Raw genomic sequence first — 56,719 nt, 5'->3', positions numbered from 1 at the left:
GACTTCAATTAGCCTTAGTGCTGTGACTATTCTTTGCTGGTAGCCAGCCTTTTTCATTTTCATCCCCAGTTGCAAGTCATCATCTGGTCGCATTTTTAGTCTTTCATGTGTGCCAAATGATTCATATGCCTCTTTAGAAACAAGATTGAATGCCCCAATTCCTGTTCCAATTTTTGATTTTGGATTATTTGCCATCCATGGCCGCTTAAAATAGGAAAATCCAAATAGAAAAAAAGCAACAAAGGTTTTTAGCCAAAAATGGTTTGCATGTAAGTTGGGCGCTGCTGTTAAATGATCGAGTTGGTGTCGTTCAGCATAATGAAGTGCCTTTGCGAATGCTTCTTTTTCGTACTTCACATCTGCATCGGTGAATAATAGCCATTTTCCTGATGCCTGAAGCGTTCCCTTATATAATGCATGATTTTTTCCAAGCCAACCTTCAGGTAATTCCTTCACATGAATAACCTTGACCCGAGGATCTTCCTTCATCAATTCATCAAGAAGTTTTCCAGTTTCATCCGTGGAGCGGTCATCTACTAAAATCCATTCCACATTTCTATAGGTTTGCTGTAGCTGGCTTAGGATACTTGCCTTTATTTGTTTTTCTTCGTTTCTAGCTGCTACGATCACCGATAACATGGGGCCTGTTTCTAAACCTTCCTCTTTTTCAAGCGAGTCCACTTGACGGAAACCGATCAGTGCATCAATCAGAAAAATAATCCAAACGAGAATTCCTAATGAAAATAATATTGTTAGCATGAACCACACTTCCTGGACCTTTTTCCACCTAGTTTATAGTAAATGAGTCAAACATCCAACTAGGAAGGTTGATCCGCTGTCTCAAGTTGAGAACGTAAGGTAGCTCCCATTTTCTTAGATTGGGCAGTAGCTGCTTTAATGCATGAAATGAATGCTTGCTGCACTTCATTTTCCTCGAGCACTTTAATGCCGGCTTCCGTTGTTCCACCAGGACTAGTTACGTCCTTGCGCAGTTGTGTGGAGGATTTAGATGAATTCTTAACCATCTCTGCTGCTCCAATCAGTGTTTGAACAATGAGTTGACTTGCCATTTCTTTTTCAAGGCCAACCTCAACCGCACTTTTTTCCATTGCTTCAATTAAATAATAGATATAAGCAGGTCCGCTTCCAGATAGTCCTGTGACAGCATCTAATTGTTCTTCTTCCACAAAAGAAGTTAATCCAACCGTACCAAAAAGCTTTCTTGTTGTTTCTACCTGCTCGTTGGTAACCCGCTGATTCACAGCTACCGCGGTTGCTGATTTGCCAACTGCGGCTGAGGTGTTTGGCATGGATCGTACAATTGCAAGGGGTTTTCTTGCCAAGGTTTCAATGGTACTCATGGATACACCTGCTAAGACGGAAACGACTAGCATATGCTCAGTTAGCTGTTCGCGAATGGCTTGGATTGCTGTCGCTGCATCTTTTGGCTTCATCGCTAACATGACAATATCTGCACCATCGAAAAGAGCATTCAAATCATACGTGCTCCTAACACCATAGCGCTCTCTAAGACTATTTAGCCTTTCCTTATTTGAATTGTTTGTTACCCATACATTTTTTCTATCAATTAATTCATTTTTAAGAATTCCTGAAATGAATGCTTCAGCCATTGAACCCGCACCGACAATCGCTATTTTGTTCACTTTATTTCCTCCTTTTTCTCCGTAAAAATAAAATAGACCCTTCATCCATAAAGGACGAAAGGCTGGCCTTATTCATCGCTTTAACGTAGCAAATTTTAATTGTGATTATGCAAGAGAAATAGGTTGTCTGTCAAGTGAAGTGTTGTAAGAATTTTTTATTTTTTCTAAAAAATTATGCAGAAATAATGACAATTAGGGAATAAATCGCTACACTTTATTTTATATATTAAATGACAATACTGTTCATATCTTTCTATTTTCATTTCTTTATTTAACAATAATATTAAGGAGTTTTCATTATGACAGAATGGAAAAATGGAATTGCTAAAATTACCTTACCAACACCATTTCCAGTTGGGGATGTGAATGTTTTTTTGATTAAAGGGGAGCGGTTGACACTCGTCGACGTGGGAGTGAAGACAGAGGAATCTTGGAATTCGTTGAAAGAACAATTGGCAGAATTACATTTACATCCGGATGATATTGAACAAGTAATCTTAACTCATCATCACCCCGATCATGCAGGAGGGCTTGACTTTTTCCCTGCTTCTTTGGAGGTTCATGGTCATCTGCTGAATGAACGGTGGGTCAACCCGACAGAAGCCTTTTTTCAAGAACAAGAGACTTTCTTCCGCTTATATTTTAAAGAATTTGGGCTTCCTGAGGAGTATTTTCCGTTCCTTTCCAAGCTAAGAAAAACGCTGAAGTATTCTTGTAATCGTTCACTAACGGGACATCTCTCTGAGGGAATGAGGCCATTAGGACTTAGTGAATGGGAGGTAATTGAAACGCCAGGTCATGCTCAAAGTCAAATTGCTCTTTTCCGAGAAAAGGATGGAGTATTAATTGGTGGTGATTTAATTCTAGCTCATATTTCACCGAACCCATTGCTTGAGCCGCCTGCACCTAGTGAAACAGAAAGACCAAAGCCACAGCTTCAGCATAATGATTCGATGAAAAAGCTGTTGGCGTATCCTATTCAGTGTGTGTACACCGGGCACGGTGAAGAAGTGTATGAATTAGAAGCGCTTATTGAAAAACGACTCACACGGCAGCATGAGCGGGCGATGACCGTTAAAAACTGGCTGAAAGAAGAGGAACTCACTGTATTTGAAATTTGTCAACGCCTTTTTCCGACTGTCTATCAGCGTGAACTCATGCTAACCATATCAGAAACGGTTGCTCAACTTGACTATTTATCCTCTATCGGCGAAATTAGTAGTAATAATAAACAGCCCGTTCTCTACAAGGCGATCTGAAGAGTGAGTAACGGGAGTAAGCGAGTAGAGGTGTGCATGTGGGAAGGGAACTACTAAAAGAAAAAAATATTGTGATTACCGGTGCATCGGGAGGAATCGGTGCAGAAATCGCTAAGCTTTGTGCGGCACGTGGTGCCAACCTTGTATTACTGGCAAGAAGTTTAGATAAGCTCCAGCAACTTCAATCGGATTTGCAGCAAAAATACCATGTGAGTGTGGATGTTTTCCAACTTGATGTATCTGACACAAAGCAGGTGGAGGAGGTCTTTACACAGATCTTTGATACAATTGGCCAGATAGATATTCTTGTCAATAATGCAGGCTTCGGCATTTTTCGTGAAGCGCATAAAGCAACAATGGATGAAATCAAGGGTATGTTTGATGTGAATGTAGTGGGGCTGATGGCGTGCACGAACATGGTACTGCCGAAAATGCGGGAGAGGCGCTCTGGTCATATTATCAATATTGCCTCGCAGGCAGGGAAGATTGCTACACCAAAATCAAGTGTATACTCAGCTACTAAGCATGCCGTTCTCGGCTATACGAATGCACTAAGAATGGAACTTGCGGATTACAATGTGCTCGTAACAGCCGTTAATCCAGGACCAATCGCTACTAATTTTTTTGACATTGCAGATGAACAAGGCACATATGTAAAAAATGTACAGCGGTACATGCTTCAGCCTGAATATGTGGCAAGTAAGGTGGTTGACAGCATGCTGACGAAAACAAGAGAAATTAATTTGCCACGGTGGATGAACATGGGAAGCGTGGTTTATGTTCTTTTTCCACGGTTGTTTGAGCGACTTGGGAAGCGGGTTTTTAATTCAAAATAGTTTTAATTAATCAGCCTCAATTTTGAGGCTTTTTATTTTACCTAATTTCATCCAGTTAAGAAATCATAAACTGTGTCATTTATGATTTCATGTAAATCTGCTTTTGGTTCTTCTTCTTTTACAAGCAAAATCCTATTGATCAGATCCTCTAAATCTTTTTCGCCAATAGGCATGGATTCAGTTAAATAATACTGTTTCAGACAGTTTAAAATCATTTTTTTTATCAGCTTTTTTTCCACCAATAACACCTCATCCATTATTATAACGCTTTTTTAGTTAATCCCCATAAGAAAAATTGTCAAAAAATCCCCATTGAATACGAACGCATATTCGCTTATGATTAGGAATATAATAATTAAGAACAGATGTTCGAAAAAATAAGATGTGAGGGAAACTCCATGGTCGATTACAGTACGCTGCCGCAAAATAAAATTTTATGTGTGGACATGAAAAGCTTTTATGCAAGCTGCTCAGCTGTCATGCTTGGCCTCGACCCTTTAGATTGCTATTTAGCTGTTTGTGGTAACAAGGAACGTCAAGGGAGTATAGTACTTGCTGCTTCGCCGCGATTGAAAAAAGAATTTGGGATTAAAACGGGAACGCGAATGTTTGAAATTCCAAATGATCCAAGAATCCAAATTGTTGAGCCCAAGATGGCAACCTATTTACGTATTTCTACAGAAATTTCGCGCGTGTTTAACCGCTATGTACCAAAAGAGGCCATCCATACGTATAGCGTCGATGAAAGTTTTATTAAAGTCGATGGAGCTGATCATTTATGGGGAGATGCTCATACCATTGCTCAAAAAATAAAGGATGATATTGAGCGGGAATTCCAGCTGCCCTGTGCAGTGGGGATTGGCCCCAATATGTTAATGGCAAAGCTTTGTCTTGATCTTGATGCAAAGAAAAAAGGCGTGGCAGAGTGGACATATGAGGACGTCCAAACAAAGCTTTGGAAGGTATCACCACTTAGAGAAATGTGGGGTATTGGCAGACGTGTGGAAAAAACATTAAATAGTATGGGGATTTTTACTGTCGGTCAGCTGGCCCGCTATGATTTAGAAAAGCTGGAAAAGAAATTCGGAATTATGGGAAATCAGTTATATTATCATGCCTGGGGAGTGGACCTCTCTGATTTGGGAGCACCCATTATCCAAGGGCAAATTAGCTTCGGAAAAAGCCAAATTCTCTTAAGAGATTATAAAGAGGAAGAGGAGATTAAGGCTGTCATGTTAGAAATATGTGAAGAGGTGGCACGAAGAGCAAGAACACATCGAAAGGCAGGGAGAACGATTAGCCTTGGAGTAGGATACAGTCAAGATGAATTTGGCGGCGGTTTTCATCGTTCAAGAACCATTCATCATCCCACAAATGTAACGATGGAGCTTTACCGTGTCTGTTTGGAATTGTTTCACGAGCATTATACAGGAAAGACGGTACGGCAAATTTCTATTGCTATTAGCAATATTGTTGATGATCGCGAGCTGCAGCTTGATCTTTTTGACATGGGTGCATACAAGAGAAGAGAGCTTGGCTATGTGGTTGATGCTGTCCGGAGACGCTTCGGTGCAGGCTCGCTGTTGCGCGCAGTTTCTTATACAGCTGCAGGAACCGCCAAGCATCGTGCCACATTGGTTGGGGGACATAAAATGTAACGAAAGAAGGAGAGCGTATGATTCGCGACCGTGGGAGGATCAAGTGGACGTCGATGATGCTTCCTGAGCATGTGAAATTGCTTAGGGATTGGGTGAAGGAAGATGGATTTGAACAAAAAAGGGAAATGGATGAACAGCAGCTTGAGCTCATGAATGAGACCCTTTCGGAAGCAATCGAGTTTGATCAGTTCGTTACCGTTACTCACTATCGGAATCGAAACTATGAAATTGTCATTGGAAAAATCCATTACTGGGATGAACTGCTGCAAAGACTTCATATCGTTGACCGCTTTGAAGAGATACATCGCATTCCCATAATGAATATTGCCGATATCAGACTGACCGATTTGTGAAAAAAGGCTTTGTTAAATATTTATATTGATATGTAGAGGAATCTGGAGAAAAAAGCAATCTAGTCTACGTTACCCAAAGGGGCTAGAGAAAGAGCGAACGGTCACGTAGAATAACGGGTTCCGTTTTCTATCGCAAAAACCCAAAATGCAATCGAAAATGTAGCCAAATTTGTACTACATTTTGTATCTGTTTTTGGAATTAAAAATAAAATGGCTCAGTTCACTATACTGAGCCATTTTTAATATCGATTTTTGGTAGCTTGTTGAACTAACGCACCCATTAGTTTAAGTGCATTTTTTCACAAACATAAAGTAATTATTAATAATTAAACTCCGCAATTGATGCCAGGCTGTATCTCAAAAATTACCTTGTATTCATCACATTCAACTTTCAAAAAATATTTAATATGAATCCAATTAGTTTCACCACAAAAGGAAGTGATATATTTTGAAAACAAAATTATTCATCTCTTTAATCTGCTTATTCATATTTCCATCATGTAGCTTTCAACATGGAGTGGAAAGCAAACAAAAAGAAAAAAATATCGCCGTCTTATTAAGTAAAATGGAAGAGGCGAGTAAAAAGAAGACTAAGAAACCCTTTAATGGACAAAAAGATGTAAATGGAAAAATCAATGTCCTTATAATAGGTATTGATTCCCGAGGAGAAAAAAAATCCCGTTCAGATGCTATTATGGTCGCTCAATATAATCCACATATTAAAAAGGGCAAAATTGTAACAATTATGCGTGATTCGTACGTCGAAATTCCAGGTGAAAACCGACACTATAATAAAATCAATAACGCTTATTATTTAGGCGGTCCTGAATTATTACGACAGACCCTTAAAAATAATTTCGATATTGATGTGAAACACTTTATCACAATTGACTTTAAAGGATTTGTCAAGGTGGTTGATATGGTTGCTCCAGAGGGCATCGAAGTAAATGTGAATCAAAAAATGATCGAGGACATGAGACTAAATGTAAAACCTGGTGTACAAAAATTACATGGTAAAGATTTATTAGCATATGTTCGCTTCCGTCATGATAAATTTAGCGATTTTGGCCGAGTCCAAAGGCAACAGAAAGTCCTTGCTTCGTTGAAAAATGAGTTTACTAAACAATTAAGTACGGTGAACGGTGTCATGAAGTTGCCAACTATAGGAGAAGAAATGATTCATTATATCGATACAGATATGGATTTTAAAACGTTTGTCTCTCTTTGCGGCAATGTATTGTTTAACCGAGTCAAAGATGTCGAAACCATACGTATTCCTGTTCCAACTGGGTATTCTAATATGCAGTATCCACATGCTGGACAAGTGCTCCAATTAGATTTTGCCAAAAATAAAGAAGCTATGAAAGAGTTCCTAGGGGATAAACCAACCCCTGTGACAAAAGAAAAACGCCAAAAATAAGAGAGAAACTAACCAATAGTTTCTCTCTTTTAACGTGCCCTAACAAACTTTTATTGTATCTAATATTTATGCATAGCAGAAATTTCTTGCATTTTACGTGACACAAGTGGGTAAAAATAAGTTTTTGCACTTATCGTAGTATTTCCTCCAAAAAAACCAGTTCCAGGGCATGTTTTAACCTGATATGGTTTACTATTATCTAAAACCCTTGCCTGTGTAATGTAATTCCACCAATGATGATAAGTAATGGTGTCAATGGATGGGGTTAACCCGAATCTTAAACAAAGCAAAGCGGCGACATAAACGATAGTTTCCTTTTGTTCCTTTGTCATGAAATCATGACCTATATCAAAGTTCCCAACATTTTCGATCGCAATTCCAGTAGCATTGGCCTTGAAACCAATTGAGCCTTCAGGGGCCATGTCAAACGGTCTAGAAACGGCAACTTTTCCATCAGGAAAAGTCGTGATATTTTGAGCAATATTCTTCCACCCTTTTTTTCTCACATGATACGTCTCCATCCCCTTCAACATTTTAAAATGATTGTTGCCATAAAAATGTTTGTAGGAAGGTGCCCATGTGTGATGTTCTTGGATTAAAGTGATTTTTCGAGCAAATTTATGGTGGAATAACCACTCCCCGAATTCCTCCTTTGTCATAAGAATATACTGCCCTTGCATTGCCATTTTTTTAGGAGGAATTTTTAATCTCTGCCCTGTATTAATTTGTTCTGATGATAATCCATTTACTTTTTTTATTATGTCGACTGAAGAATTATAGGCCATTGAAATGTCTCGAAGTGTATCACCTGCTACAACTTCATATGAAATTGGAATTCGCAATTTCTGACCAGCAAATAAAGAATTGGATTGCAATCCATTTGTTACTCTCAGTTCTTCAACAGATGTTCCATATGTAGTTGCGATTCCTGGTAAATTATCACCTAATTTTACGACATAAATATTGCTAGGATATTTTCCAGCGGCTTGAGAAGGTACGATGTTTATTAACATATTTAAAATCAAGCTAAATACAACCACCAAATTTACTTTCATTTATCTTACCCTTTCAATACTGTTTTGGCAGCATTAAACAGCATTATTATTTATTTTTTATTATTCATAGTTTGTAGTACAGCACTAAGATTATTCTTGGGTAATTTATTTTTATATATCCTCTTCCGTGTTTAGTTAGGCTATTCTTACTTTTATCTCAATCATCCACTCCAGAGTTCCAAAAAATAAGCCGCCAAAATAGCAGCTGAATCTTCAACTCTTGCACCCAGTTAGCTAAATAAGCAACTTTTTAATCAATGAATAAAGACATATTGATAAGGTCGGCATATACTTTTTTACTATACTTAATTTGTTTCTTTAACCTACCCTCTTCTTGAAACCCTAATTTTTTGTATAAGCCCATTGCTGTCTCATTTCCTGAGATAACTTGCAAACAAACCTTTTCTATCTCATTTGTACTTTTAGCCCAGGCAATTAGGGCGTCTATTAACTTTTTTCCTATACCTTGACCTCGGTAATTTTCTTGTATTCCAAGTGCAAATTCACCAGTATGTGAATTTCTATTTTTGATTCCCCGATTGAAAACTAAGTCACCAATTATCCTTCCATTATCTTCTACCACTAATATTAGATTTTTTTTTGTTCCATTTCTAAAATCCTTTTCACTTGATCATCTTCAGACTGCTTAAATTCATTTAAAGTGGTAAGTGTAAAGGTGCTGCTTCCAAGAACAGCCTCAACGTGAATCAAAAGTCCTTTGGCATCCTCAACAGTCGCTTTTCGAATTTTCATATTCATTATCCTCGAATAATTTATTTTCTATTATTTTATAGGAGAAGTAATAACCTTCAATGGATTCCTTATTTCATTAACCTGATCCGTTAACGTAAGTACATTTTTTCACAAACTCTATTTTGTATTAACATATATATCCAATTGTAATGTCCATTCTAAACATTTTTTGTTAGACAATTTGTATATCAAATTGTGGTGCATTTTCTTATACAATTTTTTATGTAATTTCCTCACAAACGGCTTTACACCAATAAAAAAATGAGTGTCAATTTCATATGCAAATTGGCACTCATTTTAACTTACATTTTTAATGTTTGCGATAGGAAACAAAACGCGTTACACGTAGAAGCAGTCTACGTTACCCAAGTAGGCTCTGGGAAAAGAGAACGGTCACGTAGAAGCGGTCTATTCAACGACACAAGAAAGAGAACTTAAACTGGCATGGAGCTAAAATAACAAAAAAACGGCCCCTGTTGAAGGCCGCCCATTGTTATTCTATTCCTCTTTAGGAACACGAACTTGAGAGTCAAATTTCCCTTTATGTGAGCCGTCACAGTATGGCTTATTGTTTGATAAACCGCAGCGGCAAAGGGAAAAGGCTGGTTTTGATGGATAGACATTACCTTCGCCATCAAGCAGTTCCACATCACCTGTAATTCGTAATGAACCGTTATCATTTACCTTGATTTGTACTTTTGACAAAGCAAACACCCCTTTTGAAATTTCATATTAATCTTGAGAATAACTGGAATATAAGGAAAATGCAACAAAAGATGAGCAAAAAAATTAGAATCCCTTACAACCTATGCTACAATCACGATATGCTTAAAAAAGGGGATTTAATCATGCAAATTACTATAACAGCGGCAGCAATAGAAAAAATAAATGAAAGAACAGCAGGCCGCAAAGGGTTTTTAAAATTAAAATACGATACAGATGGCTGTGGGTGCGCGGTAAATGGGGTAATCGCCCTGTGGTTTGTACCGGCATTAGATCAAGATGACTTGGCTATCGAAACAAATGACCGACCGGTATTTGTAGAAAAAGCGAAAACTGTTTTTTTAGATGAAGAAATGAAAATCGATTTTTCTCAAACCACCAATTGTTTTCAACTAAAAAGTCCACAGCAAATCTTAAATGGACACATGAGCCTATTGATTAAAGAAAAAACAGACTGATCCCAAATGGACAGTCTGTTTTTTCTTTACAGTATAAAGTATAAACTTCGACTTCGAGAATGGTCCAGCTCCAGCGCCTAGCCCCTCGGGTCAAATAACCTTCGGCAATAAAAGTCAAAATGCGGACTTTTCTTCCGAAGAACATTTGCCTGTCGGGGCTGACCAAGGCGCTTGCGCTTTTCTTAAATAGATGATAAACCTTGATGAACATATGTCTCCAAAAATTCATCGATGACTCGCTCATAATCCGCACGGTTTTCGTTAAAGGACTGGGCATGCCGTCCATTTTCAGCAAGGTATAACATTTTGGGACCCTTTTTTTGCTCAAATAAGTCCTTTGACATGGTAGGGAGTATAAAATCGTCCTTTTTACTATGAATGAACAGAATCGGGTGTTTAATATTTTCAATGACCGAAATGGGTGATACGTGACGAATAGAATATTTGTCGCGAACACGCAACAGGATATCACCAATCGGAAGTAACAGTCCGGGTAAGAGCTTAAAGTCTTTTTTAATGAGATAGGCAAGCTGCTCCTTAAAATCAGAAAATGGGCAATCTGCAATGTAAAAGTCAGCCCCATCCTCAAGGAGCCCCGCATATAACAGCATGGTAGCAGCTCCCATGGATTCCCCGTGAATCCCAAGCTCAAGGTTCGGTCCTTTTTCTTTTTTTAGCCAATCGACAATCGTTTTGAGGTCGAATTTTTCATAGTGACCAAAGCTGGTTGTTTTTCCACCGGATTCTCCGTGTCGACGATGGTCGTAAATGAAAGCATTAAACCCTCTTTCGAGAAAGAGGTTTGCATATTTAATCGAATTCATTTTCGTTTCCGTTACGCCATGAGAAATAATAATATATCGGTTCGTCTTGTGTGGTTCGATAAGAAGACCTTTAATCATGTAACCAAATGGTGAAGGAATATCAACCTCCTGCTTTGGCAAAGACTCGAATTCATCAGGCTTATATCGGCCAGCTTCCTTTTCGCGCCTTAAGATTAATTCTTCATCCTTTTTCTTCATATACATCAGACGGTTGGTAAAGTATAGAGCAAGAGATAACCAGAAAAATAACACAATAAACAAAGTCCGAAATGTCTTCCTCACAATTGGCACCCCCTGAAGTAATTACTATAAACTATGAAAGTCACGTTTTTAGTGCCCATAAATTAACAGTTTTAATTTTAGCATAAAAAAAGCCGCTCACACCAATAAGCGGCGGTTTCTGATTGAAACAAAATTGATTCTTTGAACTTTGATAACTGTCTAGCTGCAGCGTCTAGCCCCTCGGGGTCAAATAACCTTCGGCAAGAAAAGTCAAAATGCGGACTTTTCTCGCCGAAGAACATTTGCCTGTCGGGGCTGAACAAGACGCTTCCGCTTTTCTTATTGCTCAGAATTCTGTCTTTTCGTTGGATGTAGTGCTTTTTCGAGTTCCTCGGCAGCAATCATCCGTTTGCCGCCACCAGCTGTATCTGCATAATTTTTCCCGCTTTGACTGTTACCTTTGTCCCGCTTTTGGCTCATAAAATCTAGTCTCCCTTCAAGGTGGTCTCAATTATTAAGATGGATTACCAGAAGACCGATTATTCACGAAAAACGAGATTAGATTTTAGACAGTTTGAGCATGAAGGCGATAATAACTGCTTTCGATGGGTCTTGAAAGATGTGGACGCACGATCTCAATAGCATCAAGGAGTTTCTCCAAGCTTACACCTGTGTCAATTCCCATCCGTTCAAGCATATACACTACATCCTCCGTGGCTGCGTTTCCTGCAGCACCAGGAGCGAATGGGCAGCCGCCAAGACCGCCAGCCGATGTATCAAATCGATCAATTCCTACTTGAAGGGAAGCGAAAATGTTCGCGAGTGCAAGCTTTCGGGTGTCATGAAAATGGGCGGTTAGCATGGTTTCAGAAAACGCATCTTTTAACTGTGAAAACAAGGAATACGCTTCATTCGGTGCGGCCATGCCAATGGTATCCGCAACACTCAATTCATCCACTCCGGCCTTTACAAATTCAGAACATAGCTTTATTGTTTCTTTTTCATCCATTTTCCCTTCATACGGACAATAGAAGGCGGTCGAAATACAAGCACGGACAAAATAATTTTTTTCTTTTAGCTCCTGGATGATCGGTTTAAGCTCTTCCATACTATCCTGCGTTGTTTTGTTGATGTTTTTTAGATTAAAACTGTTGCTGACACCAACAAATACGGCTACGGCCTTGCAATCAGTAGAATACACTCGATCAATTCCTTTACGGTTTGGAGCAAGGACAAAGTTTCTCGCGCTTCCATCAAGGCAGTCTGCAACAATTTCTGGGGCGTCTCCCATTTGTGGCACCCATTTTGGAGACACAAACGAAGTCAACTCCATTTCCTCTAGTCCAGCATTCCTCAGTCCAGAAATAAATTGTTTTTTGATATCAGTTGGTACAAATAACTTTTCATTCTGCAGTCCATCTCGAGGGCCAACCTCGATAATCGTCACTTTTTTAGGTAAACTTAGCATCATTTTCCCTCCAAACAATTCATACTTTCATTGTAGAGGTGGTAAAATCAAAAAATCAAGAATAATAGAAATTTTGACAAAATAAGAGGAATTTCTGTATTTAACTAGAAATAGTAAATGAAAAGAGGTAGAGGGGAGAACGGAAATGAGCCAAACAGAAGTAGTAATTGTCAGTGCTGTACGTACCGCATTAGGAAATTTTAACGGTAGTTTAAAAAATGTATCCGCACCTGAACTTGGAGCAACAGTGATTAAAGGGGCGCTTGAAGCGGCAGGAGTTAAGCCTGAACTAGTGGATGAAGTGATTATGGGAAATGTGCTCCAAGCAGGGCTAGGGCAAAACCCAGCAAGACAGGCGGCTATTCAAGCGGGAATTCCTGAAAGCGTTTCCTCGATGACGATTAATAAGGTTTGTGGTTCGGGGTTAAAGGCAGTTCACTTAGCAACACAGGCAATTTTGGCGGGAGATGCTGACATTGTGGTTGCAGGCGGAATGGAAAATATGAGCCAGGCACCATACCTATTAAAAAATGCCCGTGATGGCTTTAAAATGGGTGACCAAAAGCTAGTCGACACCTTGACCTCGGACGGTCTTACATGTGTGTTTAATGATTATCACATGGGGATTACAGCTGAAAATTTAGCAAGTAAATATTCCATTACAAGAGAAGAGCAGGATGAATTTTCGGCGTGGAGTCAGGCGAAGGCAGTTGAGGCTATTGAAGCAGGTAGATTTAAAGATGAAATCGTAAAGGTTGTCATTCCGCAACGCAAAGGGGAACCTATTGTTTTTGACACAGATGAATACCCGAAAAAAGGAACAACTGCAGAGAAGTTGGCGGGATTACGTCCTGCTTTTAAAAAGGACGGCAGTGTAACGGCAGGGAATGCTTCTGGAATCAATGATGGAGCAGCAGCTGTTGTAGTAATGAGTAAGAAAAAGGCAGATGAGCTAGGGCTTAAACCTTTAGTAACGATAAAAGCCAATGCAAGTGCAGGGGTAGACCCAAGTATAATGGGAATTGGACCAGTACCAGCAGTGAGAAAGGCTCTTGAAAAAGCTTCCGTTTCAATGGAGGATGTGAACCTAATTGAGGCAAACGAAGCCTTTGCGGCCCAATCGCTGGCTGTAGACCGAGAACTTCATTTTAATAAAGAAATTTTAAACGTGAACGGCGGGGCTATTGCACTTGGACATCCAATTGGGGCAAGCGGCGCGAGAATTCTCGTCACCTTAATTCATGAGATGAAAAGAAGAAATGCGAAAAATGGCTTAGCTACGCTTTGTATTGGCGGGGGTCAAGGGGTAGCAACAATTGTAGAGTTAGCGTAAAACATTTGAGGGAGAGAGAGCAAAGATGAAGAAAATTTGTACATCCTTCCAGGATGCGGTTGCTGATATTCATGATGGAGCTACGTTAATGGTTGGAGGATTTGGCCTATGTGGTATTCCGGAGAATCTCATTTTAGCCTTAGCTGAAAAAGGAGTGAAGGATTTAACGGTCATTTCTAACAACTGTGGAATTGATGAGTGGGGCTTAGGACTCCTATTAAATAATAGACAAATCAAAAAAATGATTGGCTCCTATGTAGGGGAAAATAAAGAGTTTGAAAGACAAGTGTTAACAGGTGAACTTGAGGTAGAACTAACACCACAGGGAACATTAGCTGAAAAAATTCGGGCGGGTGGCGCTGGTATCCCAGCATTCTATACTCCTGCCGGGGTAGGAACACCGATAGCTGATGGGAAAGAAACAAAGGTTTTTAACGGAAGAGAGTACCTTTTAGAAGAAGCACTGACAGCAGATTTTAGCTTGGTTAGGGCATGGAAAGGGGACAAAATGGGAAATCTTGTTTACCACAAGACAGCACGAAACTTTAATCCGATGATCGCAGCAGCGGGTAAAGTGACGATTGCAGAAGTGGAAACCCTTTATGAAATTGGTGAATTGGATGCTAACTTCATCCATACCCCAAGTATATATGTTCAAACGATTATTGAAGGAACTCAAGAAAAGCGAATAGAGAGACTAACCGTTAGAAACTAGAGTTGGTGAAGGGAGAGAACTTGAATGGCGAATGAAAAAGTCTCTGTCAGAGAGAGAATTGCGATTAGGGCAGAGAAAGAAATAGAAAACGGCTTTTATGTAAACCTAGGGATCGGAATGCCTACCCTTGTAGCCAATTATATGACAGCGGATAAACAGGTTGTCCTGCAATCAGAAAATGGACTGCTTGGTATCGGTCCATATCCACATAAAGAAGAGGTGGACCCTGATCTAATTAATGCAGGCAAGGAAACGGTAACGGCAATTGCTGGTGCAGCTTATTTTGACAGTGCTGAATCATTTGCTATGATCCGTGGTGGTCATGTCAATATAGCGATTCTTGGTGGAATGGAAGTATCTGAAACTGGGGACCTGGCAAACTGGATGATACCTGGAAAGATGATTAAAGGTATGGGTGGAGCCATGGACCTTGTTCATGGGGCTCGAAAGATTATCGTCATCATGGAGCATGTAAATAAAAAAGGCGAATCGAAAATTTTAAAACAGTGTACTCTTCCGTTAACGGGAAAAGGGGTAGTCAACCGGATTATTACTGAGCGCGCAGTCATGGATGTAACAGACTCCGGGCTAAGGCTCGTGGAGGTTGCCGAAGGTTTTACTGTCGAGGATGTTGTTAATTCAACAGAAGCCACCTTACATGTGGATGAAAATGTGAAACTAGAAGCTTATTAATAGTGGAAGCAGGTTGTTCAAACGGACAGCCTGCTTTTTTGTAGGGATTTAAAAAGTGATGATATACTATTAATAAAATGGCTATGTTAAAGCATTATGTTAATTTTAGACAACTGTTGATTGGAGCGGAAGGTGCGAAGACTCCTGCAGGAGTAGCGGTCATGGGAGACCCCGCAGGAGTGAGCGACGAGGAGGCTCCCAGAACGCCCGCGGAAAGCGAAGCGCCTGGAGCGGAAATCAACAGACAATTTTAACAGGCAGTAAAAAAATAATTAAGGGGAAGTTAGAATGAAAAAGAAATCAAAGCAAACAAGGCAAGCGGCTCCAAAAAAAGATGATTCAGCCGTAACATTAAAAGATTTAATCAATCCCAATTTAATAAAGCAGTTAAAAGAACAGCAGGATCAGTTAAAGGCAGAGGAAGAAAAAAGAAAAGAGGCGGAAGAACAGCGAAAGCGGGAAGAGCGAAGATTGAAGGAAAAAAACAAATCGTTTGAAGAACTATTAAATGAGAGCGGGATGAATTGGAAGGAGTTTAAATAAAAGGGGGAGCGGATGCTCTCCCTTTTTAACGGTGTTCATTATAAATATTAGCTTTTGCTAGTTCTCTAATTATCCTTATTTCTTCATTTGTCAGCGGTTGGCTTCTAACTGCATTTGCATTTCTCTTAATTTGGTCGGTGCTGCTGGCACCAGCCACAACAGAGGCAACTGCCGGGTTAGCTAGATTATACTGAAGGGCAACCTCCGTAAATGAACGGGACGAAGCCACTTTCTTCTTCAACACTGGCAAAATGTCCTGTAGTTCTTCAAGAGTATAGTCTAAGTACCCTTTTTCAGAAGCCTTATCAAGCAGATTATCGCTTAACAGTCCCTTTGCAAGAGGTCCGCGAGTGACAACGCTAATTCCATTCTCATGAAGAAGAGGGAATACTGTTTCTTCCGGTCTGCGGTCAAGTATGCTGTACTGCATCATCACAGATACGATACTAGACTTTTTTACGTATTCCCTTATCACATTCGGTCGAATGGATGATAGGCCATAATAGCGAATGAAGCCTTCTGCTTTTAGTTCCTCAAATGCTTCGATGGTTTCATCAATCGGGTCATCAAGGGTACCGCCATGCAATTGATAAAGATCAATATAATCTGTACCTATACGCTTTAGACTGTTTTTTACTTCTTCCTTAATATACGCCTTAGAAGGATCCCATGACCAGCCAGTTCGCTCCTTGTGCCAACGGTTACCAACCTTCGTTGCAATAATTATTTGTTCGCGGACGTCTTTTAAGGCCTTGCCTACTAGTTGTTCATTATCGCCAAAATCATATAAATCCGCTGTATCAAAATAATTAATGCCTTCTTCAAGTGCCGCTTCAATAATAGATCTTGCAGCCTTCTCCTCCGTGCCAATGGACATACAGCCAAGACCAAGTTCAGTTACAAATAAATCGGATTTTCCTACCTGCCTTTTTTTCAAAAAATCACCCCGTCCTTTTCTATCATTTTAGTAAAGAAAAGGACAGACTACAAACGAGAGGTGTTATTTTTGTGGTACATTTTTAACCCAGTCAGATACAGTAATGTATTCCTTGTTATACTCCTTGAGCTTTTGTACAATCTCCCAGCCTTTGCCAACAAGAATGATTCCCTTTTCATGCACATACACTTTCATCCCATACTCCCCCAATTAAAGTATGGTAAAATGTATGAGCAGAATATAGGAATAGAACAGGAGTGACCTTTATGAGTAATCTCGAAGAAAAAACGCTCCATAGCGAAGAAATCTTTTCAGGAAAAGTAATCAGTCTTCATTTGCAGGATGTGGAGCTTCCGAACGGCAAGCAGAGCAAAAGAGAAATTATTAAACATCCGGGAGCTGTGGCAATACTAGCAATTACGGATGACAAGAAAGTGGTCATGGTTGAGCAATACCGGAAAGCGTTAGAAAGAACCATTGTGGAAATTCCAGCAGGAAAGCTCGAAAAGGGAGAAGAACCCGCGATTTGTGCTCGTCGAGAGTTAGAAGAAGAAACAGGGTACGAATGTGAAAGCTTGGAGTTACTCACTTCCTTTTATACATCGCCAGGATTTGCGGATGAAATCGTTCATGTATATCTTGCAACAGGACTAACCAAAAAGGAAAATTCAGCGGCCCTTGACGAGGATGAATTTGTTAATTTAGAAGAATTGACGCTCGAAGAAGCGCAACAATATGTGCAAAAGCAAAAGATTTATGATGCGAAAACAATTTTTGCTGTCCAATACTTACAATTACAAGAGGCGTTGAAAAATAAATGAACCGCTACTATGTAGATCTACATATTCATATCGGGCGAACGTGGAAGGGGAAGCCTGTTAAAATTACAGGTGCTAAATCGCTTACGTTTACTAATATCATTGACCATGCAAGACATGAAAAAGGGCTGAATATGATTGGAATTATTGATAGTCATTCACCCGAAGTGATTCTTGAGATGGAAAGTCTTATTCAAACTGGAGATGTGATTGAACATCCGGAAGGCGGCTTAGTGTTTGGAGATTTAACCGTTATTCCTGGTTCAGAATTGGAGATTTATGATGAACAATGTAAAGGCCCCATTCACTTGCTTTGTTATTTTCCAAACCTTTCTGTCATGAGGGAGTTCTCTTCGTGGCTTTCTGGTCACTTGAAAAATATTCAGTTAAGTTCTCAACGAATTTATGTATCAGGTCTTGTATTGCAAAAGAAGGTAAAAGAGTTAGGTGGAATCTTTATTCCTGCTCATGTTTTTACGCCATTCAAAAGTCTATATGGTAAAGGAGTGACCCAGTCATTAACGGAGGTGTTGGATCCCGAGTTGATCGATGGAATCGAACTTGGATTAAGCTCAGATACCAGTATGGCGGATCAATTAAAGGAATTACACAATTATACCTTTGTAACAAATTCTGATGCCCACTCGCTCGCCAAAATTGCACGTGAATATCAAGTAATCGCGATGGAGAAGCCCACTTTCCAAGAGCTGCAAAAAGCATTAAAAGGTATCGATGGTCGGAAAATTGTCGCCAACTATGGACTAGATCCATTACTTGGAAAATATCATAAGACAGTTTGCATGGAATGTCTCCATTCTGCCCAAAATGATGAGCAACTTTGTACACATTGTGGGAGTAACAAGTTCATCAAAGGAGTTGCTGATCGGATTCTTGAACTTAAAACTGCAGAAGCAAGTCCAGTGTGGCGGCCTCCGTATGTCCATCAAGTGCCGCTCGAATTTATTCCCGGTCTCGGGCCCCGCTTACTCGAGAAGCTTGTGAATCATTTTGGGAGTGAAATGGCAATTTTGCATGAAGTTCCTTACGAGGCACTAAAAGAGATTGTCACACCAAAAATCGCCGAACTGATTATGAAAGCTAGAGAAGGAAAGATAAACCTTTCTGCTGGCGGAGGCGGAAAATACGGAAAGATTGCAGATTAACAAGGTGAAACCCGTCAGCTAGAGGAGAGGCGGGTTTTTACATTAAATCTATTAAAATTTGGTCATAGAAATACTAGACTGGCATAGAATGTATTAATCGATTCAAGTTTAGTAGGAGGAACGCAGATGAAAAAACGATTGTACCAGTCCGATGCCGCTAGTTATTTCCGTGAGCACTCCTCAATTTTTTTATTTATTGTCATTCTGTTTCTAATGGGAGTTATTTTTGGAGCAATTGTCGTAAATAGCATGAGTATTACACAAAAGGAAGATTTATTCTATTATTTATCACAATTTTTTGGACAAGTCTCTGATGGAAAAGTATCAGAAGACAATGATTTATTTTTACAAAGCTTCTTTCATAACAGTAAGTTTATAGGGCTTATGTGGATATTAGGAATCTCAATTATTGGTTTACCGGTCATTCTCATTCTCTTATTTATTAAGGGGATGGTTGTTGGGTTTACGGTTGGTTTTCTAGTTAGTCAAATGGGGTGGAATGGGTTTATGTTAGCCTTTGTTTCTATCTTGCCGCAGAATTTGATTATCATTCCAGTGTTTATCATAATGGCCGCTTTATCAGTGATTTTCTCACTTAGAATGATTAAAAAACAATTTATGAAAAAATATGCCCAGCCAATTATGCCGTTTTTTAAAAGATACATTATTGCTTTGATTGCAGCAGTCATCTTTATTTCTGCTGCCTCAGGAATTGAAGCTTTTTTATCTCCCTGGCTAATGAAAACTGTGGTTAGTTCAGGGGTTTTAAAATAATAACTAATTAATAATTATTATAAACTGTTGTTTATAATAATTTTATTTTGACTCTCTTTTCTCATCTGTTATAATGAGAATTAACAGTGGCGAGGGAGGGCATTCAGGATGGAAACTAGAATTGAGAGAATAAAGAAACAGTTGCATTCAGCGAGTTATAAATTAACACCTCAGCGTGAGTCAACCGTTCGAGTTTTGCTAGAAAATGAAGAGGATCATTTAAGTGCAGAAGATGTGTACCTCCTCGTAAAAGAAAAATCGCCTGAAATTGGTTTAGCAACTGTTTACCGAACACTCGAATTGCTAACAGAACTAAAAATTGTTGATAAAATTAACTTTGGTGACGGTGTTTCCCGCTATGATCTTCGTCAGGAAGGTGCGGCACATTTTCACCATCATCTTGTTTGTATTGAATGTGGAGCTGTTGATGAAATTCAGGAAGATTTATTAGAAGATGTGGAAGAGGTTGTAGAACGCAGATGGAATTTTAAAATTAAAGACCATCGACTGACCTTCCATGGAATCTGTTACCGTTGCCAAGATAAAGAAAAAGAAGAAAAAACTGAATAACATAAAAAAGTCCTTTTTTACTGAAAGGGGCTTTTTCTTTTTGGCTGTGTTAAAGAACATTGCTGATTTTTACACTCTGTTGATTGGAGCGGAAGGCGCGAAGACTCCTGTGGGAGTACGGTTCAGGGGAGACCCCGCAGGCGTGAGCGCCGAGGAGGCTCGCCGAAACGCCCACGGAAAGCGAAGCGCCTGGAGCGGAAATCAACAGGAAAGTTTAACATTGCCTTCTTTTAATAGAAGACTAAAAAGAAGAAATAATTCCCCCTATTAATAGAGACTAGGTATAAAACTTGTACATTCTGGCATAGCTTTTACTAGTAATCATTAATGGGGGGAAGATAGATGTCTTTTATTAAAGTAGCACTACAAACAATAAAGGTTTTTATCCTTTTCACTGGGTGCACGATTCTCTTTTATTATGGTATCATGTGGGTATCTGAAGAATATCAAAATTATCATCGCTATGATGAACCGGAAGGATCTGCACTGAAAGTGTCTAATGCAGTAGAAGAAGAAAGTTCTTCCTTGTTAGATCGGCTGATGTTGTTTTATTTAAATGGGGAGTAATGTGATGGAAGATCAATTAAAGGATTTTATGCATTTTTTAATAGTGGAAAAAGGGCTGGCTAAGAATACGATTGTGTCTTATGAGCGGGATTTAAAAAGCTATCTTCATTACTTAAAAAATGTTGAATCCATCCTATCATTAAATGATGTGCAACGAATTCATATTGTACATTTTTTAGGATTTTTAAAGGAACAAGGCAAGTCCTCTAAGACTTTGGCAAGGCATATCGCCTCGGTTCGAGCCTTTCATCAATTTTTATTACGTGATAAGGCAACAGATCAGGATCCATCTGTTTTAATCGAAACACCCAGGTTAGAGAAATCTTTGCCAAAGGTATTGAGTTTGCAGGAAGTAGAAGTTCTTCTAGAAACACCGAAGCAGAAAGACCACTATGGAATCAGGGACAAAGCGATGCTTGAGCTTTTATACGCAACAGGGATTCGTGTTAGTGAGTTAATTAGTTTAGATATTGAAAATGTCCACTTAACCATGGGATTTGTCCGTTGTATTGGCAAAGGAAATAAGGAACGTATCATACCTATAGGGCGTACAGCTTCTGATTCCATTAAGCTATATTTAGATACTGGGAGACCACAGTTTGTTTCAAAAAAACACCGGGAGCAGGCTTTGTTTTTAAATCATCAGGGAAAGCGGTTAACGAGACAAGGTTTTTGGAAAATATTAAAAAAGTTAACAAAAGAGGCTGGCATAGAAAAGGAACTGACTCCGCACACACTCAGACATTCTTTTGCTACCCATCTCTTGGAAAATGGGGCAGATTTAAGAGCAGTCCAAGAAATGTTGGGGCATGCAGATATTTCCACGACCCAAATTTATACCCATGTAACAAAAACAAGACTGAAGGATGTATATAGTAAATTTCATCCTAGGGCTTAAGAGATTGATAGTATGTAAGTCACAAAAGTGTCAAAAAGCTACCGGAATTTTCGGTAGCTTTTTCTTGTAATTTCCTAAACATCTAGTAAAATAGAGATGTCAGACTTCTGACAAATAGAATTTTATTAGGTTTCATAATCCAAATTTAAAGAGGGAAACATAGTATTGTAATTTTACTATTTGCAAACGGTTTCTATAGATAAAAGGAGGAAGAATCATATGGCTACAAATACATATAAACGAATTTTTATTGTTGTTATGGATTCAGTAGGTATTGGTGAAGCACCAGATGCTGAACGCTTTGGAGATAAAGGATCAGATACGCTTGGCCATATTGCTGAGAGAATGAATGGACTGAACATGCCCTACATGGGTAAGTTAGGTTTAAGTAATATCCGTGAACTGAAAGGCATAGAGAAAGCGGAAAAGCCATTAGCATTCTACACTAAAATGATGGAAGCTTCTAATGGAAAGGATACCATGACTGGGCATTGGGAAATCATGGGGTTAAATATTCAAACACCTTTCCGTGTGTTCCCTGAAGGTTTTCCGGATGAACTTGTTTCCGAATTGGAAAAACGCACGGGTAGAAAAATTATCGGGAATAAACCGGCAAGTGGAACAGAAATTCTAGATGAACTCGGTGAAGAACATATGAAAACAGGCGCTTTAATCGTCTATACTTCTGCCGATTCAGTACTACAAATTGCGGCTCACGAGGATATTATTCCAATTGAAGAACAATATAAAATTTGTAAAATTGCTCGTGAATTGACACTTGATGAGAAATATATGGTTGGTCGTGTGATTGCCCGTCCGTTCTTGGGGGAACCAGGAAACTTTAAACGTACAGCCAATCGTCATGATTATGCTTTAAAACCCTTTGACAGGACTGTAATGAGTGAATTGAAAGATGCGGGTCTAGATGTGATTGCAATCGGAAAAATTTCCGACATTTATGACGGAGAAGGAGTGACAAAGTCACTTCGAACGGTCTCTAATATGGACGGAATGGATAAGCTGGTTGAAACCCTTGATATGGACTTTACAGGTATCAGCTTTTTAAACCTTGTAGACTTTGATGCATTATATGGTCACCGTCGTGATCCTGAGGGCTATGGAAAAGCATTGGAGGAATATGATGCACGCTTGCCTGAAGTTTTTGCAAAAATGAAAGAAGACGATTTACTCATGATAACAGCTGACCATGGAAATGATCCTGTTGCCCCAGGTACAGACCATACGCGTGAATATGTTCCACTTCTTGTCTATTCAAAGAGTATGACTGAGGGTAAAGAAATTCCATTGAGAGAAACCTTTGCTGATCTTGGAGCAACTGTTGCTGAAAACTTCAGTGTAAAGCTGCCTAAGTATGGAAAAAGCTTTTTAAATGAATTGAAATAATGAGTTGTATAAAAAAATGGCTATATTGAATAGCTTAAAAAGGAGTAAGAGGATGAACTTCGAAACAATCAATAATGCGGCTTCTTTTTTGAAGGGAAAATATGCAAATACACCGAAAATTGGATTAATCCTAGGTTCTGGTCTTGGTGTATTAGCAGATGAAATTGAGAACCCAGTTAAAATTCCTTATAATGAAATACCCGATTTTCCAATTTCTACAGTTGAAGGACATGCTGGACAACTTGTATTTGGTTTATTAAGTGGAGTAGAAGTTGTAGCTATGCAGGGCCGTTTCCATTTCTATGAAGGATATAGTATGGATAAAGTGACATTCCCTGTTCGTGTAATGAAAGAATTAGGCGTTGAAATGCTAATTGTGACAAATGCAGCAGGTGGTGTAAATGAAAGTTTCTCTGCAGGAGATTTAATGATCATTACCGACCACATTAATAATATGGGGACAAACCCATTAATTGGACCAAATGATTCAAAGCTTGGTGTACGATTCCCAGATATGTCCGAAGCTTATTCAAAAGAATTGCGTGCGGCAGCGAAAGAAATCGCTAGCCGTTTAAACATTAAGGTTCAAGAAGGGGTTTATCTTGGAAATCCAGGACCTGTTTATGAAACACCTGCAGAAATTCGTATGGCACGAGTATTGGGCGGAGATGCAGTCGGAATGTCCACAGTTCCTGAGGTAATCGTAGCGCGTCATAGCGGGATGAAGGTTCTTGGTATTTCATGTATATCTAATATGGCTGCAGGAATTCTTGATCAGCCGCTAACACATGATGAAGTAATTGAAACAACAGAAAGAGTGAAAGCTGATTTCCTACGCTATTTAAAAGAAATAGTAAAAAGTATGGCTAAATAAAAATAGATACTATAAAGAAGTGGTGATAAACATGAGAATGGTTGACTTAATAGAGAAGAAAAGAGACGGTCAGGAATTATCAACAGAGGAAATTAAGTTTATTATAAAAGGATATACAGACGGTTCAATTCCTGATTATCAAGTAAGTGCTTTAACGATGGCTATTTACTTTAAAGGAATGACTGAAAAAGAAAGAGCCGATTTAACAATGGCAATGGTTGAGTCAGGTGATCAGATTGACTTGTCACAAATTGAGGGAATTAAAGTTGATAAACATTCCACGGGGGGCGTGGGTGATACAACTACTCTAGTTCTTGGACCACTTGTTGCTGCACTAGGTGTACCAGTTGCTAAAATGTCTGGTCGTGGATTGGGTCACACGGGTGGAACAATTGATAAATTAGAAGCAGTTGAAGGCTTCCATGTAGAAATTGAAAATCAAGAATTTATTGATCTTGTAAATGAAAACAAGATTGCGGTTATTGGTCAAAGTGGTAACTTAACACCTGCAGATAAAAAGTTATATGCCCTTAGAGATGTAACGGCAACTGTTGATAGCATTCCGCTTATTGCAAGTTCAATTATGAGTAAAAAAATTGCTGCTGGTGCGGATGCGATTGTACTTGATGTTAAAACAGGTGCCGGTGCGTTTATGAAAACACTTGATGATTCACGAGAATTAGCTAAAGCAATGGTCCGCATTGGAAACAATGTTGGAAGAAGAACAATGGCAGTAATTTCTGACATGAGTCAGCCGCTTGGATATGCAATCGGGAATGCTCTTGAAGTAAAAGAAGCAATTGATACTTTAAAAGGGGAAGGGCCCGAAGACTTAACAGAGCTTTGCCTAACACTTGGCAGTCATATGGTTTATTTAGCTGAAAAAGCAAGTTCATTAGAAGAGGCACGTACCCTTCTAGAGAACGTCATCAAGGATGGTTCTGCTCTTGATAAATTAAAAGTGTTCTTAAGTTCACAGGGTGGAGATGCTTCCATTGTTGATGATCCATCTAAGATGCCACAGGCTAAGTATGTTATTGAATTAGAAGCAAAAGAAGATGGGTATGTTTCAGAAATTGTTGCCGATGAGGTTGGAACGGCTGCGATGTTACTTGGAGCAGGAAGAGCAACGAAGGAATCGGTTATCGACCTTGCTGTTGGACTTGTTTTACGAAAGAAGATTGGGGATCAAGTGAAAAAAGGTGAATCGTTGGTAACTATCTATAGTAATTTTGAAGATGTAAACGAAGTAAAAGAAAAACTTTATGAGAACATCAAAGTTTCATCTTCAAAGGTAGAAGCACCAATTCTAGTACATGAAGAAATTACTCAATAATCAATTTATACGAATAGAGGCTGACTCCAAAGGAGCAGCCTCTATTTTTTTATTTAATCAAAGGCAAAAATTGTATAAAGTAATTTATTTTGGAAAAAATGGAGGCTATAAAGAATGGAGGGTTATGCGAATGAAACGATTTGTCTCTTTATTAGTGACATCTTTATTACTTACAAGTTTGTGGGGTCCATCTGCTTTTGCTGCTGAAGAAAAGAAAAGTGCTGATATTGTCAGTAATGTTAAATCTGCTATATTAATTGAACGAGATACAGGTGCGGTCCTATATGAGAAAAATAGTAAGGATGAACTGCCACCTGCAAGTATGACTAAAGTTATGACTATGCTCTTAATTATGGAGGCAATTGATAAGGGCAAGCTGACATGGAATGAAAAAATTCGTGCAAGCGAATACGCTGCTTCAATGGGAGGTTCGCAGATTTTCCTTGAACCTGGCGAAGAAATGACCACTAAGGAAATGTTAAGAGGTATAGCGATCGGGTCAGGTAATGATGCATCGGTTGCTATGGCTGAGAGGATCGCAGGTTCTGAAGAAGCATTTGTCGATATGATGAATGATAAGGCGAAAGAACTTGGATTAAAGCATACTTTCTTTAAAAATACAACGGGGCTTCCTGTGAGTGGACATTACAGCACAGCTGCTGATATGGCAATCATGGCAAAGGAATTGCTCAAATATGAAGATATAACCAAGTTTACAGGAATGTATGAAGCATATTTACGTGAGAATACGGATAAGAAATTTTGGCTTGTTAATACAAATAAATTAGTTCGTTTTTACCCTGGTGTAGATGGCTTAAAGACAGGATTTACGGCTGAAGCAAAGTATTGTTTAACCGCAACCGCACAAAAGGATGGTATGCGTGTAATTGCTGTCGTTTTTGGTGCTCCTACATCAAAGGAAAGAAATGCACAGGTAACTAAAATGCTAGATTATGCCTTTAGTCAATATAAAACACATCCAATGTTTAAACGTAATCAAATCATTGGTGAAGCAAAAATAAGTAAAGGGAAAGATAAGACGGTTGAAGCAGTTACTAGTGAACCACTTTCCTTACTGACAAAAAAAGGTGAAAAGACTGAAAATGTCAAACAAACAGTTGTGATGGCAAAAAATCTTAAGGCTCCAATTGCCAAAGGGGATCAAGTAGGTACTATCAAATTGATGAAAGATGGAAAGGTTATTCTTGAAAGTCCTATAGTGGCAAAGAAGGCTGTTAAGGAAGCCGGATGGTGGACACTTTATAAACGTTCCTTTGGAATGTTCACTAAAGCGGGTAAATAGAACCTGCTGTCGAAACAACCTATTATATAACTACTTTTAGCGAAATACGACTAGTTTTGTAATTGAAGAAGGATATTACCTTCAAAAAAGCGAATTGACTCACTATACCAGATTAAGGAGGACGGGGATAGTGAGTCTTAACATTAATATGGAAACAAAACATGACGTATTATGCATTCGCTTAAGTGGTGAGCTCGATCACCATACAGCAGATGACTTACGCGAACAAGCGACAGTGGTTATTGAAAAGAATGAAATTCGTCATATTGTCTTAAATTTAGAACACCTCTCTTTTATGGATAGCTCTGGATTAGGGGTTATTCTAGGAAGATACAAACAAATTAAACAGGTGCACGGTGAAATGGTCGTTTGTGCAATTTCCCCTGCAATACAAAGATTATTCGATATGTCTGGTTTATTTAAAATTATCAAAATGGAACCGACTGAGGAATTTGCATTGCAAAGATTGGGGGTGGCCTGAGTGAAGAATGAGATGAATCTTCAATTCAGTGCTTTAAGTCAAAATGAATCGTTTGCCCGTGTAACTGTTGCCGCGTTTATTGCACAGCTAGATCCGACAATGGATGAATTAACTGAAATAAAAACAGTTGTTTCTGAAGCCGTGACAAATGCGATTATCCATGGATATGAAAATGATCCGAATGGAACCGTAGTGATTCAAGTAATTATCGAAAATAGCTTGATTGATATGACCATAAAAGATAGTGGATTAGGTATTGTTGATGTGGAAGAAGCTCGTCAGCCATTATTTACAACAAAGCCGGACTTAGAACGCTCCGGTATGGGTTTTACCATCATGGAGAATTTCATGGATGAGGTAGAGGTTCATTCACAGCCAGGTCGAGGAACCGAGGTTAGATTACGAAAGCATTTACAATCCCGCAAAATGCTTTGCAATTAAGGAGACTTGCCGATGGATGTGGAGGTCAAGAACGAAAAAAGTCAAACGTATTTAAAGGATCACGAAGTGAAAGAGCTCATTAAAAAGAGCCATGATGGGGACCAAGAGGCAAGGGATCTAATAGTTGAAAAAAACATGCGTCTTGTCTGGTCAGTAGTCCAGAGGTTTCTTAATAGGGGATACGACCCTGATGACCTGTTTCAGATTGGCTGTATCGGTTTATTAAAATCAGTCGATAAGTTTGACCTTTCCTACGATGTTAAGTTTTCCACATATGCTGTACCAATGATAATTGGTGAAATCCAACGATTTATTCGCGATGATGGAACAGTTAAGGTCAGCCGGTCGCTGAAGGAAATGGGAAATAAAATCCGTAAAGCCAAGGATGAATTATCGAAAATACTTGGAAGGATTCCAACGGTTAATGAAATTTCAGCCCATTTGGAGCTTTCGCCGGAGGATGTCATCCTTGCTCAAGAGGCAAGCAGGACTCCTTCATCCATTCATGAAACAGTATATGAAAATGATGGTGACCCAATTACATTACTTGACCAAATTGATGATGGTAATGAAGGGAAATGGTTTGATAAAATAGCCTTAAAAGAAGCCATTCGCGAATTGGATGAGCGTGAAAGACTTATTGTTTATTTAAGATACTATAAAGATCAAACACAGTCAGAAGTGGCACTGAGACTTGGAATATCACAGGTTCAGGTATCAAGACTTGAGAAAAAGATATTACAACAAATGAAAGACCGTATGGATCTATGATCCTACGGTCTTTTTATTTTTCCTACATGAAATGCTTAATTCTTAAACATACTACACATACGAGGAAATAAATGTGTGGGAAGTGAATGTTTTGGAGAAAACAATCTACATCCGCATGCGGAATCGTGTACAAGCCCAGCCTGATGGAAAAATATTATTAAAAGATGTAGCCCAAATAATCGCACCAGAAACCTTACTTCCGGCTCTTAAATCTATGATGATCTATCAACTTACAGAAATGGATCGTAATATTGTTGTGATTGATGTAATGAAAGTGATCGATTTGATAACAAATAAGTTTGGATCCCTGGAGGTCCAAACAATTGGGCCAGCTCAAACCATCATAGAAGTAATGGTAAAGAAAAAGGGATTAAACATTCCATTCTTTCTTTTAATCTGGTTTCTCTTATTTTTTGGTTCAGCAATGGCAATCATGAATTTTCATGATGATGTAAGTATGAGAAGTGTACAAGAAAAGCTATATACCATTATTACAGGCAAAAAGGAAGCAAAACCATTATTATTTCAAATACCTTATTCCATTGGTTTAGGTCTTGGAATGATTCTTTTTTTTAATCATGTATTTAAGAAACGAATCAATGAGGAGCCCAGTCCTCTTGAAGTAGAAATGTTTAATTATCAAATGGATTTAGATAACTACGTGATTATTCATGAAAATAAAGAAAGTATGAAGCATCTCCATGATAACGATTAAAATTCTTGCAGTATGTTTTTTAGGAATAGCAAGTGGATTAGCAGTAGGATCAGGATTTGTTGCTTTCCTTACCGTATTAGGAGTCATTCCAAGGCTAACGCAGCTTACCAAAACGATGAAAATGATCCAACAATATGAATGGGCGGTAGTTATCGGTGCACTTACTGGAGTAATAGCCAGTCTCAGAGATCCAGTATTACATATTTGGCCTTATACACTAATCCTCTTAGGGGTATACGGTGGAGTGTTTGTTGGCATGTTAGCCGCTGCACTTACAGAAGTGTTAAATGTCTTTCCAATCCTTGTAAAAAGAATTCGAATGGATGGGGAATTAGTCATTTTAATTATGGCGATTGTACTGGGGAAAATTTTCGGGTCACTCTTTCAATGGCTTTATTTTGTACATCATTAATGATAATAAACAGTCAAGCATGAAGCCTAGCAGGTTGTATAAAGGACTTGCTAGGTCCACGCTTTTCTAATGAAAGGACATCAAAGAATGAGTAAGCGGAGACGAGTCATTCTAGTAACGGACGGTGATGAATATGCCAAAAAGGCCATCGAGCACGTCGCTCGAGAGATTGGCGGTCGGTGTATTTCCCGGTCTCAAGGAAATCCGTCTAAATTGTCAGGTCCTGAAATTATCCGCTTAATAAAAGAAGCAGCTTATGATCCAGTATTAGTCATGTTTGATGACAGTGGCATTGTAGGGGAGGGGGCGGGTGAGAAAGCATTAAAATATGTAGCTACCCATAAAGACATTGAAGTTCTAGGCATTATTGCGGTGGCCGCAAAATCGAGACACGAAGAATGGGCAAGGGTGGATGTAAGTATTGATCGTGATGGAGTGTTAACTCCCTATGGGGTAGATAAATTTGGTATACCCGAACTTGAAATCGGCAGAATAAATGGAGATACAGTTTACTGTCTTGATGAGTTAGATGTGCCTATTATCGTAGGAGTGGGTGATGTAGGGAAAATGGCAAGGAACGACTCTTATAAACAAGGTTCCCCAATAACAAAGAAAGCAGTTGAACTTATACTAGAAAGGAGCGGCTTCTATGGCAAGAAGTAATGAGCAAAAATGGCCTATCCCTGAATCGGTCCATGAGACTGAAAATTATATGAAACAACGGGTGGGGCTTGGAATAAGTTTTGATCTAGGAGTTAGAAAACTTAACGTCCTTAAAACAGATGTCCAAATTTATTTTTGTAATGGATTATGTGATACTCGTTTCGTTATTGAGTTAATTGAAGAACTAGTGCAACTCAATGACCATGAAAAACTCTCAACGGACATTTATAAACTCATTTATAATCGGCTCCTCAACCAATCTGTTCAACCGATTAAAACACTAAATGAATTGGTGGACTTTGTATTATCAGGGTTAATTGTTGTAGTTATTGATGGGGTAGATACAGCCCTTGCAGTGGATGTTAGAAGTTATCCAGGAAGATCTCCTCAAGAGCCTGACACAGAAAAAGTAGTTCGTGGTTCTCGTGATGGATTTGTTGAAAATATTATATTAAATACGGCATTAACAAGAAGAAGAATTCGTGATGAACGACTGCGCTTTGAAATGTTAAAGGTTGGAGAACGGTCGAAAACGGATGTGGCCTTAGGATACTTAGAGGATGTTGCCGATGCAGATCTACTAAATATTCTCAGAAAAGAAATCAATGCTATACAAGTAGATGGCATTCCTTTGGCAGATAAAACGCTGGAAGAATTTATTGTAAAACAAGGGTGGAATCCCTTCCCAATGGTTAGATATACGGAGAGAGCGGATGTAGCTTCTGCTCATATTTTAGAAGGGCATATTGTCATTTATTGTGATACTTCCCCAAGTGTCATCATTACACCAGCAACCTATTTTCATCATGTGCAACATGCAGAAGAATTTCGGGAATCACCAGCAGCAGGGACCTTTGTACGGTGGACTCGTTTTTTAGGTGTATTAACATCGATTTTATTGCTTCCATTATGGCTTTTATTTGTCTTAGAGCCTTCTTTATTACCTGAAAAAATATCGTTTATTGGACCTAACGAACAAACCAATATTCCCGTTGTCATTCAACTAATATTAGCCGATTTTGGGATTGAGTTTTTACGAATGGCAGCCATACATACACCAACACCATTATCCACGGCAATGGGCTTAATTGCAGCAGTGTTAATTGGTCAAATTGCAATTGATGTTGGTTTGTTTGTTCCTGAAGTCATTCTTTATGTTGCTGTCGCAGGCATTGGTTCATTTACCACACCAAGTTATGAGTTAGGTGTAGCTAATAAGATGCTCCGAATAACATTGACCATTTTAGTTGCCATCTTCCATACACCAGGTTTTATTATTGGTGCAAGTTTAATGTTTATTTTTCTTGTTAAGATGCGTGTCCTTAACACACCTTACCTATGGCCTTTTCTTCCGTTTGAGCCTAAAGGATTTTTGCAGATTCTCGTTCGAAGAGCTATACCTGGTTCACTACTTAGACCAAGCATTGTTCATCCGCGAAACCGTTTCCGACAGCCACCTAAAGCAAACGAGAAATAATTGCGGTTTTATTTCAGGTATGCTAAAGTAATTTTAATTAAATAGAGTGATAAAGGATTATGAATAGGCAGTATCTTATGTAGATTCTGTCTATTTGTTTATATCTTTTAACATTGTCTACATAAACTATAGTGAGCTGTTATGGAGAGTGGGGAAGGAAATGTATTTTTATGGATCAACAGGAGTTAATAAAAGCGGAAATTTAGAAATAGGCGGAGTCGATGCCATTGAATTGGCTCATGAATATGGTACTCCTTTATATGTATATGATGTTGCATTAATGCGTGAAAGAGCTCGAGGCTTTAAAAGAACTTTTGAAGAACAAAATATGAAAGCTCAAGTGGCATATGCAAGTAAAGCATTCTCCACAGTTGCTATGATACAGCTGGCAGAAGAGGAAGGTTTATCTCTTGATGTCGTTTCTGGTGGGGAGTTATATACCGCTATAGTTGCAGGATTTCCAGTCGAGAGAATTCATTTTCATGGGAATAATAAAAGCCGGGAAGAACTGGAGATGGCGTTGGATCACCAAATTGGCTGTATTGTTGTAGATAATTTCCATGAAATCGAACTTTTAAAATCCATTTGCCAGGAGAAAAAAACGAAAGTTAATATTTTATTAAGAATAACTCCTGGGATTGAAGCACATACCCATGATTATATTTTGACCGGGCAGGAGGATTCAAAATTCGGATTTGATCTTCAAAATGGACAGGCGAAACAGGCATTAGAAACAGCTCTTCATTTTGATTATTTTGATGTTCTCGGGCTACACTGCCACATTGGTTCGCAAATCTTTGAAACAACAGGATTTTTACTTGCTGCAAAGAAAATTGTTGAAAAAATGGCAGAGTGGGAAAATGAACTTTCATTTAAAGCGAAAGTGTTAAACTTAGGAGGCGGTTTTGGGATCCGTTATACAAAAGAGGATGAGCCAATTCCACCTGCACAATATGTCAGTGAAATCATTAAAGAAGTAAAAAAATTGACAGAGCATTACTCTATGCAAATGCCTGAAATCTGGATTGAACCAGGGCGTTCACTTGTAGGAGATGCAGGTATCACTCTTTATAAAGTAGGCTCTTCAAAAGAAGTCCCAGGTGTGAGGAAATATTTAGCTGTTGATGGAGGCATGAGTGATAACATTCGACCTGCTCTTTATAGCGCTAAATACGAGGCCGTTCTTGCTAATAGACCCTTAGCAAAAACAAAGGAAACCGTCTCTATTGCAGGGAAATGCTGTGAGTCGGGTGATATGTTAATTTGGGACTTACCTCTTCCTGAAGCAGGGGAAGAAGATATTCTAGCCGTATTTTGTACGGGTGCCTATGGTTATTCCATGTCAAATAATTATAACCGTATTCCACGGCCAGCTGTTGTTTTTGTTGAAAATGGCAAGGCCACTCTTGTTGTTAAAAGAGAGACGTACGAAGATCTAGTAAGACATGATTTACCATTAAAATAGGCTGTGTTAAAGAACAATGTTGATTTTTATAACCTGTTGATTGGAGTGGAAGGCGCGAAGACTCCTGCGGGAGTAGCGGTCTCGGGAGACCCCGCAGGAGGAACGACGAGGAGGCTCCCGGAACGCCCGCGGAAAGCGAAGCGCCTGGAACGGAAATCAACAGACAAATTTAACAAAGCCTTAAAATAAATAATAAAGCTGCCACAAGTGGCAGCTTTTATTTATTAAGAGAAGATTGACTTGATAGCGTCGATCAACCAAATGAAGAACTGTTTGACCTTTTCTAAGAATCCTTGACCTTCTTCCGATTCAAGAAATTTAGAAATCCTATCCTTTGCCTTATTCAGTTGGTCACTCACTTGGTTCCAGTCGATATCTAAATTCTTCAACTTATTAAACAAATCAATTAGACGTTGCATTTCCTCATCAGTAAGACTCACATTTAAATCTTTAGCAGCCTGTTCAATGATTTTTCGTAATTCTTCATCATTTTGCGGCTTATTCTTGGCTATTTCTTCTTTTACTTTCGCGATTAATGCCGCAGCATTTTTCTCTCCAATCGAATCGCCGAGTTTGGCAGTTTCAACCATTTCCTGATTAGCTGCTTGCTTGACCTCTTCTGGTATAGCTTTATCCGCCGAGATTTCATATGCTTTTATGATTCCAGTTAAGGCAGCTGTTCCAGAAACAGAAATAGGAGCTGTGATATAGATGTTAGCATCCTTTACACCGGCAGTAATTAATGCATTCACATACATTTCATCTGTAACCCAATTGATATTATTGGTTTTAACGGTGATGCCAGACCCCTTAGGAGCAATGGTGATGGCAGAAGAAGAGATAGCCTTTGTTCCGATAAGAGACTTTGCTACATATTTCCCTAAATATTGGTGTTCCTCCTGATTGGACACAGTCACTATTTGTACATCCACAGGGGCATCCATTTCTTTTAGAAGTTTATCCTTTTGATCTTTGGTAAGATTTTCACCTAAAGTGACAATCATATCCCCTTCAGCTAGATCTGCAAAGCTTCTGATCGGTTGAAAGAAAATTAAAGTTACTAATAAAAGGGTGAAAAATTTTTTCATTTTTTGCCTCCTTGAAATTTAAAGCCTTTAATAAATATATGCTCTTTTATAATATAACCGAAACCTTTAATATAAACGAATAAATGTATTAAGAAGTTTCATAGTTTTAAAACTTTAGTGATAATATGTAATATTTGTAAGAGGAAATAGCTTATTTCTGTCATTTGGTGTAGAATGAGTGTCATGAATGAACTGTTTCGGAGGAAGCCTTTATGAAAAGAAATTGGGTGTTATTTAGTATACTAATTGGAATTTCTGCCATTTGGGGAATAATCTACTGGCTATTTATTGGACCAAAGCAATAGGATTTAGTAATTTTTATCATTGATGATTGCCCATTAATTATGTATGATGGTCATTAGTGAAACACTATAAATTTAATTACATATAATAAATTAGGTTTATTAATGAGTTGTTTGGTAAAAATATACTATTGCTAAACCAAATTACCAATGGTTTATTTAATATAATGAGGGATCAAAATGTTAATTCGGTATAAGAAAACATTCGAAAAAATTGCCATGGGATTACTGTCTTTTATGCCAAATGAAAAGGACTTAAAAAAGCTACAGTTGACCATGAAGGAATATGAGACGGAAGAAAATTGGCAGCTTTTCTTATGGAAAGAAGAAGATATTATTGGACTGCTAGGAGTTCTTTATCATAATGAAGAAAATACTCTCGAGATTCAGCATATTTCTGTTAACCCTTCTCATCGCTACCAAGGTGTGGGAAAAAGAATGGTAAAAGCATTAAGAGAGATGTATTCAGATAAAGTAATTATTCCAAATGAAAACACTGCACCATTTATCGAAAAATGTGATGTTTGCTGAAATAACATGGGGCTGACCCTTATAAGTCAGCCTCTTTTCTCATTTTTAAAGATTGATTTCTTTCTTGAATCACATTTGTTCGATCCCGTAATTTATGGCGTTGAACGAGGTTAATATTGGTCAGATCACTATCTTTACCCCATTGAAATTTTAATTGATCACAAGTAGCAAAACATAGGTCCAATAAATGAGGATCACTAATTGGTATATTAAAACTTTTATATAATTGTTCTGACGTAATGAGGTTTAAACGTTCTTGTACAATTTGAAGCAGTTGCACATAGTCCAATCCAAGTTTAATTACACTATCTTCTTGTTTCTTTAGAATAGTTAAGGCCTTTTGTAATGTTCTTATTGCCCCTTTAAAGTTTTTTCTCCGGTGATGATAAGTGGAAACCGCCAATAAAATCAGACCTACCCAAATGGAATCTTTGTTTTTAGAGTCTGTCTTTTTCCAATATTCTTCAAGGACTTCGTGACACTCGAAATAATCACGATCTCCATGAAAATGGATTAAAAATTGAATATACGCTCTAGGATACAAGATATCCCCCCTTAACAACATACTATAATAAGTTTATCACAATCAAAGATAGACCTTCTTACAAATGAATTTGAAACTAGAAAAAAGAAAAGACCCGTCAAAAATGACGGGCCAGTACCTCGGCTTATTTTTTAATAAACCCAGGAAGCACCAACAATAATTAACAAAATGAATAGAACGACGATTAATGCAAAACCAGTACCAAAGCCGCCATCAGACATAATCAAATACCTCCTAAAATGTTTTTGTTCTTTTCCTTGTCATCATATGTAGGTTATTTGTCCATTGTTATGGGCAAACATCTATTTTGGATAGAAACCACGTAAGGTTGATTTTTTTATTGGATAACACAAATGAATACTCTATACTATTATTAGTCGTAATGACGGCTAACGAATTTATCTTTATAGAATTTTGGTGAAATATAAATGCCATACCAGGTGAAAATTGATGCGTTTGAAGGGCCGTTGGATTTACTTCTCCATTTAATTAACCGGCTCGAGATTGATATATACGATATTCCGGTTGCTCAAATCACTGAGCAATACCTTATGTATATTAAAACAATGAGTGAACTTAAATTGGATGTAGCTAGTGAGTTTTTAGTTATGGCTGCTACCTTACTTGCCATTAAGAGTAAGATGCTTTTGCCTAAACATGAAGAGGCCTACGTAGACGCGGATCCAGACATGTCTTTCGAAGAGGATCCAAGAGACGAGTTGGTTGAAAGATTGATTGAATATCGGAAGTATAAAGAGGCAGCACAGGACCTTAAATCGATGGAAGAAGAACGAGGGCTTATGTTTACAAAGCCACCTAGTGACCTTTCTGACTTTGCAAAGGAAAAACACCCTGAAAGAACAGAATTAAATGTTTCTTTGTATGATATGTTAGCTGCATTTCAAAAATTATTACGTAGAAAAAAACTACAGCGTCCGATGGCAACTAAAATTGCCAGACAAGAAATTTCTATTGAGACAAGAATGATAGAAATTATGGATGAATTAAAACAGCTAAAAGGAAGGAAAAACTTTAATGAATTGTTTCCCTATCCGGCTAAAGAACATATAGTGGTGACCTTTTTAGCAGTTTTAGAGCTAATTAAAAGAAAAGAGATCGACGTGGAACAGCAAGAAAATTTTGGTGAAATCTTTGTTGAAGCTGTTAAGGAAGGGGCATATTGAAGTGGAAATTATTAATTGGACAAGCATTGTTGAGAGCCTTTTGTTTGCAGCTGGAGATGAGGGGCTTTCGTTAAAGCAATTAGCTGAAGTACTAGATGTGGATGAACTGAAAGCAAGTGAGGTCCTTGAGGACTTAAAGAAAGAATACGTACAAAACAATAATAGGGGAGTCATGATTGTCCAGTTGGCTGGGACCTATCAACTAGCTACAAAAAAGGAAAACGCAAATTACTTAAAAAAATTGGTGGATTCTCCACATACCTCAACCTTATCACAGGCTGCGTTAGAAACATTGGCTATTGTTGCCTATAAACAACCAATTACTAGGGCAGAAATAGAAGAAATTCGAGGGGTGAAAACAGAAAGACCCCTGCATACATTAATGGCAAAGGTTTTAATTAAAGAGGTTGGTCGTGCAGAGGGAGCAGGAAGAGCTTATTTATATGGCACGACGAAGGAATTTCTTGATTATTTTGGCCTTAAAAGTCTTAAGGAACTTCCACAACTTCCTGAAAAAGTAGAGGATGAATACATCCAAGAGGAAGCCGATTTATTTTTTGAGAAATTTCAAGAAACGATTAACTCTTAAAATGGCTATCAAAATGACCAATTTATGCTAAAATAAATATACGTTTTCAAAATGATTTATCAGTTATAACTGGTATTAACTGAGCATTTCAATAAGGGGCGGGATTATCTTGCAGATTAAAGAGTGTAAAGGTATTGAATTAGAAAAAGAAAAATCAAATACTTCTGAGGATTTTTTTAACAGAAGTGAAGTAACCTTTATCGACAACGGGGAAGAAAAAACACTTCATGTTTTATACGTTAGGTATTTTGATGAGTTTCTCCAGGAATTGACACCATTTAAACAGGACCCCATTTTGGTTCAAAATGAAAATGAGATATTTTTTAGGGATATCGTAGCACTGTGTTGCCTCATTAAGAATCCAGGTCTGCGAAGCAGAAAACGTCTATATATTAATTCAAAGAATGAATTTACTTCTTATTTTCAGGATATTAATTTTGAAAAATTACCTGAAGTTTTTCGTGCTCTTAAAGAAAAGAAGGGTTTCGAACTCCATTCACCACTTGAATTCATTTTGCAACCGCAATAAAGAAGGCTCGATGTTAAATTAGGGAGGTAACTATGGGAAACTCGTTGGTAAAATCACAACTAAATGATGTGAAAGAATTTTTAAGTAAGTCAATTACAACTTTAGAAAACTTTCTAAATGAAACAACCCTCTCACAAATGAATGGAGAGAATGAAGAAGACCGTCAGTATAATAAATTAATTTTTTCAAGTTTAAGAAAGTTAATTGTCTATAGCGAGGAAAGTTTTGAAGCCTGCTCGATTATTTTACAAAGCGAACCGTTTCAAAAAGCGGCTGCGGAAAAAACACTCTACAAAATCTACCACCAATGCATTGAAGAGTTTTTCTCACCGAAAAATGATGCATGGTACGAAGATAGTCGCTCTGCCTACACGGGCAGAAATTCGATTAAATTTTACCGAAGTGTGTCTGAAAGCATCGTACAGCTAGTTAAAAGTTTAGAGGGTGACTTCCAGCGGGTAAGGGAAGAACTTGAGTACTACGAAACAGACTATAGAACAAAGATGATTCAATCAAAGTAAATAGTAAATCAGGCTGGCCTCTGTACGAGGGCAGCCTTTTCCTATCATTTTTTTATCAACCCCCTCATACCATTTAGGTAACTACATGACACCGCACGCAATTGCGGTAGTTAGAAATGAGGGATATAGTGGATCGGTTTAGCAGATATGTTAGCGAATTGTTTAAATGGAATGAGCAAATGAAACATTTTCTCCAGTCAGAAAAGGTGGGGCAGGATTCTGAGCTGTGGAATCAGCTGGATGCTTTTACTGAACTGATTGAAAGTACAAATCGCGAGTTGTCAAATGAAGAACTGCTTTCACTCCAAACGAAAGCAGAGAATATCCATATACAATTGGAGGATTACTTCAAAAGAAAACAGGAAATAGGAAATATTTGGATAACTGAAAAAAAACTATCACCAGGTGGTCATTCTCTACCTGAGCTACCCTACCCCTATAATGCATTAGAACCCTATATTTCTGAGGAGATTATGAAACTGCACCATGATAAGCACCATCGATCATATGTAGATGGGTTAAATCGAGCAGAACTCAATCTGAAAAAAGCCAGAGAGACTAACGATTATTCTTTGATTAAGCATTGGTCAAGAGAGCTAGCATTTCATGGATCTGGACATTATTTGCACACGATTTTTTGGAAAAATATGAGTCCGAATGGCGGTGGTAGCCCTCAAGGTCTACTAAAGGAGGAGATTGATAGTTATTTTGGTAGCTTCTCCGCATTTAAAAAACAGTTCACCGAGGCTGCAAAGCAAGTTGAGGGAGTGGGCTGGGCCGTTTTGGTTTGGGCGCCGCGAGCGAGACATTTGGAAATACTTCAATCAGAGCGGCATATGCTGTTAACACAGTGGGATACCATTCCTTTATTAGTGTTGGATGTATGGGAGCATGCCTATTACCTCCAATATAAAAACAACAGGGCTGAATACGTGGATAATTGGTGGAATATAGTGAATTGGCATGATGTGGAGATGAGGTTTGAAAAGGCAGCAGATATTAAATGGCCTGCGTTTTAAACGGGGATTAAAAAGCATCCGGCATGGTCGGGTGCTTTTGCTTTGCTTAAAATTAATCATATTCATCCTTGTCCTGCATAAACTTGTACAAAGCTAAATAAGTAGAAGTATAGAAGGAGACGAGGTTGATCTAATGAGAATGATTTTAAAACTAATTATCTTTTCCCTCTTGGTCTCACTGTTCGTTACAAACATTCCTCAGAAGGTGGACGCATCCGTTTCCGTAAGTGCCGCAAGTGCTGTGCTGATTGAACAGAAAACTGGTCGAGTCCTTTTTGAAAAAGATGCACACACCAAAAGAAGAATTGCAAGTATAACTAAAATTATGACGGCAATTCTTGCGATTGAATCGGGAAAAATGAATCAATACGTAACCGTTAGTGAAAAAGCGACTCGTGCGGAGGGATCGTCCGTTTATTTAAAACCTGGAGAGAAAACTAAACTAAGCGATTTAGTTTATGGATTGATGCTGCGATCAGGAAATGATACCGCTGTGGCCATCGCTGAATATGTAGGGGGCAGTGTAGATGGTTTTGCTTATTTGATGAATCAAAAGGCAAGGGAAATTGGAATGTATAATTCTCATTTCTCCAATCCACATGGACTCGATGATCACGAAGATCATTATTCAACTGCCTATGATATGGCTATTCTGATGCGTTATGCTATGCAAAATAAAACCTTTGAAAAAATCTCAGGTACAAAAGTACATCGTGCCCCGAATCCATCTGAGAAATGGGATCGAGTTTGGAAAAACAAGAATCGTTTGCTCTCAAAATATAAGTTTTGCACTGGTGGGAAAACCGGATATACAAAAAGAGCGAAAAGGACGCTGGTAACTACTGCGACTAAAGGGGACATGAAACTTATTGCTGTAACCTTAGATGGGCCGGATGATTGGAATGATCATATTTCCATGTATGAAGGTGGATTTAAAGGGTTTGATATGGCAGAAGTGATACCTAAGGGAAAAGTAGAGATTGAAAATAATAAAGATTACAAGGACAAATTGTATGTGAAAAAGTCAATTGTCTACCCGGCAACAAACGAGGAAATGAACTTATTTTCAGTTAAATATAAGTTAAATAAGTCTAAAAGTGCCGAAAGTACAAAGAGTAAGGAACTGGTTGTTGGGAAAGCTGCCGTCTACTTAGATGGAAAAGTGGTACAAGAAACTCCGATTTATTATCAAAACATCGTCAAGAAAAAGAAAGGTTTGTTTGATTTTATAAAAGAAATATTTCTCATTGCTATTGGTGTGAATGTTCATGGTTAATTATGTTTGGGTGTTTATGACCGTTATTGGGGTTGTCTTTGCATTATTCAATGGAACAATGGAGGCTGTCAACAAAGCTGTATTTGATGGTGCTAAAGAAGCGGTAACATTGTGTATAGGACTGATCAGTGTCCTTGTTTTCTGGCTCGGAATGATGCGTATTGCTGAAGAGTCGGGTCTTCTAGAACGTCTCTCAAGGCTATTTCGTCCTCTTGTGAAAATTTTGTTTCCTGAGGTTCCTCCAAATCACCCAGCAATGGGATATATTTTGTCTAATATGATTTCTAATATGTTTGGATTAGGAAATGCTGCAACTCCACTGGGCATTAAAGCAATGGAGGAATTAAAAAAATTAAATGGTGGAAAAAATTCAGCAAGTCGGTCGATGGTTACTTTTTTAGCGATAAATACAGCCAGTATTACCATCATTCCAACAACTGTAATTGCGATTCGAATAAACTATCATTCTGTATCCCCTACAGAAATTGTAGTCCCAACTATCATTGCAACTATTATATCGGCAATCGGTGCAATCCTCATTGATCGGTACTTTTATTACCGTAGAAGCCGAAAAGGATGAACATGTATGCAGCTAATTTCAGTTATTTCCTTAACATTTATTCCTTTACTTATTGGATTCATTCTTCTATACGGCACATTTAAACGTGTGCCCACCTATGAAAGTTTTGTTGAAGGTGGGAAAGAGGGCATCAAGATTGCCGTTTCTATCATTCCCTTTTTAGTAGGTATGCTTGTTGCAATCTCGATATTTCGTGCTTCTGGTGCATTAGATGCATTAATGAATTGGATTCGCCCGTTTATGCAATCAATGGGTGTACCGGCTGAAATTGTACCATTGTTAATAATAAGACCCATATCTGGAACGGCGGCCCTAGGTATGACTAGTGACTTAATCGGTGTTTATGGACCTGATTCCTTTATAGGCAGACTTGCTTCTATTTTGCAAGGCAGTACAGATACCACCTTTTATGTATTAACCGTGTATTTTGGTGCTGTTGGGATTAAAAAAATGGGGGATGCTTTAAAAGTAGGGCTTATTGCTGATGTGTTTGGAATCATTGTATCCATTGTTGTAGTAGTATTGATATTTGGAACTAAATAGCTTTAAGTAGAAGGTGTGTTCTAAAAAGAACATACTTTTTTATTTTGGCTGTGTTAAAGAACATTGTTGATTTTTACACCCTGTTGATTGGAGCGGAAGGCGCGAAGACTCCTGTGGGAGTATGGGTCAGGGGAGACCCCGCAGGCGCAAGCGCCGAGGAGGCTCGCCGAAACGCCCACGAACCGCTCGCGCCTGGAGCGGAAATCAATAGGCAAGTTTAACAAAACCTTATTTTTATTTCACTTTAAAAATCCGTTACTTTGAAAAGTGGAGAAATTGTGTCATAATTCATTAAGATGGATTTAGGATTGAGAAATATGAGGTGGAAAAATGGAAAGATTACAAAAAGTTATTGCCCGAGCAGGCATAGCTTCAAGAAGAAAATCTGAAGAATTAATTAAAGAAGGCAGAGTTAAGGTGAATGGAAAGGTTGTTACTGAACTTGGTCTAAAAGTCACTCCTACGGATCGAGTGGAAGTAAATGAAATACAAATTGAGAAAGAAGAACCAGTTTATTTCCTTTTATATAAACCACGGGGGGTAATCTCTAGTGTAAGTGATGATAAAGGCAGAAAAGTGGTTACTGATTTCTTCCCCATGTTAAAAGAACGAATTTTTCCTGTAGGCCGGCTGGATTATGATACATCAGGACTACTTTTAATAACAAATGATGGGGAATTTTCCAATCTACTCACGCATCCAAAGAATGAGATTGATAAAGTGTATGTAGCAAAAGTAAAGGGAATTCCTTTAAGAGAAGACCTAAGAAAATTAGAAAAAGGTATCAAACTTGAAGATGGAAAAACCGCACCAGCAAAAGTGAAATTATTATCGGGAGATAAGAAAAAGCTAACCGCTATTGTTGAAATTACCATTCATGAAGGACGAAATAGACAGGTTAGACGAATGTTCGAAGCGATTGGCCATGAAGTATTAAAGCTAAAGCGTGAACGATATGCATTCTTAACGTTACACGGTTTAAAGGCAGGAGATGCACGAGAACTGACCCCGCATGAGGTAAAGCAGCTAAGAGCCTTTGCAATGGATTCATCTAAGAAAAATTCATAATATCGTCACAATTACTTTTCTGCGTTAGCACTATGAGAGTGTTGGTAAATGCTATAATTAGACAAACTGTGTAATGGAGTAACTGGAGGTTTTTTTATGAAGAAACGGCGATTAGTGATGAGATCCCTTATTTTACTTGTTCTAGGTGCTGCCGTTGCCTATTCACTGTATGCAAATTTAACAAAAGATAATAAACAAAAAGTGGCGGTCGGAGATACAGCTCCTGATTTTGCTTTGGTAGATATGCAGGGAAATAAACACCGCTTATCTGATTATAGGGGACAGGGAGTGTTCTTAAACTTTTGGGGAACCTGGTGTCCACCCTGTAAAAAAGAAATGCCATATATAAATAATCAATACCATCAGTATAAGGACCAAGGGGTTCAGGTTTTGACTGTAGATATACAGGAACCCGAGCTTGCTGTCCAACAATTTGCTGAACGCCTTAAGCTTGATTTTCCTATCATGATTGATACAGATAAAGAAGTCATGAGTACATATGGTATAGACCTTCTTCCAGCCACTTTTTTGATTGATAAAAATGGCAAGGTAGTTAAATACCATACAGGAGAACTAACCGAAAATAAAATTAGGGAATTTATGGAGAAAATAAAACCTTAAGGTTGTAGGGAGTTTTTACAATGAAAGATGTTAAATGTGAATGCGGCCATGTAAATCCACACGGTACTGTACTATGTGAAGCTTGTGGTAAAGTGCTCGATGAGCAAGAGAATGATAAACAGCTTCTCGATATGCGCTATGAAGGAAGTGCACGCCGCTCACAAACCTATAATAAAACCTTGATAGATAAAATCTGGAATTTCTTCTCATCTGTAAAGGTTGGAGTTTGGCTTATTATCATTACTTTAATTGTTTCTACACTAGGAACCATTCTTCCGCAGGAAATGTATATTAATCTGCCGCCAGAAGTCTATTATAAACAAGAGTATGGCTGGTTTGGAGAATTATATTACGATTTAGGTCTTCATGATTTGTATGGCTCTTGGTGGTACCTTTTATTAATTGCTATGATTGGAATTTCTCTTGTTATTTGTAGTCTTGATAGGGTTGTGCCCTTATATAAGGCTTTAAAAGCCCAACGGGTTACACGACATGAGGGATTTTTAAAGCGTCAGAGGGTTTTTGGTGTCAATGAATACAGTGATACAGATGATATAACTACCATTAAAAAGCATCTAAAAGAAAGAAGATATAATGTTCGTGAAGAAAATGGGGATTTGTTGGCTGAAAAAGGCCGCTTTTCACGTTGGGGTCCCTATATTAACCACGTAGGCTTAATTATCTTTTTATTTGGCGGGATGCTGCGGTTTATTCCTGGATTTTATATAAATGAAGACCTTTGGGTTCGAGAAGGAGAAACGGCTGTAGTACCAGAAACAAATGGACAATTTTTTATCAAAAACAATCAATTCATTCTACAACACTATGATAAAAATAAAGACAAAACTTTTGAAAAAGCAATCAATCGTGCGGGTGAAGTGGTAAAGAATTATCAATCAAACGTTGTCCTATATAAACGGGTCGGAAAGAATCTTCCTGGTGAGAAACCAGAGCTTAAAAAAATAAAAGAATATAAAATACAAGTAAACAAACCGTTATCTTATGAAGGATACTCCATTTTTCAGTCTTCTTTTAGGTCTGAGATGAATTCAATGTCATTTTCATTAATTGATAAAAGTACAAACCAATCTTTTGGTGACCTCAAAGTGGATCTTTTAGATCCAAAAGATAAATATGATTTAGGTAATGGTTATTCAGTAGAGATTCTTAACTTTTTCCCGGATTTTGAATTTGATAAAAACGGGGAACCTACAACAAAATCCCGAGTACCCAATAATCCTGCTTTCGTTTTTCGTATGATTACTCCTGATAAACCAAAGGGAGAAACGGCCTTTATTGCAATTAGACAAAACATTGAACCATTTGGAAATAATAAGTATAAGATCGCATTTAAGGGTATAGATACAAAGAACGTCTCTGGATTTATTGTCCGAAAAGATTCGTCATTATGGGCCATTATTTTAGGTGGAATTATATTTATGATTGGTGTCATTCAGGGGGCTTACTGGAACCACCGTCGGATCTGGGTACAAAAGAAAAACGGACAAGTTTGGATTGCCGCTCACACAAATAAAAATTGGTATGGCTTAAAACGGGAAATTGAAACCGTCTTAGCGGATACCAAGCTTGGCATTCCAGAAGACCAACTTCAAAAAGAAAATATAGATAAGGAGGGAGTCTAGTTGGCGACACTAAGTAGTAATTTATTATTTGTTTCTTTTATTCTTTATTTAATAGCAACGTTGTTTTTCGGTGGCTCTATTAAATCAAAGAAAGAGTTTAATGAGAAGAAGGGAACCAACAGGTGGGGGCAAATTGCTGTATTTTTAACAATTGTTGGTTTTATTTCGCAACTAGGTTATTTTATCACTAGATGGATTGCAGCTGGACACGCTCCAGTGAGTAATATGTTCGAGTTTACCACTTTCTTCGGAATGGCTCTTGTTGGTGCATTTATTGTTATTTATTTTATCTATCGTACAACCTTACTTGGATTGTTTACCATGCCTGTAGCTATATTGGTAATTGCCTATGCGAGTATGTTTCCAAGGGATATTACTCCATTAATACCAGCTCTTCAAAGCTATTGGCTGCATATTCATGTGACCACTGCGGCAATCGGAGAAGCTATTTTGGCAATAAGCTTTGCAGCCGGACTAATTTATTTAGTGAAGGCAATTGACCAAACAAAATCTAATAAACAAACCTTTTGGCTAGAAATGGTTATGTTTGCATTAATTACAGTACTTGGCTTTGTTGCTATATCATCTGTATTCTCAGGAACAGGATATCATGAGAAATTTAATTGGATTGATAAACATGATACCGAGCAAGTCCTTGAATATACGATGCCTGCTCTGGTTGGTCCACATAAAGGAGAATTAATAACTGAGAGTGGATTTAAGCCTATTATTGAAGTACCTGCTTTCATCAATGCAAAAAAATTAAATACGGTTATCTGGTCATTATTTGGTGGTCTGGTGCTTTATAGCATAATAAGACTAATCATTAGAAAGCGAATTGCAGCCTCACTTAAGCCTCTTGTCAAGAATATCAAACTTGATTTTGTTGATGAGATAAGCTATCGCTCAGTATTAATTGGTTTTCCTGTATTTACATTAGGCGCGCTCATTTTTGCTATGATTTGGGCACAAATGGCATGGTCTCGTTTCTGGGGATGGGATCCAAAAGAGGTTTGGGCTTTAATTACATGGCTTTTCTATGCGGCATTTTTACACCTTCGCCTTTCTAAAGGCTGGCATGGTGAGAAATCAGCATGGCTCGCCGTCATCGGATTTGTCATCATCATGTTTAACCTAGTTGCTGTTAACTTGGTAATAGCAGGACTCCATTCATATGCTGGTTAAAACAGTAAGACTAGACTTATAATAAATTTTATAGCCTTCACTACAAAGTGAGGGCTTTTTTTAAAATAAAAATTGTGTAAATACTAAAAAAAGATGGATTGTCAAATAATTGACACTTTTAGAGGAGTATTTACTACGAAAAGATAGCAAAATGCGATACCATTTTGTAAAATAAACCTCATGGGGGGATTAATAATGGATAAAGACGTAAAAATTTTAGTCGTAGATGATGAAGAAAGAATTCGCCGATTATTAAAAATGTATTTAGAGCGTGAAGAATATAGCATTGATGAAGCAGAGGATGGTACCGAGGCATTGACAAAAGCCCTCGCTAATGATTATGACGTCATTCTGCTCGATCTTATGATGCCTGGTAAAGATGGAATTGAAGTCTGCCGGGAACTAAGAGAAAAGAAGGCAACGCCCGTTATTATGTTAACGGCAAAAGGAGAAGAAATCAATCGTGTTCAAGGCTTTGAGGTCGGAACAGATGATTATATTGTTAAACCCTTCAGCCCTAGAGAAGTAGTCTTACGTGTGAAGGCACTACTAAGAAGGTCATCACAAACTAGTTATCTGCAAACTGAAACCACAACTAAAGATGTTATTGTATTTCCACACCTTACAATTGATAATGACGCTCACAGAGTAACTGCTGATGGTAAGGAAGTAAGTTTAACACCAAAAGAGTATGAACTATTATATTTCCTATCAAAAGCACCGGATAAAGTATTTGACCGCGAACAGTTGTTAAAAGAAGTTTGGCACTACGAATTTTTTGGTGATCTACGGACAGTTGATACACATGTGAAACGTCTCCGTGAAAAGTTAAACAAAGTTTCTGAGCAAGCAGCAAGAATGATTGTAACCGTATGGGGAGTGGGCTACAAATTTGAGGTAATTAATGAATGACCTTTTTACGAAGTGTTGTAGGTAAACTTTGGTTTACAATTCTTCTATTAGTATCCTTTATTTTGTTTATCTTAACTGTCATGCTCCTAGAGTTTTTTCAAAACTACAACATTCATGAGACAAAAGATAACCTTACTAATACTGCTGAAAAAATTGCAAATGTTTTGGAAGAACATCCAAATGAGAAATTCCCACTGGGGTTAGAAATATCATGGGAAATTATCGACGATGTTACCAAAGTGGTCATTGTTAAAAATGAGAATGAAATCTACTACTCTCCGAATACGGAAAAAGAAAAAAAATTAACATTGTCATACATTAAAAATGACAAAGAGTTAGCGAAAGTCTTTCAAGAAAAGACGGTTGAAAAAGTCTCCGATCTTTCTGAAAATATGGGGAGAAACGAATCGGATTATTCGATTATTGGTGTACCATTGCATTTACCTGGTGATGAACATGGAGCTGTATTTATTTATCAATCACTACGGGTGATGCAGGAAACTACCCATTCCACAACAAAATTTATCTTGCTTGTTGCAGGTGTGGCAATTATTTTAACAACTATTTTTGCCTTTTTTCTTTCAACGAGAATTACCGCTCCATTAAGAAAAATGAGAGAAGCTGCTTTTGAAGTGGCGAGAGGAAAATTTGATACAAAGGTTCCCATTCTTACTCATGATGAAATCGGAGAACTGGCCACTGCTTTTAACCAAATGGGACGGCAATTAAAGTTTAATATGAATGCTCTTAGTCAGGAAAAAGAGCAGCTCGCCAGTATATTAAGCAGTATGGCTGATGGGGTTATTACCTTTAACCGTGATGGTACCATCTTAATTACCAATCCTCCTGCAGATCGGTTCCTCCAATATTGGTATTATGAAAAAGGAGGAAATACTTCAGATGTAGAGGCCATTCCATCACAGGTAATGAATCTCTTTCAAAAAGCGGTAGATACTGAAAAGGAACAGGTGGGTGAAATCTCACTTCAAGGTCGTCACTGGGTTATATTAGTGAGCCCACTTTACAGTAATCAATTTATTCGCGGAGCAGTTGCGGTATTAAGGGATATGACTGAAGAGAGACAGTTAGATAAGATGAGAAAAGATTTCATCGCTAATGTTTCACATGAACTTAGGACACCTATTTCCATGTTACAAGGTTACAGCGAAGCTATTGTCGATGACATTGCTGAATCCCAGGAAGAGAAAAAGGAAATGGCCAAGGTCATTTATGATGAATCATTAAGAATGGGACGCCTTGTTAATGAATTACTTGACCTTGCACGAATGGAAGCGGGGCACCTCCAGTTAACCATTGAAGAAGTAGATCTTTCTTCATTTATTAATCGTATTATTCACAAATTTCAGGGATTGGCGAAGGATAACGAAATTCAATTGACTGTAGAAATAGGTAGTGGAATATCAACCATTTCCTTTGATCCTGATAGAATTGAACAAGTCTTAACCAATTTAATTGATAACGCGATCAGACATACTCCAAAAGGCGGACTAGTTAAGTTAACTGTCTCAAAAGAAGAACAGGCAATAAAAATAGAAGTCAAAGACTCAGGCTCTGGAATTCCTGAAGAAGATTTACCGTTTGTTTTTGAACGCTTTTATAAAGCCGATAAAGCGAGGACAAGAGGAAGAGCGGGCACTGGGCTTGGCTTAGCAATTGCTAAAAATATTATCGATGCCCATCGCGGTCATATTTCTGTTCAAAGTAAGATGGGACTAGGAACGACATTTTCCTTCCTTCTCCCTCGAAAAAAGTAATATTTCCAACTATCTTGCCGATTCATCTTGATTCACGGGAAACAATTAAGGCGAGAGTAATTAAATAGAAACGAAGATGCTCATCTAATTGATGGGCATCTTTTAATTTTTAATCCATTAAATTTACTTCCAGCAAACTCCTTCCTTTTTACCCCAAAAAAGACTATATTTATAAGGTGTAACCTTTTATACATATCTATCGACTAATATTATTGAACGGGGAGGGGAATTGATGGACTCCGTTTTCGATGAACTTTATCAAAAATATCATCATGACGTTTTTCAATTTCTATTTTATATGGTTAGAAATAAAGAGCATGCTGAAGATCTTGTCCAAGAGGTCTATATAAGGGTATTTAAGTCCTACAATCGTTTTGAAGGGAAAAGTAGCGAAAAGACCTGGCTATACTCGATTGCGAGAAATGTTGCCATCGACTTTTTTCGTAAGCAAAAGGGCTGGAAGGAAAGATTACTCGAAAAATTTGATTGGTCAACCAATCAAGTTAAAGACGAATTTCCAATACCAGAAGAAATTACGGTTCAACGAGAAGAAATTAAATGGGTATACAAATGTCTTGAACATTGCACGATCGACCAAAGGGCAGTTATTATTTTGCGGTACCTACAGGATTTATCCATTTCAGAAACCGCCCAAGCATTAGGATGGACGGAAAGTAAGGTTAAAACCACACAACACCGCTCCTTAAAGGTTTTAAAGAGGCATATGGAAATGTTTTATGAAAAGGAGGGATTAATTAGTGAAAAAGTCGGAGTGGAGCGATAGAGAGCTCGAAGAATTACTAATGCAAATGCCGAAAATAAAGGATCATCGCAATCCTCGTGACATTTACCAAAATCTTTCTCTAAAAAGGCGAAAAACCAAATCATGGCTGTTACCTAGTTTGGCTACTGCAGCTGCATTGCTTCTATTTTTCATTTTGGTCCCTAAACTAATGGATGGAGCCCATTCTTCTTCTGATAAACAAGCAGAAATTACCTCGTTCAACACAGAAATAAAAGATGCGGATCAAAAGAAAAACTCGACTTTTGCCATGGATAAAGGTGAACCTTCTTCAAAAGAAAAGGCACAGTCAGGAACTCCTAAAAATGAGGTTATGACAGCGAGTACTGTAAAAACAGCCATCTATGCAGACGATGTTGGTAATGGAAAGGTGTTAACGTACTGGATTCCAGACCCACAAGGACAGATACTAATACCCGTTTCAACGGTTGTAGCAACATCTGATAATGAATCATGGCTGACACTATATAATGAAAATATGGCAAACTTAAAAGAGGAAGAATGGGGACTTACCGATTTTTATCCACTAAATGTTACGATGAGTGTAAATTCAGATCACACTACCATTCAAGTCGATGCTCCTCTAAATCATCAGTACGGACAAGGTTCAACTAATGAAACTAACTTTATTAATGTGATAAATAAGGATATATCTTCGAACAGTGATATAAAAAAAGTAAAATTTTCAACGAATGGTGAACCGGGAATTGAATTGGGTAATTTCGGTAATAAACAGGAAATAGATATTAATGCAGTAAAGAATCATGGTTATTTCTTTTATTATCCTACAGGAAGTGATGTTCCATTCCTAACACCGTCAACAACTATGTATACTGATATTAACAAAGCTTTAGATGCAATGAAAACGGATCAAACAGAATTAGGTCTAACGGGTTCTCTTTCACCATTGTTGCCGATTAGTGGCGTTTCAATTACAGATAAGACTTTAGTTCTATCATTTAAGGGGAATACGACTTTACAGAATAACCAAATGACAGTATCTGCATTTGAAGCCTTATTACTAACTGCTAAAGATTTTGGTTTAGAAAAAGTAGTAGTTAAGGATTCTCCGATTTTGCAATTGGGTCCATTTGATCTAACAAAGGAAAACCAAGTACCAGTAGCTCCGAATTTGCGTTCAATCCAATAAATGAAAAAGGTCAACCGTTTTAGGTTGATTTTTTTTGTATAAAATAACAATGGTCTCCAAATTATAACAAGTATGTGCAATTCCCTCTTCAAAAACCAATATGTTCTAAATAGAAGGGTTTTAACATAGTGTGGAGGAGAGGACAAGTTTAAGGAGGAAAAGAAAGGAATGCGTGACTACATAAAGAGGTTTCTTATTGCCATAATTATGGCGCTTTGTGTCAGTTTATTATTTTTAGGTGGACGACATACAGAGGCAGCAAGTACACCTGAGACGGCTGAAATAAAAGAGCGCTGGATTTGGCCGTCAGATGGGATTATATCTGATACCTATGGAACAAGAAATGGAAAACATAAAGGTATTGATATTGCCGGAAACTTAGATACCCCTATTCTTGCTGTTGAAGATGGTGTGGTTTTAAAATCCTATTTTTCTACTACATATGGTAATGTGGTATTTATAAAACACCCAAGTAATTTTGTAACAGTGTATGCTCATTTAAACAAGAGAAGTGTTATGGTGGGACAAAGCGTTAAACAAGGTGTTATGATTGGCAAGATGGGAAAAACAGGACAAGCTACAGGAACACACCTTCACTTTGAAACTCATCAATTAGAGTGGAGATACGATAAGAAATTTGCGTTGGATCCGGAAGTTCTACTCGGGAAAGCAGATGTGGGTGAAACAGTTCAAGGGGGAGTGGCTAGTATAGGTGATCATATACTAGAGGCTAGTTCACATTTCCACACGAGTGACGATAATAGCAAACTTCAAACAACTGAATCGTCAATAAAGGACACTTATATCGTCAAACAAGGTGATACCTTGTACTCTATTTCAAAGAAAAGAAATACAACTATAAATAAAATTAAAGAATTAAACCAGCTGACCTCTGATTTGATTAGGCCAAAACAAATATTAATTATCCAAAAATAGCTAGACCTGCAGACTGTAATTCTGCAGGTTTTTTCAATATATGTTACAAAAAAGAAAAATAGCAAACCTTTTACTTAACAAAATCTTTGTCCTCCATTATAATTAAACTTGTAATTTAATATCGATCTATCTTCGGGGCAGGGTGAAATTCCCGATCGGCGGTATTGAGCATTGCTCTAAGCCCGCGAGCCTGTATAGGCAGGATTTGGTGTGATTCCAAAGCCGACAGTATAGTCTGGATGGGAGAAGATGGAGGTTCTGCAGACGTTCAAAAATGATATCTCAATGGACGTTTATTAAGCGTACCTTTGTAAACTCCCTCAAGTTAATTGCTTGAGGGTATTTTTATTCTTGAGATCGTCTTTTTGCTGAACCTCTCTTCCTAACGTGATGGATCAAAAAGGAGAGAGGAAGATGGAAAAAATGAAGAAAACGAAGAAAATGAATGTTAAGGCTTATGTTTCAATTGGCATGCTTAGTAGTATTGCATATTTGTTAATGCTACTAAACTTTCCGCTGCCGTTGTTTCCGAACTTTTTATTTGTTGATTTTAGTGATATTCCTGCTTTAATTGCTGCATTAATTTTTGGCCCGATTGCGGGTATATTGGTTGAGTTTTTCAAAAATGTGCTTAATTATCTTGCGACTGGAAGCCAAACGGGAATTCCTGTAGGTCATATTGCTAATTTCCTAGCTGGTATTGTGTTTGTTCTTCCGACATATTATGTATACAACAAATTAAAATCAAAAAAAGGGATGACACTAGCCTTGGTTGTAGGAACTGTAACAATGGCTGTGGTTATGAGCATCCTAAATTACATTATCATTTTACCGGCCTATACGGTATTAATGGGATTTCCAGATATGCGAAATCTAGTCGTTCCAGCTATACTGCCTTTTAATATATTGAAGGGTGTCATGATGTCATTCATCTTCATGTTGTTATTTGTTCGGATGCAGTCATGGATTAATAAATTTTCAATCATTAAAGGTGCGTAAAAAAAACAAAGGTTCATTAGTGAACCTTTGTTTTTTTATTTTTAGTAATGGAAAACCCCTCCTATTTTAGGAGGGGTAGTAGCTTAAGAATATATTATTAGCAAAATATTATTCAAATTTAGTTGCATTACCATCAAATGGTTCGTCTGCAACTTTAATTGAATCAGTTGGGCAACCTTCAAATGCGTCCATCATATCATCGATTAATACATCTGGAATCTCAACGATACCTTCGTTATCATCAAGTGTTACAAATGCAATACCTTCATCATCGTAATCATAGATATCGGGTGCAGCTGCGCCACATGCACCACAAGCGATACATGTTTCCTTGTCAACAATTGTGTACTTTGCCATGAAAAAAACCTCCCAGTAAATTAACAAAAATATTCTTGCTAATTTCCATTGCAAAATGGAAACGCATAACTCATTTCTATTGTAAAACTGTATGGGCAACTTTTCAATAGAAAAATGTTATTATAGCCTTCTATCGGTAAATTGATTTTCTTAAAGTTACACAATTTTCAGCAACAAGTACCTCCATTTCATGTTAAAATAATAATAGAAAAATTGGATATTTTGTCGAATATAAACAGGAAAAAGTGGTGAGGTGGAATGAAGCAGATAGAATCCATTATTCTTTATTGCTTAAAACAACTAAATTGCGAGCGAACAGTTTATTCCATCTTTCATTTACTTAATGGAAAAAAGTCATCTCAAACGATTCAGGATGCCCATCTGTTTTCTTTGAAACATTTTTTTGGTATTTATGAACCCCTAAAGAGAGACACTTTTGAAGAGATTATCCAATCCATGATAAACCAAAATCAAATTTCCTCTCATGGTGATCAGCGATACCATCTTACCACTCATGGGAAGACACTCCTTGAAAAAAATCCACCAACGTCTTATTTGGATGGGTGGAATTATCATTCAATTACAAATTTATTTTGGGAAAGACTATCGTTATTCATTCAGGTTACTTCGAATCTCGTATACGGGGAGAAAAGATATATTCCCATACAAAAAAATAAAGAACACCACCAATGGTTGAAAAGCGTATTAAAAGAGATAAAAATTCCAAAGAAAGAAGTAGGTGAATTGGTTTTTGCTGAATTGGTCAGTTGTTTTGATCATTATAAAGGTGTAGACCCCTCCATTTTTGTTTTTCGGCTGACTGGTTTTAAACAGATTGGTTTAACGCCACAACAGACAGCTAGAAAGGTAGAGATGGATGTGCACGATTACCACCTTGCTTTTATTCAAATCCTTCATTATTTAATACAAAAGATTGGACAGGAAGAAGGTCAATTTAGCATTTTACCTTTACTTATTCGCGGCCTTAAACAAACAAATGAATTAACTCTATCATCTAGGAAAACATGGGATTTATTAAATCAGGGATATCCGCTCGACCACATTGCCAATCTTAGACAGTTGAAAATGAGTACTATTGAGGATCATCTTGTTGAATTTGCATTACATGTAAATGATTTTTCTATTGATTCATATGTGAGCAAAAATCTACAAGAGGAAATTTTATCCATTTCTCGAAAATCGGGAACAAGACAACTAAAGGTGATTAGGGACAAATTGAATACAGCAACATATTTTCAAATAAGGTTAGTCTTAGCGAAATATGGTGATAGATCATGGAACTAGAGATACTTTTAGAGAAATATTTTGGGTATCATTCATTTAAAACAGGACAAAAGGAAGTCATTACCTCCTTACTTGAAGGGAAACACACATTGGCCATGCTCCCTACTGGTACCGGGAAATCATTATGTTACCAGCTACCTGGTTATATCCTAAAAGGTCAGATTTTAATTGTTTCTCCACTTTTATCCCTTATGCAGGATCAAGTAGAGCAAATGAATCGGTTTGGAGAAAAAAGGGTCGTTGCATTGAATTCCTTTCTTCCTGTAGAAGAAAGGAACAAAGTGCTGAATCGGTTGAACAATTATAAATATATATTTATTTCTCCTGAAATGCTGGCGATTCCATTTATTATTAGAAGGCTTCAAAAGCTTTCCGTTTCATTGTTCGTAGTGGATGAGGCTCATTGTATTTCACAATGGGGCTTTGATTTTCGACCAGATTATTCAAAACTAGGGGATATTCGTCAAAAACTGGGAAATCCCTTAACATTAGCACTAACGGCTACTGCTACTATGAAGGTAAGGGAAGATATTATTGCATCACTTGGGTTGGAAGTGGTTAATAAAATTGAATCAACGATTGATCGTCCGAATATTTCTTTTTATGTTGAAGAATTGGCTAATTTCGATGAAAAGCAGAATCGTATAGTTGAACTTGTCTCTAAACTGCAGAAACCTGGAATCATTTATTTTTCAAGTAAAAAAATTGCCGAACAAGTGGCTTCTTTATTAGTTGAAAAAGGAATCTGTCAGGCTATGGCCTATCATGGGGGACTGGAGCAAAACACAAGGATTCTGATCCAACAACAATTTATTAATGATCAACTAGATGTAATTTGTGCAACAAGTGCCTTTGGAATGGGAGTGAATAAGGAAAATATTCGTTTTATTATTCATTATCACATGCCAATGCAAATGGAGTCTTATCTTCAGGAGATTGGACGTGCAGGGCGAGATGGCAGTCCTAGTATTGCGATTCTCCTATATTCTCCAGGTGATGAACAACTACCAATTCAGCTTGCAGAGGGAGAGCTTCCATCAGTACAGCAAATAGATTGGTTGTTCCAGCAAATTAGGCAAACCCAACAGTTGGACAATGGTGGAATTAATCTCCATAGTGACTTAAGAGATTTCGGAGGATTTACTGAAATACAGTGGAGAATAATGGAGGAGTTAATACACCATAGATATAAACCGGGTATAAGTATAAACACTTTACAAGATACAATTTCAGAGTTTGTTAAAGAAAGAATAAGGATCAAAAAAAGTAATATATTTCAAATGAGAAAATGGATTGAATCAACGACGTGCCGGCGTGAATTGATCCTGAAATATTTTGAAGATACACTCACCTCCAAGGTTTCATTATGCTGCGATAGATGTGGGATTCATCTAGAGAGCTATGAATCAAACGGAAATCTTTCATTAGGAAGACACAGTGATGGAGACTGGAAGGATTATTTAGCCAAAATTTTATTAAATAGCGAGATGAGTGAATGAAAAAGAAGTATAACGAATTAATCGCCAGCTTAACTGATAAAGAGCTACTTAAACATTTATATTTAACACAGGTCATTCTTTTAATCATTTCTTTCATTTTAGGGCTACTTTTATTTGACCATTTTTCTTATTTAAAGCCTTTCAATTTAATGGATCGGAACATAATTGCAATAGGTATTCCTGCAGGGGTGGCAGTAGTTATCTTAGATATAATATTAATGAGAATTTTGCCTTCTTCTTTTTATGATGATGGGGGATTGAATGAAAGAATTTTTAGGAATAAATCAATCCTTCATATCCTTTTCATTGCGGCATTTGTCGCATTTAGTGAAGAATTACTTTTTAGAGGGATCATACAAACAAAGGTTGGATTACTATTTGCCAGTATTATTTTTGCTATCATTCATTATCGATACCTTTTTAATTGGTTCTTGTTTTTAAATATTATTGTCCTTAGCTTTTTAATCGGTAGCATTTATGCTTTTACAAATAACTTAGTTGTTACAATTACTATGCATTTTGTCATTGATTTTCTTTTAGGTATATATATAAAATTTAAACGTTCACCAATTGATGTCCAACAAGAGGGGGGTCTCCATGAATAAAGAAGAACCATATAGGGACCAAGCGGAAAGGTTAAAACAACGAATTCAAAAAATAAATGAAAAAGTGGAGTACGGTGATGAATTACCTCCACGAGAACAAATCCATCGGC

General features: G+C 37.8%; 67 protein-coding genes and 1 riboswitch (2 of these 68 only partly in view). Of the genes, 51 read left to right on the top strand and 16 right to left on the bottom strand.

Annotated elements, in window-relative coordinates; all coding sequences use genetic code 11:
• Positions 1–759: the 5' portion of a glycosyltransferase family 2 protein gene (locus tag AC3A54_RS02145; protein WP_487653196.1), read on the bottom strand. The gene continues 381 nt to the left of window position 1, outside the view; the window shows 759 of its 1,140 coding nt (coding positions 1–759); the start codon lies at positions 757–759; its stop codon lies off the left edge, out of view.
• Positions 760–818: 59 nt separating this feature from the next.
• Entirely contained in the window at positions 819–1,664 is an 846-nt protein-coding gene (proC, locus tag AC3A54_RS02140) for a pyrroline-5-carboxylate reductase (protein WP_487653195.1), read from the bottom strand.
• 299 nt (positions 1,665–1,963) lie between these two features.
• On the opposite strand from proC, the gene AC3A54_RS02135 reads away from it, so the two are divergent.
• Together AC3A54_RS02135 and AC3A54_RS02130 are read left to right on the top strand one after the other, a co-directional pair.
• Positions 1,964–2,923: an MBL fold metallo-hydrolase gene (locus AC3A54_RS02135; protein ID WP_487653194.1), complete on the top strand. Its 960-nt coding sequence runs from the start codon at positions 1,964–1,966 to the stop codon at positions 2,921–2,923.
• Between the two features lie 38 nt (positions 2,924–2,961).
• Entirely contained in the window at positions 2,962–3,759 is a 798-nt protein-coding gene (locus AC3A54_RS02130; RefSeq protein ID WP_487653193.1) for an SDR family NAD(P)-dependent oxidoreductase, read from the top strand.
• A gap of 47 nt (positions 3,760–3,806) precedes the next feature.
• Here AC3A54_RS02130 and AC3A54_RS02125 read toward each other — a convergent pair whose 3' ends face one another.
• Entirely contained in the window at positions 3,807–3,998 is a 192-nt protein-coding gene (locus tag AC3A54_RS02125; RefSeq protein ID WP_487653192.1) for a YqzH family protein, read from the bottom strand.
• A gap of 159 nt (positions 3,999–4,157) precedes the next feature.
• Here AC3A54_RS02125 and AC3A54_RS02120 point away from each other — a divergent pair, with 159 nt between their 5' ends.
• The 3 genes from AC3A54_RS02120 (at position 4,158) to AC3A54_RS02110 (ending at position 7,190) form a co-directional block, all read left to right on the top strand.
• The gene (locus AC3A54_RS02120) at positions 4,158–5,417 is read left to right on the top strand and encodes a Y-family DNA polymerase (RefSeq protein ID WP_335547329.1); all 1,260 of its coding nucleotides are present in this window, start codon (positions 4,158–4,160) and stop codon (positions 5,415–5,417) included.
• Between the two features lie 17 nt (positions 5,418–5,434).
• On the top strand, positions 5,435–5,770 hold the full coding sequence (locus AC3A54_RS02115) for a YolD-like family protein (RefSeq protein ID WP_308083288.1): 336 nt from the start codon (positions 5,435–5,437) through the stop codon (positions 5,768–5,770).
• Positions 5,771–6,218: 448 nt separating this feature from the next.
• Complete coding sequence (locus AC3A54_RS02110; RefSeq protein WP_487653191.1) at positions 6,219–7,190, top strand: LCP family protein; 972 nt, start codon at positions 6,219–6,221, stop codon at positions 7,188–7,190.
• Positions 7,191–7,249: 59 nt separating this feature from the next.
• Here AC3A54_RS02110 and AC3A54_RS02105 read toward each other — a convergent pair whose 3' ends face one another.
• From AC3A54_RS02105 to AC3A54_RS02090, 4 genes are all read right to left on the bottom strand, one after another.
• Entirely contained in the window at positions 7,250–8,245 is a 996-nt protein-coding gene (locus AC3A54_RS02105; RefSeq protein ID WP_487653190.1) for a LysM peptidoglycan-binding domain-containing protein, read from the bottom strand.
• Positions 8,246–8,495: 250 nt separating this feature from the next.
• On the bottom strand, positions 8,496–8,828 hold the full coding sequence (locus AC3A54_RS02100; RefSeq protein ID WP_487653189.1) for an N-acetyltransferase family protein: 333 nt from the start codon (positions 8,826–8,828) through the stop codon (positions 8,496–8,498).
• Between the two features lie 5 nt (positions 8,829–8,833).
• Positions 8,834–8,998, bottom strand: coding sequence for a hypothetical protein (locus AC3A54_RS02095; RefSeq protein WP_487653188.1), 165 nt, complete (start codon positions 8,996–8,998; stop codon positions 8,834–8,836).
• Positions 8,999–9,496: 498 nt separating this feature from the next.
• Positions 9,497–9,712 carry a CDGSH iron-sulfur domain-containing protein gene (locus AC3A54_RS02090; protein WP_487653187.1) on the bottom strand — a complete coding sequence of 72 codons (216 nt, stop codon included), beginning with the start codon at positions 9,710–9,712 and terminating at the stop codon, positions 9,497–9,499.
• Positions 9,713–9,846: 134 nt separating this feature from the next.
• Between AC3A54_RS02090 and AC3A54_RS02085 the strand changes: the two genes are divergently transcribed.
• Complete coding sequence (locus tag AC3A54_RS02085; protein WP_487653186.1) at positions 9,847–10,179, top strand: iron-sulfur cluster biosynthesis family protein; 333 nt, start codon at positions 9,847–9,849, stop codon at positions 10,177–10,179.
• 182 nt (positions 10,180–10,361) lie between these two features.
• Here the strand turns inward: AC3A54_RS02085 and AC3A54_RS02080 are convergent, their stop codons facing one another.
• The 3 genes from AC3A54_RS02080 to AC3A54_RS02070 form a co-directional block, all read right to left on the bottom strand.
• Positions 10,362–11,285 carry an alpha/beta hydrolase gene (locus AC3A54_RS02080; protein WP_487653185.1) on the bottom strand — a complete coding sequence of 308 codons (924 nt, stop codon included), beginning with the start codon at positions 11,283–11,285 and terminating at the stop codon, positions 10,362–10,364.
• A 279-nt stretch (positions 11,286–11,564) separates the two neighbouring features.
• The gene (locus AC3A54_RS02075; RefSeq protein ID WP_007084956.1) at positions 11,565–11,705 is read right to left on the bottom strand and encodes a hypothetical protein; all 141 of its coding nucleotides are present in this window, start codon (positions 11,703–11,705) and stop codon (positions 11,565–11,567) included.
• An 85-nt stretch (positions 11,706–11,790) separates the two neighbouring features.
• Complete coding sequence (locus AC3A54_RS02070) at positions 11,791–12,696, bottom strand: hydroxymethylglutaryl-CoA lyase (protein ID WP_487653184.1); 906 nt, start codon at positions 12,694–12,696, stop codon at positions 11,791–11,793.
• A gap of 142 nt (positions 12,697–12,838) precedes the next feature.
• Here AC3A54_RS02070 and AC3A54_RS02065 point away from each other — a divergent pair, with 142 nt between their 5' ends.
• From AC3A54_RS02065 to AC3A54_RS02050, 4 genes are all read left to right on the top strand, one after another.
• Positions 12,839–14,026: an acetyl-CoA C-acetyltransferase gene (locus AC3A54_RS02065; RefSeq protein WP_487653183.1), complete on the top strand. Its 1,188-nt coding sequence runs from the start codon at positions 12,839–12,841 to the stop codon at positions 14,024–14,026.
• Between the two features lie 25 nt (positions 14,027–14,051).
• A complete protein-coding gene (locus AC3A54_RS02060; protein WP_308083295.1) occupies positions 14,052–14,741 on the top strand; it encodes a CoA transferase subunit A in 690 nt (229 codons plus the stop codon).
• A gap of 24 nt (positions 14,742–14,765) precedes the next feature.
• The gene (locus tag AC3A54_RS02055) at positions 14,766–15,434 is read left to right on the top strand and encodes a 3-oxoacid CoA-transferase subunit B (RefSeq protein ID WP_335529153.1); all 669 of its coding nucleotides are present in this window, start codon (positions 14,766–14,768) and stop codon (positions 15,432–15,434) included.
• A 288-nt stretch (positions 15,435–15,722) separates the two neighbouring features.
• Positions 15,723–15,977: a YqkE family protein gene (locus tag AC3A54_RS02050; RefSeq protein WP_335529150.1), complete on the top strand. Its 255-nt coding sequence runs from the start codon at positions 15,723–15,725 to the stop codon at positions 15,975–15,977.
• 25 nt (positions 15,978–16,002) lie between these two features.
• Here AC3A54_RS02050 and AC3A54_RS02045 read toward each other — a convergent pair whose 3' ends face one another.
• Both AC3A54_RS02045 and mciZ read right to left on the bottom strand, forming a co-directional pair.
• Complete coding sequence (locus tag AC3A54_RS02045; protein ID WP_487653182.1) at positions 16,003–16,914, bottom strand: aldo/keto reductase; 912 nt, start codon at positions 16,912–16,914, stop codon at positions 16,003–16,005.
• Positions 16,915–16,977: 63 nt separating this feature from the next.
• Entirely contained in the window at positions 16,978–17,109 is a 132-nt protein-coding gene (gene mciZ / locus AC3A54_RS02040; protein WP_335529142.1) for a Z-ring formation inhibitor MciZ, read from the bottom strand.
• Positions 17,110–17,180: 71 nt separating this feature from the next.
• Between mciZ and AC3A54_RS02035 the strand changes: the two genes are divergently transcribed.
• From AC3A54_RS02035 to lysA, 18 genes are all read left to right on the top strand, one after another.
• Complete coding sequence (locus AC3A54_RS02035) at positions 17,181–17,735, top strand: NUDIX hydrolase (RefSeq protein WP_335529140.1); 555 nt, start codon at positions 17,181–17,183, stop codon at positions 17,733–17,735.
• The gene (locus tag AC3A54_RS02030) at positions 17,732–18,895 is read left to right on the top strand and encodes an endonuclease Q family protein (protein WP_487653181.1); all 1,164 of its coding nucleotides are present in this window, start codon (positions 17,732–17,734) and stop codon (positions 18,893–18,895) included. The genes AC3A54_RS02035 and AC3A54_RS02030 overlap by 4 nt, the downstream gene beginning before the upstream one ends.
• 126 nt (positions 18,896–19,021) lie before the next feature.
• Positions 19,022–19,669 carry a stage II sporulation protein M gene (gene spoIIM / locus AC3A54_RS02025; protein ID WP_487653180.1) on the top strand — a complete coding sequence of 216 codons (648 nt, stop codon included), beginning with the start codon at positions 19,022–19,024 and terminating at the stop codon, positions 19,667–19,669.
• Positions 19,670–19,777: 108 nt separating this feature from the next.
• Positions 19,778–20,239: a ferric iron uptake transcriptional regulator gene (fur, locus tag AC3A54_RS02020; RefSeq protein WP_308083304.1), complete on the top strand. Its 462-nt coding sequence runs from the start codon at positions 19,778–19,780 to the stop codon at positions 20,237–20,239.
• Between the two features lie 342 nt (positions 20,240–20,581).
• Positions 20,582–20,806, top strand: a complete 225-nt coding sequence (locus AC3A54_RS02015) for a YqzK family protein (protein ID WP_308083305.1) — start codon at positions 20,582–20,584, stop codon at positions 20,804–20,806.
• Between the two features lie 4 nt (positions 20,807–20,810).
• Positions 20,811–21,704: a site-specific tyrosine recombinase XerD gene (gene xerD, locus AC3A54_RS02010; protein WP_308083306.1), complete on the top strand. Its 894-nt coding sequence runs from the start codon at positions 20,811–20,813 to the stop codon at positions 21,702–21,704.
• Between the two features lie 219 nt (positions 21,705–21,923).
• On the top strand, positions 21,924–23,108 hold the full coding sequence (gene deoB / locus AC3A54_RS02005; protein WP_487653179.1) for a phosphopentomutase: 1,185 nt from the start codon (positions 21,924–21,926) through the stop codon (positions 23,106–23,108).
• Positions 23,109–23,160: 52 nt separating this feature from the next.
• Complete coding sequence (locus AC3A54_RS02000) at positions 23,161–23,982, top strand: purine-nucleoside phosphorylase (protein WP_487653178.1); 822 nt, start codon at positions 23,161–23,163, stop codon at positions 23,980–23,982.
• A 31-nt stretch (positions 23,983–24,013) separates the two neighbouring features.
• The gene (locus AC3A54_RS01995; protein WP_487653177.1) at positions 24,014–25,318 is read left to right on the top strand and encodes a pyrimidine-nucleoside phosphorylase; all 1,305 of its coding nucleotides are present in this window, start codon (positions 24,014–24,016) and stop codon (positions 25,316–25,318) included.
• 130 nt (positions 25,319–25,448) lie between these two features.
• Positions 25,449–26,621, top strand: coding sequence for a D-alanyl-D-alanine carboxypeptidase family protein (locus tag AC3A54_RS01990; RefSeq protein WP_308083310.1), 1,173 nt, complete (start codon positions 25,449–25,451; stop codon positions 26,619–26,621).
• Between the two features lie 130 nt (positions 26,622–26,751).
• A complete protein-coding gene (spoIIAA, locus tag AC3A54_RS01985) occupies positions 26,752–27,102 on the top strand; it encodes an anti-sigma F factor antagonist (protein ID WP_308083311.1) in 351 nt (116 codons plus the stop codon).
• Positions 27,103–27,543 carry an anti-sigma F factor gene (spoIIAB, locus tag AC3A54_RS01980; protein WP_308083312.1) on the top strand — a complete coding sequence of 147 codons (441 nt, stop codon included), beginning with the start codon at positions 27,103–27,105 and terminating at the stop codon, positions 27,541–27,543. It begins immediately after the preceding gene.
• A 12-nt stretch (positions 27,544–27,555) separates the two neighbouring features.
• The gene (sigF, locus tag AC3A54_RS01975) at positions 27,556–28,314 is read left to right on the top strand and encodes an RNA polymerase sporulation sigma factor SigF (protein ID WP_487653176.1); all 759 of its coding nucleotides are present in this window, start codon (positions 27,556–27,558) and stop codon (positions 28,312–28,314) included.
• A gap of 91 nt (positions 28,315–28,405) precedes the next feature.
• Positions 28,406–29,029 (top strand): stage V sporulation protein AA, encoded by a 624-nt coding sequence (locus AC3A54_RS01970; protein ID WP_487653175.1) that lies wholly within the window; start codon positions 28,406–28,408, stop codon positions 29,027–29,029.
• On the top strand, positions 29,019–29,441 hold the full coding sequence (locus AC3A54_RS01965) for a stage V sporulation protein AB (protein WP_308084134.1): 423 nt from the start codon (positions 29,019–29,021) through the stop codon (positions 29,439–29,441). Before AC3A54_RS01970 ends, AC3A54_RS01965 begins: the two co-directional genes overlap by 11 nt.
• Positions 29,442–29,528: 87 nt before the next feature.
• Positions 29,529–30,104 carry a stage V sporulation protein SpoVABEA gene (gene spoVAEA / locus AC3A54_RS01960; RefSeq protein WP_308083316.1) on the top strand — a complete coding sequence of 192 codons (576 nt, stop codon included), beginning with the start codon at positions 29,529–29,531 and terminating at the stop codon, positions 30,102–30,104.
• Positions 30,091–31,581: a spore germination protein gene (locus AC3A54_RS01955; protein WP_487653174.1), complete on the top strand. Its 1,491-nt coding sequence runs from the start codon at positions 30,091–30,093 to the stop codon at positions 31,579–31,581. The genes spoVAEA and AC3A54_RS01955 overlap by 14 nt, the downstream gene beginning before the upstream one ends.
• 160 nt (positions 31,582–31,741) lie before the next feature.
• A complete protein-coding gene (gene lysA / locus AC3A54_RS01950; RefSeq protein ID WP_487653173.1) occupies positions 31,742–33,046 on the top strand; it encodes a diaminopimelate decarboxylase in 1,305 nt (434 codons plus the stop codon).
• A gap of 224 nt (positions 33,047–33,270) precedes the next feature.
• Here lysA and AC3A54_RS01945 read toward each other — a convergent pair whose 3' ends face one another.
• Positions 33,271–34,134, bottom strand: a complete 864-nt coding sequence (locus tag AC3A54_RS01945; RefSeq protein WP_487653172.1) for a DUF1002 domain-containing protein — start codon at positions 34,132–34,134, stop codon at positions 33,271–33,273.
• A 482-nt stretch (positions 34,135–34,616) separates the two neighbouring features.
• Here AC3A54_RS01945 and AC3A54_RS01940 point away from each other — a divergent pair, with 482 nt between their 5' ends.
• Entirely contained in the window at positions 34,617–34,967 is a 351-nt protein-coding gene (locus tag AC3A54_RS01940; protein ID WP_335548640.1) for a GNAT family N-acetyltransferase, read from the top strand.
• Between the two features lie 19 nt (positions 34,968–34,986).
• Here the strand turns inward: AC3A54_RS01940 and AC3A54_RS01935 are convergent, their stop codons facing one another.
• On the bottom strand, positions 34,987–35,511 hold the full coding sequence (locus tag AC3A54_RS01935; protein WP_487653171.1) for a DUF309 domain-containing protein: 525 nt from the start codon (positions 35,509–35,511) through the stop codon (positions 34,987–34,989).
• 131 nt (positions 35,512–35,642) lie between these two features.
• Entirely contained in the window at positions 35,643–35,732 is a 90-nt protein-coding gene (locus tag AC3A54_RS01930) for a YjcZ family sporulation protein (protein ID WP_308083323.1), read from the bottom strand.
• A 207-nt stretch (positions 35,733–35,939) separates the two neighbouring features.
• Here AC3A54_RS01930 and AC3A54_RS01925 point away from each other — a divergent pair, with 207 nt between their 5' ends.
• The 18 genes from AC3A54_RS01925 (at position 35,940) to AC3A54_RS01840 (ending at position 52,843) form a co-directional block, all read left to right on the top strand.
• The gene (locus tag AC3A54_RS01925; protein ID WP_487653170.1) at positions 35,940–36,695 is read left to right on the top strand and encodes a segregation/condensation protein A; all 756 of its coding nucleotides are present in this window, start codon (positions 35,940–35,942) and stop codon (positions 36,693–36,695) included.
• A 1-nt stretch (position 36,696) separates the two neighbouring features.
• Positions 36,697–37,284 carry an SMC-Scp complex subunit ScpB gene (gene scpB, locus AC3A54_RS01920; protein ID WP_487653169.1) on the top strand — a complete coding sequence of 196 codons (588 nt, stop codon included), beginning with the start codon at positions 36,697–36,699 and terminating at the stop codon, positions 37,282–37,284.
• A gap of 109 nt (positions 37,285–37,393) precedes the next feature.
• Complete coding sequence (locus tag AC3A54_RS01915) at positions 37,394–37,813, top strand: hypothetical protein (protein WP_308083327.1); 420 nt, start codon at positions 37,394–37,396, stop codon at positions 37,811–37,813.
• Between the two features lie 32 nt (positions 37,814–37,845).
• Entirely contained in the window at positions 37,846–38,334 is a 489-nt protein-coding gene (locus AC3A54_RS01910; protein ID WP_487653168.1) for a YpuI family protein, read from the top strand.
• A 128-nt stretch (positions 38,335–38,462) separates the two neighbouring features.
• Positions 38,463–39,353: a superoxide dismutase gene (locus AC3A54_RS01905; protein WP_308083329.1), complete on the top strand. Its 891-nt coding sequence runs from the start codon at positions 38,463–38,465 to the stop codon at positions 39,351–39,353.
• A 133-nt stretch (positions 39,354–39,486) separates the two neighbouring features.
• Positions 39,487–40,629: a D-alanyl-D-alanine carboxypeptidase family protein gene (locus AC3A54_RS01900; protein ID WP_487653167.1), complete on the top strand. Its 1,143-nt coding sequence runs from the start codon at positions 39,487–39,489 to the stop codon at positions 40,627–40,629.
• Positions 40,622–41,209 (top strand): nucleoside recognition domain-containing protein, encoded by a 588-nt coding sequence (locus tag AC3A54_RS01895; protein ID WP_487653166.1) that lies wholly within the window; start codon positions 40,622–40,624, stop codon positions 41,207–41,209. Before AC3A54_RS01900 ends, AC3A54_RS01895 begins: the two co-directional genes overlap by 8 nt.
• A 6-nt stretch (positions 41,210–41,215) precedes the next feature.
• Positions 41,216–41,752: a spore maturation protein gene (locus tag AC3A54_RS01890; RefSeq protein ID WP_487653165.1), complete on the top strand. Its 537-nt coding sequence runs from the start codon at positions 41,216–41,218 to the stop codon at positions 41,750–41,752.
• A 330-nt stretch (positions 41,753–42,082) separates the two neighbouring features.
• Positions 42,083–42,820, top strand: coding sequence for a 23S rRNA pseudouridine(2605) synthase RluB (gene rluB / locus AC3A54_RS01885; RefSeq protein ID WP_487653164.1), 738 nt, complete (start codon positions 42,083–42,085; stop codon positions 42,818–42,820).
• A gap of 96 nt (positions 42,821–42,916) precedes the next feature.
• Positions 42,917–43,441 carry a thiol-disulfide oxidoreductase ResA gene (gene resA, locus AC3A54_RS01880; RefSeq protein WP_308083334.1) on the top strand — a complete coding sequence of 175 codons (525 nt, stop codon included), beginning with the start codon at positions 42,917–42,919 and terminating at the stop codon, positions 43,439–43,441.
• Between the two features lie 20 nt (positions 43,442–43,461).
• The gene (resB, locus tag AC3A54_RS01875; RefSeq protein WP_487653163.1) at positions 43,462–45,084 is read left to right on the top strand and encodes a cytochrome c biogenesis protein ResB; all 1,623 of its coding nucleotides are present in this window, start codon (positions 43,462–43,464) and stop codon (positions 45,082–45,084) included.
• A complete protein-coding gene (ccsB, locus tag AC3A54_RS01870; protein WP_308083336.1) occupies positions 45,085–46,269 on the top strand; it encodes a c-type cytochrome biogenesis protein CcsB in 1,185 nt (394 codons plus the stop codon).
• Positions 46,270–46,464: 195 nt separating this feature from the next.
• Positions 46,465–47,181 (top strand): response regulator transcription factor, encoded by a 717-nt coding sequence (locus tag AC3A54_RS01865; protein WP_308083337.1) that lies wholly within the window; start codon positions 46,465–46,467, stop codon positions 47,179–47,181.
• Positions 47,178–48,956: an ATP-binding protein gene (locus AC3A54_RS01860; protein ID WP_335548645.1), complete on the top strand. Its 1,779-nt coding sequence runs from the start codon at positions 47,178–47,180 to the stop codon at positions 48,954–48,956. Before AC3A54_RS01865 ends, AC3A54_RS01860 begins: the two co-directional genes overlap by 4 nt.
• Before the next feature lie 232 nt (positions 48,957–49,188).
• Positions 49,189–49,740 carry an RNA polymerase sigma factor SigX gene (gene sigX, locus AC3A54_RS01855; protein WP_335548646.1) on the top strand — a complete coding sequence of 184 codons (552 nt, stop codon included), beginning with the start codon at positions 49,189–49,191 and terminating at the stop codon, positions 49,738–49,740.
• A complete protein-coding gene (locus AC3A54_RS01850) occupies positions 49,715–50,908 on the top strand; it encodes a hypothetical protein (RefSeq protein ID WP_487653162.1) in 1,194 nt (397 codons plus the stop codon). Before sigX ends, AC3A54_RS01850 begins: the two co-directional genes overlap by 26 nt.
• 168 nt (positions 50,909–51,076) lie before the next feature.
• Entirely contained in the window at positions 51,077–51,844 is a 768-nt protein-coding gene (locus AC3A54_RS01845; RefSeq protein WP_487653161.1) for a peptidoglycan DD-metalloendopeptidase family protein, read from the top strand.
• Positions 51,845–51,968: 124 nt separating this feature from the next.
• A riboswitch (FMN riboswitch) is annotated at positions 51,969–52,099 on the top strand.
• Positions 52,100–52,258: 159 nt separating this feature from the next.
• A complete protein-coding gene (locus AC3A54_RS01840; protein ID WP_335548649.1) occupies positions 52,259–52,843 on the top strand; it encodes an ECF transporter S component in 585 nt (194 codons plus the stop codon).
• A gap of 108 nt (positions 52,844–52,951) precedes the next feature.
• On the opposite strand, the gene AC3A54_RS01835 is transcribed toward AC3A54_RS01840, so the two are convergent.
• Positions 52,952–53,200, bottom strand: a complete 249-nt coding sequence (locus AC3A54_RS01835) for a ferredoxin (protein ID WP_063251244.1) — start codon at positions 53,198–53,200, stop codon at positions 52,952–52,954.
• 258 nt (positions 53,201–53,458) lie between these two features.
• On the opposite strand from AC3A54_RS01835, the gene AC3A54_RS01830 reads away from it, so the two are divergent.
• The 4 genes in view from AC3A54_RS01830 to AC3A54_RS01815 are tightly spaced (each overlapping or abutting the next) and all read left to right on the top strand, a layout consistent with a single transcriptional unit that may run on beyond the window.
• Positions 53,459–54,505: a YpbB family protein gene (locus tag AC3A54_RS01830; RefSeq protein WP_487653160.1), complete on the top strand. Its 1,047-nt coding sequence runs from the start codon at positions 53,459–53,461 to the stop codon at positions 54,503–54,505.
• Complete coding sequence (locus tag AC3A54_RS01825; RefSeq protein WP_487653159.1) at positions 54,496–56,004, top strand: RecQ family ATP-dependent DNA helicase; 1,509 nt, start codon at positions 54,496–54,498, stop codon at positions 56,002–56,004. Before AC3A54_RS01830 ends, AC3A54_RS01825 begins: the two co-directional genes overlap by 10 nt.
• A complete protein-coding gene (locus AC3A54_RS01820; protein WP_487653158.1) occupies positions 56,001–56,609 on the top strand; it encodes a CPBP family intramembrane glutamic endopeptidase in 609 nt (202 codons plus the stop codon). Before AC3A54_RS01825 ends, AC3A54_RS01820 begins: the two co-directional genes overlap by 4 nt.
• Positions 56,602–56,719, top strand: the start of a protein-coding gene (locus AC3A54_RS01815) for a LysM peptidoglycan-binding domain-containing protein (protein WP_487653157.1). Its footprint extends 590 nt past the window's final position; only the first 118 of its 708 coding nucleotides appear in the window; the start codon lies at positions 56,602–56,604; its stop codon lies off the right edge, out of view. Before AC3A54_RS01820 ends, AC3A54_RS01815 begins: the two co-directional genes overlap by 8 nt.

Source organism: Neobacillus sp. Soil_C_43 (genome assembly GCF_057656715.1).
This window is presented reverse-complemented; position numbering and strand designations above follow the sequence as displayed.

What these genes read in the sequence shown, in the direction of transcription:
- AC3A54_RS02030 (WP_487653181.1), top strand. Translation starts at nt 17,732, where the DNA reads ATGAACCGCTACTATGTAGATCTACATATTCATATCGGGCGAACGTGG.
- AC3A54_RS01940 (WP_335548640.1), top strand. Translation starts at nt 34,617, where the DNA reads ATGTTAATTCGGTATAAGAAAACATTCGAAAAAATTGCCATGGGATTA.
- AC3A54_RS02065 (WP_487653183.1), top strand. Translation starts at nt 12,839, where the DNA reads ATGAGCCAAACAGAAGTAGTAATTGTCAGTGCTGTACGTACCGCATTA.
- xerD (WP_308083306.1), top strand. Translation starts at nt 20,811, where the DNA reads ATGGAAGATCAATTAAAGGATTTTATGCATTTTTTAATAGTGGAAAAA.
- AC3A54_RS01910 (WP_487653168.1), top strand. Translation starts at nt 37,846, where the DNA reads ATGGGAAACTCGTTGGTAAAATCACAACTAAATGATGTGAAAGAATTT.
- AC3A54_RS01990 (WP_308083310.1), top strand. Translation starts at nt 25,449, where the DNA reads ATGAAACGATTTGTCTCTTTATTAGTGACATCTTTATTACTTACAAGT.
- sigF (WP_487653176.1), top strand. Translation starts at nt 27,556, where the DNA reads ATGGATGTGGAGGTCAAGAACGAAAAAAGTCAAACGTATTTAAAGGAT.
- AC3A54_RS02115 (WP_308083288.1), top strand. Translation starts at nt 5,435, where the DNA reads ATGATTCGCGACCGTGGGAGGATCAAGTGGACGTCGATGATGCTTCCT.
- AC3A54_RS01845 (WP_487653161.1), top strand. Translation starts at nt 51,077, where the DNA reads ATGCGTGACTACATAAAGAGGTTTCTTATTGCCATAATTATGGCGCTT.
- AC3A54_RS02105 (WP_487653190.1), bottom strand. Translation starts at nt 8,245, where the DNA reads ATGAAAGTAAATTTGGTGGTTGTATTTAGCTTGATTTTAAATATGTTA.
- AC3A54_RS02050 (WP_335529150.1), top strand. Translation starts at nt 15,723, where the DNA reads ATGAAAAAGAAATCAAAGCAAACAAGGCAAGCGGCTCCAAAAAAAGAT.
- AC3A54_RS02000 (WP_487653178.1), top strand. Translation starts at nt 23,161, where the DNA reads ATGAACTTCGAAACAATCAATAATGCGGCTTCTTTTTTGAAGGGAAAA.
- fur (WP_308083304.1), top strand. Translation starts at nt 19,778, where the DNA reads ATGGAAACTAGAATTGAGAGAATAAAGAAACAGTTGCATTCAGCGAGT.
- AC3A54_RS01995 (WP_487653177.1), top strand. Translation starts at nt 24,014, where the DNA reads ATGAGAATGGTTGACTTAATAGAGAAGAAAAGAGACGGTCAGGAATTA.
- AC3A54_RS01830 (WP_487653160.1), top strand. Translation starts at nt 53,459, where the DNA reads ATGAAGCAGATAGAATCCATTATTCTTTATTGCTTAAAACAACTAAAT.
- AC3A54_RS01900 (WP_487653167.1), top strand. Translation starts at nt 39,487, where the DNA reads ATGAGAATGATTTTAAAACTAATTATCTTTTCCCTCTTGGTCTCACTG.
- AC3A54_RS01835 (WP_063251244.1), bottom strand. Translation starts at nt 53,200, where the DNA reads ATGGCAAAGTACACAATTGTTGACAAGGAAACATGTATCGCTTGTGGT.
- resB (WP_487653163.1), top strand. Translation starts at nt 43,462, where the DNA reads ATGAAAGATGTTAAATGTGAATGCGGCCATGTAAATCCACACGGTACT.
- AC3A54_RS02135 (WP_487653194.1), top strand. Translation starts at nt 1,964, where the DNA reads ATGACAGAATGGAAAAATGGAATTGCTAAAATTACCTTACCAACACCA.
- sigX (WP_335548646.1), top strand. Translation starts at nt 49,189, where the DNA reads ATGGACTCCGTTTTCGATGAACTTTATCAAAAATATCATCATGACGTT.
- AC3A54_RS02085 (WP_487653186.1), top strand. Translation starts at nt 9,847, where the DNA reads ATGCAAATTACTATAACAGCGGCAGCAATAGAAAAAATAAATGAAAGA.
- AC3A54_RS01865 (WP_308083337.1), top strand. Translation starts at nt 46,465, where the DNA reads ATGGATAAAGACGTAAAAATTTTAGTCGTAGATGATGAAGAAAGAATT.
- lysA (WP_487653173.1), top strand. Translation starts at nt 31,742, where the DNA reads ATGTATTTTTATGGATCAACAGGAGTTAATAAAAGCGGAAATTTAGAA.
- AC3A54_RS01895 (WP_487653166.1), top strand. Translation starts at nt 40,622, where the DNA reads ATGGTTAATTATGTTTGGGTGTTTATGACCGTTATTGGGGTTGTCTTT.
- AC3A54_RS01860 (WP_335548645.1), top strand. Translation starts at nt 47,178, where the DNA reads ATGACCTTTTTACGAAGTGTTGTAGGTAAACTTTGGTTTACAATTCTT.
- AC3A54_RS02075 (WP_007084956.1), bottom strand. Translation starts at nt 11,705, where the DNA reads ATGAGCCAAAAGCGGGACAAAGGTAACAGTCAAAGCGGGAAAAATTAT.
- AC3A54_RS01825 (WP_487653159.1), top strand. Translation starts at nt 54,496, where the DNA reads ATGGAACTAGAGATACTTTTAGAGAAATATTTTGGGTATCATTCATTT.
- resA (WP_308083334.1), top strand. Translation starts at nt 42,917, where the DNA reads ATGAAGAAACGGCGATTAGTGATGAGATCCCTTATTTTACTTGTTCTA.
- rluB (WP_487653164.1), top strand. Translation starts at nt 42,083, where the DNA reads ATGGAAAGATTACAAAAAGTTATTGCCCGAGCAGGCATAGCTTCAAGA.
- AC3A54_RS02035 (WP_335529140.1), top strand. Translation starts at nt 17,181, where the DNA reads ATGAGTAATCTCGAAGAAAAAACGCTCCATAGCGAAGAAATCTTTTCA.
- deoB (WP_487653179.1), top strand. Translation starts at nt 21,924, where the DNA reads ATGGCTACAAATACATATAAACGAATTTTTATTGTTGTTATGGATTCA.
- AC3A54_RS02060 (WP_308083295.1), top strand. Translation starts at nt 14,052, where the DNA reads ATGAAGAAAATTTGTACATCCTTCCAGGATGCGGTTGCTGATATTCAT.
- AC3A54_RS01955 (WP_487653174.1), top strand. Translation starts at nt 30,091, where the DNA reads ATGGCAAGAAGTAATGAGCAAAAATGGCCTATCCCTGAATCGGTCCAT.
- AC3A54_RS01840 (WP_335548649.1), top strand. Translation starts at nt 52,259, where the DNA reads ATGGAAAAAATGAAGAAAACGAAGAAAATGAATGTTAAGGCTTATGTT.
- AC3A54_RS02120 (WP_335547329.1), top strand. Translation starts at nt 4,158, where the DNA reads ATGGTCGATTACAGTACGCTGCCGCAAAATAAAATTTTATGTGTGGAC.
- AC3A54_RS01820 (WP_487653158.1), top strand. Translation starts at nt 56,001, where the DNA reads ATGAAAAAGAAGTATAACGAATTAATCGCCAGCTTAACTGATAAAGAG.
- AC3A54_RS01945 (WP_487653172.1), bottom strand. Translation starts at nt 34,134, where the DNA reads ATGAAAAAATTTTTCACCCTTTTATTAGTAACTTTAATTTTCTTTCAA.
- AC3A54_RS01890 (WP_487653165.1), top strand. Translation starts at nt 41,216, where the DNA reads ATGCAGCTAATTTCAGTTATTTCCTTAACATTTATTCCTTTACTTATT.
- AC3A54_RS01930 (WP_308083323.1), bottom strand. Translation starts at nt 35,732, where the DNA reads ATGTCTGATGGCGGCTTTGGTACTGGTTTTGCATTAATCGTCGTTCTA.
- spoVAEA (WP_308083316.1), top strand. Translation starts at nt 29,529, where the DNA reads ATGAGTAAGCGGAGACGAGTCATTCTAGTAACGGACGGTGATGAATAT.
- AC3A54_RS02095 (WP_487653188.1), bottom strand. Translation starts at nt 8,998, where the DNA reads ATGAAAATTCGAAAAGCGACTGTTGAGGATGCCAAAGGACTTTTGATT.
- AC3A54_RS02070 (WP_487653184.1), bottom strand. Translation starts at nt 12,696, where the DNA reads ATGATGCTAAGTTTACCTAAAAAAGTGACGATTATCGAGGTTGGCCCT.
- AC3A54_RS01925 (WP_487653170.1), top strand. Translation starts at nt 35,940, where the DNA reads ATGCCATACCAGGTGAAAATTGATGCGTTTGAAGGGCCGTTGGATTTA.
- AC3A54_RS02015 (WP_308083305.1), top strand. Translation starts at nt 20,582, where the DNA reads ATGTCTTTTATTAAAGTAGCACTACAAACAATAAAGGTTTTTATCCTT.
- spoIIM (WP_487653180.1), top strand. Translation starts at nt 19,022, where the DNA reads ATGAAAAAACGATTGTACCAGTCCGATGCCGCTAGTTATTTCCGTGAG.
- mciZ (WP_335529142.1), bottom strand. Translation starts at nt 17,109, where the DNA reads ATGAAAGTGTATGTGCATGAAAAGGGAATCATTCTTGTTGGCAAAGGC.
- AC3A54_RS02055 (WP_335529153.1), top strand. Translation starts at nt 14,766, where the DNA reads ATGGCGAATGAAAAAGTCTCTGTCAGAGAGAGAATTGCGATTAGGGCA.